At 56.4% G+C, this 57,671-nt stretch carries 49 protein-coding genes, 2 tRNA genes, 1 pseudogene and 1 CRISPR repeat array (1 of these 53 running past the window's edge); of the genes and pseudogenes, 31 read left to right on the forward strand and 21 right to left on the reverse strand.

Features of this window, described 5'->3' with window-relative positions; genetic code table 11:
* Positions 1-25 precede the first annotated feature (25 nt).
* A CRISPR array of direct repeats spans positions 26-1,573; the repeat unit is 37 nt; unit sequence GTTTCAATCCGCGCCCCGCTGAATTCGCGGGGCGAAC.
* A gap of 196 nt (positions 1,574-1,769) precedes the next feature.
* From cas2 to cas3, 7 genes are all read right to left on the reverse strand, one after another.
* Positions 1,770-2,054, reverse strand: a complete 285-nt coding sequence (gene cas2, locus LAO21_19260; protein ID MBZ5554862.1) for a CRISPR-associated endonuclease Cas2 — start codon at positions 2,052-2,054, stop codon at positions 1,770-1,772.
* Positions 2,055-2,174: 120 nt separating this feature from the next.
* A complete protein-coding gene (cas1c, locus tag LAO21_19265) occupies positions 2,175-3,200 on the reverse strand; it encodes a type I-C CRISPR-associated endonuclease Cas1c (protein MBZ5554863.1) in 1,026 nt (341 codons plus the stop codon).
* A gap of 245 nt (positions 3,201-3,445) precedes the next feature.
* Positions 3,446-4,096 (reverse strand): CRISPR-associated protein Cas4, encoded by a 651-nt coding sequence (gene cas4 / locus LAO21_19270; protein ID MBZ5554864.1) that lies wholly within the window; start codon positions 4,094-4,096, stop codon positions 3,446-3,448.
* 133 nt (positions 4,097-4,229) lie between these two features.
* Positions 4,230-5,246, reverse strand: coding sequence for a type I-C CRISPR-associated protein Cas7/Csd2 (gene cas7c / locus LAO21_19275; protein ID MBZ5554865.1), 1,017 nt, complete (start codon positions 5,244-5,246; stop codon positions 4,230-4,232).
* Between the two features lie 42 nt (positions 5,247-5,288).
* Entirely contained in the window at positions 5,289-7,346 is a 2,058-nt protein-coding gene (locus LAO21_19280) for a type I-C CRISPR-associated protein Cas8c/Csd1 (protein MBZ5554866.1), read from the reverse strand.
* Positions 7,343-8,224 carry a type I-C CRISPR-associated protein Cas5c gene (gene cas5c, locus LAO21_19285; protein MBZ5554867.1) on the reverse strand — a complete coding sequence of 294 codons (882 nt, stop codon included), beginning with the start codon at positions 8,222-8,224 and terminating at the stop codon, positions 7,343-7,345. Before cas5c ends, LAO21_19280 begins: the two co-directional genes overlap by 4 nt.
* Positions 8,218-10,863: a CRISPR-associated helicase Cas3' gene (gene cas3 / locus LAO21_19290; protein MBZ5554868.1), complete on the reverse strand. Its 2,646-nt coding sequence runs from the start codon at positions 10,861-10,863 to the stop codon at positions 8,218-8,220. The genes cas5c and cas3 overlap by 7 nt, the downstream gene beginning before the upstream one ends.
* A 345-nt stretch (positions 10,864-11,208) precedes the next feature.
* On the opposite strand from cas3, the pseudogene LAO21_19295 reads away from it, so the two are divergent.
* Positions 11,209-12,345 (forward strand): annotated as a pseudogene (locus LAO21_19295) (ISNCY family transposase).
* Positions 12,346-12,829: 484 nt separating this feature from the next.
* Here the strand turns inward: LAO21_19295 and ahcY are convergent.
* Positions 12,830-14,104, reverse strand: coding sequence for an adenosylhomocysteinase (gene ahcY, locus LAO21_19300; protein ID MBZ5554869.1), 1,275 nt, complete (start codon positions 14,102-14,104; stop codon positions 12,830-12,832).
* A gap of 109 nt (positions 14,105-14,213) precedes the next feature.
* Positions 14,214-15,434: a methionine adenosyltransferase gene (gene metK, locus LAO21_19305; GenBank protein ID MBZ5554870.1), complete on the reverse strand. Its 1,221-nt coding sequence runs from the start codon at positions 15,432-15,434 to the stop codon at positions 14,214-14,216.
* 162 nt (positions 15,435-15,596) lie between these two features.
* On the opposite strand from metK, the gene LAO21_19310 reads away from it, so the two are divergent.
* The 5 genes from LAO21_19310 to LAO21_19330 all read left to right on the forward strand — a co-directional run bounded on the left by LAO21_19310 (position 15,597) and on the right by LAO21_19330 (position 16,962).
* Positions 15,597-15,851, forward strand: coding sequence for a glutaredoxin family protein (locus LAO21_19310; protein ID MBZ5554871.1), 255 nt, complete (start codon positions 15,597-15,599; stop codon positions 15,849-15,851).
* A gap of 208 nt (positions 15,852-16,059) precedes the next feature.
* Positions 16,060-16,135, forward strand: a tRNA-Val gene (locus tag LAO21_19315).
* Between the two features lie 33 nt (positions 16,136-16,168).
* Positions 16,169-16,246: transfer RNA gene (locus LAO21_19320), tRNA-Asp, on the forward strand.
* A 149-nt stretch (positions 16,247-16,395) separates the two neighbouring features.
* Positions 16,396-16,674: a DUF507 family protein gene (locus tag LAO21_19325; GenBank protein ID MBZ5554872.1), complete on the forward strand. Its 279-nt coding sequence runs from the start codon at positions 16,396-16,398 to the stop codon at positions 16,672-16,674.
* Between the two features lie 9 nt (positions 16,675-16,683).
* Positions 16,684-16,962 (forward strand): DUF507 family protein, encoded by a 279-nt coding sequence (locus LAO21_19330; GenBank protein MBZ5554873.1) that lies wholly within the window; start codon positions 16,684-16,686, stop codon positions 16,960-16,962.
* Positions 16,963-17,311: 349 nt separating this feature from the next.
* Here LAO21_19330 and LAO21_19335 read toward each other — a convergent pair whose 3' ends face one another.
* Both LAO21_19335 and LAO21_19340 read right to left on the reverse strand, forming a co-directional pair.
* Positions 17,312-17,938 (reverse strand): DedA family protein, encoded by a 627-nt coding sequence (locus LAO21_19335; protein ID MBZ5554874.1) that lies wholly within the window; start codon positions 17,936-17,938, stop codon positions 17,312-17,314.
* Between the two features lie 37 nt (positions 17,939-17,975).
* Positions 17,976-19,088, reverse strand: a complete 1,113-nt coding sequence (locus tag LAO21_19340; GenBank protein ID MBZ5554875.1) for an aminotransferase class V-fold PLP-dependent enzyme — start codon at positions 19,086-19,088, stop codon at positions 17,976-17,978.
* Positions 19,089-19,201: 113 nt separating this feature from the next.
* Between LAO21_19340 and LAO21_19345 the strand changes: the two genes are divergently transcribed.
* Complete coding sequence (locus tag LAO21_19345; protein MBZ5554876.1) at positions 19,202-20,203, forward strand: M48 family metalloprotease; 1,002 nt, start codon at positions 19,202-19,204, stop codon at positions 20,201-20,203.
* Positions 20,204-20,346: 143 nt separating this feature from the next.
* Here LAO21_19345 and LAO21_19350 read toward each other — a convergent pair whose 3' ends face one another.
* Complete coding sequence (locus LAO21_19350) at positions 20,347-20,865, reverse strand: peptidylprolyl isomerase (GenBank protein ID MBZ5554877.1); 519 nt, start codon at positions 20,863-20,865, stop codon at positions 20,347-20,349.
* Between the two features lie 131 nt (positions 20,866-20,996).
* On the opposite strand from LAO21_19350, the gene LAO21_19355 reads away from it, so the two are divergent.
* From LAO21_19355 to LAO21_19365, 3 genes are all read left to right on the forward strand, one after another.
* Positions 20,997-23,468: a penicillin acylase family protein gene (locus tag LAO21_19355; GenBank protein ID MBZ5554878.1), complete on the forward strand. Its 2,472-nt coding sequence runs from the start codon at positions 20,997-20,999 to the stop codon at positions 23,466-23,468.
* 275 nt (positions 23,469-23,743) lie between these two features.
* Positions 23,744-25,870, forward strand: a complete 2,127-nt coding sequence (locus LAO21_19360) for an acetate--CoA ligase family protein (GenBank protein MBZ5554879.1) — start codon at positions 23,744-23,746, stop codon at positions 25,868-25,870.
* 10 nt (positions 25,871-25,880) lie between these two features.
* Positions 25,881-26,591, forward strand: a complete 711-nt coding sequence (locus LAO21_19365) for a polysaccharide deacetylase family protein (protein MBZ5554880.1) — start codon at positions 25,881-25,883, stop codon at positions 26,589-26,591.
* Positions 26,592-27,018: 427 nt separating this feature from the next.
* On the opposite strand, the gene LAO21_19370 is transcribed toward LAO21_19365, so the two are convergent.
* Complete coding sequence (locus LAO21_19370; GenBank protein MBZ5554881.1) at positions 27,019-28,026, reverse strand: metal-dependent hydrolase; 1,008 nt, start codon at positions 28,024-28,026, stop codon at positions 27,019-27,021.
* A gap of 112 nt (positions 28,027-28,138) precedes the next feature.
* Positions 28,139-29,308: a tetratricopeptide repeat protein gene (locus tag LAO21_19375; GenBank protein MBZ5554882.1), complete on the reverse strand. Its 1,170-nt coding sequence runs from the start codon at positions 29,306-29,308 to the stop codon at positions 28,139-28,141.
* Between the two features lie 513 nt (positions 29,309-29,821).
* Here LAO21_19375 and LAO21_19380 point away from each other — a divergent pair.
* Both LAO21_19380 and LAO21_19385 read left to right on the forward strand, forming a co-directional pair.
* Positions 29,822-30,283 (forward strand): GNAT family N-acetyltransferase, encoded by a 462-nt coding sequence (locus LAO21_19380; protein ID MBZ5554883.1) that lies wholly within the window; start codon positions 29,822-29,824, stop codon positions 30,281-30,283.
* Complete coding sequence (locus tag LAO21_19385; protein ID MBZ5554884.1) at positions 30,280-31,551, forward strand: MFS transporter; 1,272 nt, start codon at positions 30,280-30,282, stop codon at positions 31,549-31,551. The genes LAO21_19380 and LAO21_19385 overlap by 4 nt, the downstream gene beginning before the upstream one ends.
* A 19-nt stretch (positions 31,552-31,570) precedes the next feature.
* Here the strand turns inward: LAO21_19385 and LAO21_19390 are convergent, their stop codons facing one another.
* On the reverse strand, positions 31,571-32,653 hold the full coding sequence (locus tag LAO21_19390) for an adenosine deaminase (protein MBZ5554885.1): 1,083 nt from the start codon (positions 32,651-32,653) through the stop codon (positions 31,571-31,573).
* Positions 32,654-33,040: 387 nt separating this feature from the next.
* Here LAO21_19390 and LAO21_19395 point away from each other — a divergent pair, with 387 nt between their 5' ends.
* Complete coding sequence (locus LAO21_19395; GenBank protein MBZ5554886.1) at positions 33,041-34,213, forward strand: response regulator; 1,173 nt, start codon at positions 33,041-33,043, stop codon at positions 34,211-34,213.
* A gap of 56 nt (positions 34,214-34,269) precedes the next feature.
* Here the strand turns inward: LAO21_19395 and LAO21_19400 are convergent, their stop codons facing one another.
* Both LAO21_19400 and LAO21_19405 read right to left on the reverse strand, forming a co-directional pair.
* On the reverse strand, positions 34,270-34,953 hold the full coding sequence (locus LAO21_19400) for a hypothetical protein (protein MBZ5554887.1): 684 nt from the start codon (positions 34,951-34,953) through the stop codon (positions 34,270-34,272).
* Entirely contained in the window at positions 34,950-35,516 is a 567-nt protein-coding gene (locus tag LAO21_19405; GenBank protein ID MBZ5554888.1) for a hypothetical protein, read from the reverse strand. Before LAO21_19405 ends, LAO21_19400 begins: the two co-directional genes overlap by 4 nt.
* A 616-nt stretch (positions 35,517-36,132) precedes the next feature.
* Between LAO21_19405 and LAO21_19410 the strand changes: the two genes are divergently transcribed.
* The 6 genes from LAO21_19410 to LAO21_19435 all read left to right on the forward strand — a co-directional run bounded on the left by LAO21_19410 (position 36,133) and on the right by LAO21_19435 (position 39,936).
* On the forward strand, positions 36,133-36,282 hold the full coding sequence (locus LAO21_19410; GenBank protein MBZ5554889.1) for a hypothetical protein: 150 nt from the start codon (positions 36,133-36,135) through the stop codon (positions 36,280-36,282).
* Between the two features lie 278 nt (positions 36,283-36,560).
* Positions 36,561-36,878 carry a YbjQ family protein gene (locus tag LAO21_19415; protein ID MBZ5554890.1) on the forward strand — a complete coding sequence of 106 codons (318 nt, stop codon included), beginning with the start codon at positions 36,561-36,563 and terminating at the stop codon, positions 36,876-36,878.
* Between the two features lie 88 nt (positions 36,879-36,966).
* Positions 36,967-37,194 carry a hypothetical protein gene (locus LAO21_19420; GenBank protein MBZ5554891.1) on the forward strand — a complete coding sequence of 76 codons (228 nt, stop codon included), beginning with the start codon at positions 36,967-36,969 and terminating at the stop codon, positions 37,192-37,194.
* A 102-nt stretch (positions 37,195-37,296) separates the two neighbouring features.
* The gene (locus LAO21_19425; protein MBZ5554892.1) at positions 37,297-37,986 is read left to right on the forward strand and encodes a response regulator; all 690 of its coding nucleotides are present in this window, start codon (positions 37,297-37,299) and stop codon (positions 37,984-37,986) included.
* Between the two features lie 169 nt (positions 37,987-38,155).
* On the forward strand, positions 38,156-38,473 hold the full coding sequence (locus LAO21_19430; GenBank protein MBZ5554893.1) for a hypothetical protein: 318 nt from the start codon (positions 38,156-38,158) through the stop codon (positions 38,471-38,473).
* A gap of 380 nt (positions 38,474-38,853) precedes the next feature.
* Entirely contained in the window at positions 38,854-39,936 is a 1,083-nt protein-coding gene (locus LAO21_19435; GenBank protein ID MBZ5554894.1) for a hypothetical protein, read from the forward strand.
* Positions 39,937-40,400: 464 nt separating this feature from the next.
* Here the strand turns inward: LAO21_19435 and LAO21_19440 are convergent, their stop codons facing one another.
* Both LAO21_19440 and LAO21_19445 read right to left on the reverse strand, forming a co-directional pair.
* Positions 40,401-41,411 carry a BON domain-containing protein gene (locus LAO21_19440; protein MBZ5554895.1) on the reverse strand — a complete coding sequence of 337 codons (1,011 nt, stop codon included), beginning with the start codon at positions 41,409-41,411 and terminating at the stop codon, positions 40,401-40,403.
* Positions 41,412-41,896: 485 nt separating this feature from the next.
* Positions 41,897-42,106: a hypothetical protein gene (locus LAO21_19445; protein ID MBZ5554896.1), complete on the reverse strand. Its 210-nt coding sequence runs from the start codon at positions 42,104-42,106 to the stop codon at positions 41,897-41,899.
* A 42-nt stretch (positions 42,107-42,148) separates the two neighbouring features.
* On the opposite strand from LAO21_19445, the gene LAO21_19450 reads away from it, so the two are divergent.
* The 10 genes from LAO21_19450 (at position 42,149) to LAO21_19495 (ending at position 54,633) form a co-directional block, all read left to right on the forward strand.
* Positions 42,149-44,074, forward strand: a complete 1,926-nt coding sequence (locus LAO21_19450; GenBank protein ID MBZ5554897.1) for an FAD-dependent oxidoreductase — start codon at positions 42,149-42,151, stop codon at positions 44,072-44,074.
* Positions 44,062-44,526: a ubiquinol-cytochrome c reductase iron-sulfur subunit gene (locus tag LAO21_19455; GenBank protein MBZ5554898.1), complete on the forward strand. Its 465-nt coding sequence runs from the start codon at positions 44,062-44,064 to the stop codon at positions 44,524-44,526. Before LAO21_19450 ends, LAO21_19455 begins: the two co-directional genes overlap by 13 nt.
* Positions 44,527-44,536: 10 nt before the next feature.
* Positions 44,537-46,078 carry a cytochrome b N-terminal domain-containing protein gene (locus LAO21_19460; protein ID MBZ5554899.1) on the forward strand — a complete coding sequence of 514 codons (1,542 nt, stop codon included), beginning with the start codon at positions 44,537-44,539 and terminating at the stop codon, positions 46,076-46,078.
* Positions 46,079-46,093: 15 nt separating this feature from the next.
* Positions 46,094-47,578 (forward strand): c-type cytochrome, encoded by a 1,485-nt coding sequence (locus LAO21_19465; GenBank protein ID MBZ5554900.1) that lies wholly within the window; start codon positions 46,094-46,096, stop codon positions 47,576-47,578.
* Complete coding sequence (locus LAO21_19470; protein ID MBZ5554901.1) at positions 47,575-50,340, forward strand: molybdopterin-dependent oxidoreductase; 2,766 nt, start codon at positions 47,575-47,577, stop codon at positions 50,338-50,340. The genes LAO21_19465 and LAO21_19470 overlap by 4 nt, the downstream gene beginning before the upstream one ends.
* A 12-nt stretch (positions 50,341-50,352) precedes the next feature.
* Positions 50,353-51,312, forward strand: coding sequence for a 4Fe-4S dicluster domain-containing protein (locus LAO21_19475; protein ID MBZ5554902.1), 960 nt, complete (start codon positions 50,353-50,355; stop codon positions 51,310-51,312).
* A 9-nt stretch (positions 51,313-51,321) separates the two neighbouring features.
* On the forward strand, positions 51,322-52,056 hold the full coding sequence (locus LAO21_19480) for a hypothetical protein (protein ID MBZ5554903.1): 735 nt from the start codon (positions 51,322-51,324) through the stop codon (positions 52,054-52,056).
* A gap of 71 nt (positions 52,057-52,127) precedes the next feature.
* Positions 52,128-52,757 carry a molecular chaperone TorD family protein gene (locus LAO21_19485; protein MBZ5554904.1) on the forward strand — a complete coding sequence of 210 codons (630 nt, stop codon included), beginning with the start codon at positions 52,128-52,130 and terminating at the stop codon, positions 52,755-52,757.
* A gap of 291 nt (positions 52,758-53,048) precedes the next feature.
* Positions 53,049-53,717, forward strand: coding sequence for an epimerase (locus LAO21_19490; GenBank protein MBZ5554905.1), 669 nt, complete (start codon positions 53,049-53,051; stop codon positions 53,715-53,717).
* A gap of 229 nt (positions 53,718-53,946) precedes the next feature.
* On the forward strand, positions 53,947-54,633 hold the full coding sequence (locus tag LAO21_19495) for a hypothetical protein (protein ID MBZ5554906.1): 687 nt from the start codon (positions 53,947-53,949) through the stop codon (positions 54,631-54,633).
* 147 nt (positions 54,634-54,780) lie between these two features.
* On the opposite strand, the gene LAO21_19500 is transcribed toward LAO21_19495, so the two are convergent.
* The gene (locus tag LAO21_19500) at positions 54,781-55,272 is read right to left on the reverse strand and encodes a VOC family protein (protein ID MBZ5554907.1); all 492 of its coding nucleotides are present in this window, start codon (positions 55,270-55,272) and stop codon (positions 54,781-54,783) included.
* Positions 55,273-55,346: 74 nt separating this feature from the next.
* Complete coding sequence (locus LAO21_19505; protein MBZ5554908.1) at positions 55,347-55,550, reverse strand: hypothetical protein; 204 nt, start codon at positions 55,548-55,550, stop codon at positions 55,347-55,349.
* Between the two features lie 1,275 nt (positions 55,551-56,825).
* Between LAO21_19505 and LAO21_19510 the strand changes: the two genes are divergently transcribed.
* Positions 56,826-57,671, forward strand: coding sequence for a hypothetical protein (locus tag LAO21_19510; GenBank protein ID MBZ5554909.1), 846 nt, complete (start codon positions 56,826-56,828; stop codon positions 57,669-57,671).
* A protein-coding gene (locus tag LAO21_19515) for a dihydrofolate reductase family protein (GenBank protein ID MBZ5554910.1) crosses the window boundary here: on the forward strand, positions 57,661-57,671 show its beginning. The gene runs 544 nt beyond the window's last position; only the first 11 of its 555 coding nucleotides appear in the window; the start codon lies at positions 57,661-57,663; its stop codon lies beyond the right edge, outside the window. The genes LAO21_19510 and LAO21_19515 overlap by 11 nt, the downstream gene beginning before the upstream one ends.

A 57,671-nucleotide genomic window follows, 5' to 3' on the forward strand; every position in this document is an offset into this window, starting at 1 on the left:
ACCGAGACGGGAAACAATTCCGAATGTTTCAATCCGCGCCCCGCTGAATTCGCGGGGCGAACGAAAGACACTAACCCCAAAGTGTCACCCTATCCTAGTTTCAATCCGCGCCCCGCTGAATTCGCGGGGCGAACCAGTGCGGCGCGTCGCGGCCCCAAGTCATCCAGATCGTTTCAATCCGCGCCCCGCTGAATTCGCGGGGCGAACGTTGGATATCCAACTGGGTCACATCATGGTTGCCACGTTTCAATCCGCGCCCCGCTGAATTCGCGGGGCGAACGCAAACCGAATAACTGCCCGTCACCGTTTTATTTGTTTCAATCCGCGCCCCGCTGAATTCGCGGGGCGAACGAAGATCCTTGTTCAACACGCCAACTTTTTAATCGTTTCAATCCGCGCCCCGCTGAATTCGCGGGGCGAACAAATCACTGGTCTCGATGATGTACCTATGCCCGGTGTTTCAATCCGCGCCCCGCTGAATTCGCGGGGCGAACGTCAGTGGGGGGGCAAGCGCTCCCAAAACTCAGCGTTTCAATCCGCGCCCCGCTGAATTCGCGGGGCGAACTCCGTACGGCGGGGAGAGAAGCGAGGGCAACATGTTTCAATCCGCGCCCCGCTGAATTCGCGGGGCGAACATCGCCTGGCCGTTCACTCAACTCACCGTCAAAAAGTTTCAATCCGCGCCCCGCTGAATTCGCGGGGCGAACCTCGAACCATCGCGCGGTTCTATCTCTATGGCCTGAGTTTCAATCCGCGCCCCGCTGAATTCGCGGGGCGAACGTATCGGCGACACCGCCAAGGAAGGCCAAACCGCGTTTCAATCCGCGCCCCGCTGAATTCGCGGGGCGAACCACAGTCATGCGTTTATCAGGCTCGATACCCGCTATGTTTCAATCCGCGCCCCGCTGAATTCGCGGGGCGAACGAATTGATGGCATTCCTTGAATTCATTAGAGAGAAGTTTCAATCCGCGCCCCGCTGAATTCGCGGGGCGAACCTCTGACTTTTTGACAGATTCAACCGGAATCCTTGTGTTTCAATCCGCGCCCCGCTGAATTCGCGGGGCGAACATCTGTTTTTTGTACGCCGATCCGCCAAAGTACATGTTTCAATCCGCGCCCCGCTGAATTCGCGGGGCGAACGTATTAGGGCTTTGATTTCATCTTCACCCCCGATGTTTCAATCCGCGCCCCGCTGAATTCGCGGGGCGAACGTGAGTATCAAATGGCTCAGTCTGTTGTCATTAAAGTTTCAATCCGCGCCCCGCTGAATTCGCGGGGCGAACCCCCCCGGTATGTCACCCATGTATACGCCTCCGGGGTTTCAATCCGCGCCCCGCTGAATTCGCGGGGCGAACATGATCGACTCACACGCTAATTCGGGAGGAGTCATGTTTCAATCCGCGCCCCGCTGAATTCGCGGGGCGAACCTATGAAAATTCCGCTAGGACACCTAGAAGCCTATGTTTCAATCCGCGCCCCGCTGAATTCGCGGGGCGAACTTTGATGGTAAGGGATGCGACAAAAGGAGGAGTTATGTTTCAATCCGCGCCCCGCTGAATTCGCGGGGCGAACTATGGCCTTCCTAAGTGCTTCCTTTACCACATAATGCATTGCCCAGTTCGCGAACGGGGCAATTTATTGCACCTTGATCCGGGCTTATCGTGAAAATCATTGTCATAAAGATCTGATTTGCCGAGAATTGATCACTTCGCGAAACGTCCAGCACTTCGCCGCCACTTTGGGTTCGCGAGGCATGATTTCATTGCCATTACACAATGAGCGGTTCCTCGAGATCAATCGGTTTCTTGGTGCCATGATGCTCAAAGGTCACATCGGCGTCCAGGAAGTAAAATCGCAAGGAATCCTCTTTCTCGTTGATCTCCTCTAGAAGTCGAGCCCTCAACAGCACCCAGTTCTTCGCATCCACCTTGCATTCAAAGACCGAGTTCTGGACCCGCAGACCATAGTCCTTGCATGCCTGGGCGACCCGGCGCAACCGTCGCCGACCGGCTTTTTCAACCGTGGAGACATCGTACGTAATTAGGATAAACATTATCGGTCTGAGTTCGTTGTTTACAGCTTCCCTTCTTGGGTCGCCCGGCGCGGTTTCGTAGGGGCGCACTGCTGTGCGCCCCTACCAGCAATAAAACACATTGCTGCTGGTCCGGCGGGCTCACCGCAACACACACGGCAGATACTCCGGAATATCGCCCCGCAGATGGCGGGCCAGGATCCGGGCCTGAATAAGCATCAACTGTCCAATCCGGCACTGCTGTTCCAGGACCGGATGTTGCACGGTTTCCTGTTTTCGTGTCTGATATCCCGTAATGACGGCCTTTCGCCCGGTTGGGCTAAACTCCACCGCGCCGCCTTCACGCGGAGCAAAATCCTTCGGACCGATCTGTTTTCGATTGATCATGGTGATGGCCAACCGGTCGGCGAGAAGGGGGCGGAATTCCTCCATCAGATCGAGGGCCAGGGAAGGACGATTAGGCCGCTCTGCGTGGAGATAGCCGACAAACGGATCGAGTCCGGTGGCCGTCAGGGCGGCAATGCAGTCGTGGCGCACGAGGGCATACAGAAAAGAGAGCAGGCAGTTGACGGCGTCCCGGGGTGGGCGGCGGCTGCGCACGCGAAACGAAAAATCGTCCCGCTGTTGCCGCAAGTGGAAATCGAAGACCCCAAAATAGACATTGGCCCCCTGCCCTTCCATTCCCCGAATCTCATCGAGGTCTCCCACGTGCTCCAGCATGCGCAGCAACGACGCCAGGTCGGTGGCACAAGACTGCAGCCGATCTCGTTCTTCTGTTGCTGTCGTTTCCCGGGCAGAGCGCAACACACTCTGGCGTGAATTTTGCAGCTTGCCGGCGACGCATTGACGCGCAATCAGCGCCGAAGCCCGTCGATCATCCGCCACGCGGTACTGGGCGCGACGCAACAGCACGCTGGTGTTCGGCACCCCTTCCCAGCGGCCGATGAAGTAGCCGTTTTCGCTGAAGTAATTGATTGGCACCCCGTGCTCCCAGCACAACTCCGCGGCGGGAGGGCTCATCAGGCTGTGTCCGAAAATGCAGACCGATTCCAGGTGATGGATTGGAACCGCCAACTTCAATTCCTTCTCCACCTCTATTTTCAGAGTAAGGTGATCTCGGGAGACATAGGCCCCTTGAGTCGTGAGGTAAAGTGTGTTCTGTTTGATTTCCATAGTGTTCTCAACTCCGGCCTGAGATCCGTCCCAGCATTGCTCTGGTAGCCGGGATGAATCGGTCCGCCGGCTTTTTGGCGGACCGATTCATCCCGGGTTGTTCCGTGGGACCGCCAAGAGCCCGCGGTGGGGAAAGCATCCATCGCGGCTACCCGAGCTGGTCAACTGCGCAATTCTTGCCGACAAAACAGGGCCTTGCAGAATTGCCAAGCAGAGAAGCTCGGTTCCCACGTGCGGAATCACTCCGACCACAGAGCGCGTCGAAACTGTTCCTGCTCTTTGTGGCTCTGTGCTCGGGTGATTTCGGGAAGGCACACTCCGCGCAGCGAGCATCCCTCACAGTGCGGCAGCAACACCGCTGGGGGCACCCGGCCTTCCGCCAGCATCTTGCGCACACATTCGATGACGTAAACCGTTTCCGTCCTCAACCGGCCATCAAAAATGACATCACGCCGGCGCTTGCTTGCGGCGTGATAAATAAATCCTTGGGGCACCTCCACGCTGAACATTTCTTCGAGGCAAAGACCCTGGGCACAAAGTTGGATATCGTCGTTTTCGAAGGGCCGCTTCTTCCCTTTCTTGTATTCGACGGGAGTTGGCTTCCCGTCTCGCATCTCAACAATGTCCGCCTTGCCGACCAGGCCGTAGCGATTGGAAAAGAGCGGCAACGCCCGCAGCAACGTCACCGTGTTCTCGGTCTCGTAACCCGGGGCGTCGGTGTGCTCGTGCAGCAGCGTACCGAGGGCGGTGTGCTCATTGTCTCCGCGTAGACCCTCGATCAGTTTCAAGCCGGCACGCCTCGGACAAAAGGCGTAGTCGTTGAGCAGGGAGAGCGGGAAAGCCTCCGCCTGGTTTGGAACTTCCGAATTTGGGTTCTGCAATGTTATCACAGGGCTTCAAATCCGACTTGGCAAGCCATAAATCTGGCCTGACCGGCTACCGTTCTCAGCAAGTTGATGAAGGTTCAGCAATCCCCAGCTTTCACGAAAAGCAGAGCAGAGGGAGAAGGCCAAGGCGACCTTCCTATACGTTGTCAACTTCTTCTGCATTTACCGGAATGTTATTCAACAATGTGTGGAATATGACTTTCGGGAAACCGGCAACGTACTCGCCGTTCTTCGGCAGCGACGCAAAGCAATAATCCGTGACATTCCGGGGAATCACGTTGTTGTCGACCCGATTTGGCTTGGGGATAAGTTGGAACAATTGGTGAGATGGGGCGTTGCCCAACGAGTCGGTGTGCTCGAACACAAAGAGCGCTTGCGCGTGCATCTCGCCTCGGCTCGCGGAATGGTCGAACTCAAACATGTTCGCCAGGGCGCGATACAAAACTGCGAGATCGGCTGCCTTGAAGCCGGTTCCGCTGGTTTTGTTCAGGTCTTGAGACGCGAGGAAAGGATTGTAGAATCCGTGTAGCCGATACAGGCCGTAGTTGACCAGCGCCTTTCGCCCCATCTCCGTTTGCTTGCGCTCAAAATCTTCCTGGGTAGTGATCGCGATCCGGGTGATTGAGCAGTCCACTTGGAAAATGGGGTCAATTGAACGACTGAATCCGATCTGAATCGGCCCGCGGACCTGACCGGCGTTCGCGCCCGTGGACATGACCGCGCCAAAGCTGCGGATGTCATAGAAGTTGTCCATCATCCATTTCTTGGCGTGCTCCCGTTCCTCCCGGTTCCGCTCAATTTCCTTCTCCTTGCCAGTCTTCGGGTCGGCTTCCTTCTTTGCTCGGGGCTCCGCCTTGGCAATGAGGCTGTTCAGCGCCTCCGTGTTCTGGATAAAAATCCGGTACGGTGATTGGTTGTCCGCCCACATCTGGATCGTGTTGCGGATTTTTCGCTTGATGCAGACGTCGGTTACGAGCCCATGTTGGGTTTCGGGATCAATTCGCGGCAGGTTGCCAGCATCCGGGTCGCCGTTCGGGTTGCAGTCAAGCGCGTCAAAGAAGAATACGAACTCTTGGCGCCCGTTGACGGTTCTTGCGCCGAGCTGATCGAGCGTGTCGAGGTAAGCGTGTTTTGGCGTGTCCGGTTTTTTCATAATCTCCACCATTTGTAGTTTAAGGTTGTTTGATATTCACTTTCACTGAACAGCAGGCGCTTCTGACCCTTCCTCGTTCGGCAGATCAGCCAGCAGGGAAATGTCGAAGCGTGCCCGGTTCACGAAGTCTTCCAAGGCTTCCAATTCCTTTTTGTTCTCGTCAGGAAGCTCGCCCTTCTTTTGCTGCTTTTTGAGCTTCGCGTACCGCGAGACGAGAAAGAAGTATTGGCGCTGGTGGTGAAAGCCAAGAATGAATATTCCTGCCTTCTGGGGAGTCAGTGTCGGGGGATATGATTTGAGCTTGCTCAGGATTTCATCCAGCAGCTTTTCGAGCTGCTGGAACTTCGGGGGCAAATCCCGTTTGAGTTTGTTCAGGTGATGGCGGGAATTCCGATAAACGACCGGCAACACGCTGCAGGGCGCTGAGGATGCACTGCTCATGTAGCGGTCTGCCACAGTGGATTTGTGCTCGCTGTTGGACCATCGCATTGCGTCGTCGCAGACAGCGAGTAGGCGTCCGCAGTGGTATTCGGGTTCTCTTCGGTCCACGTCGAGACCGACATCAAATGGTTGTTCGTTGTTTTTCATAAGGCGATTCACCGTAAGGCGCAGTAGCGCCATCCGTTCTGGTTTGAGTTTGTAATCAGGTTCCAATTTGCCGGCAGCCCTTGCAGCAGCCGCGGCTTGTTCGTCTTTTAATGTTTGCGGGATGATCCGGACCCGATTGATGACCATTTGTAACACGGGCGGCGGGACCGACTTTCCCAAGAAGGCGCCTAGAAACAAACCGGTGGAAACAACCGGCGGAAACTTCCACTCGTCGCCGGGCTGATCAGGCTGCCGCACGGTCATCCGGCAAAGGCGGATGAGAGATAGCGGTTTGTAGTTCGGCCCGTACTCCCCGAAGCGATCTCTCAGGCCATCAAACCACGCCACCAGATTCTGCACGATATCCTTAATGTTGGTTTCGCTCCAGTACCGTATCAACGTGCGTAGCTTGCTGGAGCGCGAGAATCCGAGGATGTAGAACTTCCGCTCGGCGATCTCTCTGGGCAGTCCGCGCTGAACGCTTTGGAGAAGTTCCTTCACTGATTGAGGATCGGCTGTGCTGATTTTTCCAAAGTCGAACTCCGTCGGCTCTCTCGACCAGAAAGTGAACATCACCGGGGCAACGCTTTCTGGTTCGCCCGGTTTCGGTTTTCCATCGCGCAGAAGATAATGCGTGGCGGGATTCCTCAGAAGCACCTCGATCCCCCGAATAGCGGACTTCATGCATTCAAAACAAAGCGATGCGTTTTCACCGTCCTCGAACCCGTAGGAATGAAATGCATCCTTGCCGTAACAAATTAGATAGGTCTTTCCGCCGGGAAGCCCATCGAATTGGTCGAACGTAGGCACTGCAGGTTTCAGTTCTCCGCAGCAAATACAGGGCGGCTCGTTGCCTGCTTCTCCTGGCTTCTGCCGCTCCGCGTTGATAGCCACAAAGTGGCGACTCCAGAAGACACGCACATTTGTGCAGGCTTGGAAAACCGGCAGCAAGTTGTCTTCCGCAAGGCATACCGCTATCCGATCCTTCGGTTTCTTTACGGCGAATCTTCTTTCGGTGGTATCAACCTTAACGACTAGCTTGCCAGCGCCGCGAGACGGATTCCCATCCCACACGACCTGGATTTTGCCAGCAGCCAAGTTGTCGAAGAACTTCTTGATCGCTTGTGCGCGCCAGTCGTTTGGGAAGGCGTCAGCGAACTCTTTGACTCGGGCGACGTGCGAATCGCGGTTCTTCGATCCAAGCTTACTGTCGGAAATCCCAAAATAGTATTCCAGGTTGTCCGTAAGAAATTGCGGATTCCCGCCTGACGAGCGTGAATTGATCACTTCCTTGGGGACGCGGTGCAGCGGCGCAAACCTGTCCGGTTTCTTCTTCCCTTTTTCGTCGCGTTGTTCGACGCCTCGGTAATGCAGGTTAACGAAGTTCCCGCCACCATCGATCTCCAACAGCCAATGAATGGTTACATTGTCGTCGAAGGCATCGGCCACGATCCCTTGTTCTGCTGCTGGCTTGACGCTGTCCCCGTATTCCTTGAGGGCTTGCAGGATCATGGCTCAATTTCTCCTTTCTCGATTTCACGTTCGTGAATCCGATTGGCACGGCGGAGCACGTCTTCGCGGGTGTCCAGGCTGCCCTGCCTGACGACAGCGTCGAAAAACTTGGCGTACAGCCGATCGCCGTCGTTTGTATAAACTATGTCGTAAAGCATGCGGCCCAGCGGTTCGCCGACTTCGCCAACACCATAGGTCTTCAGCGCTTCTGAAGGCAACGGTTCACCAGCATCGTCAGTGACCTTAGCTTCAACAGGAGCGAATTGCACGCAAAGCTCGCGGCAGCCAAACGAAGGCCGATGGTAGCACTGCCCTTTCAGGACTCGTCGGGTGAAGGTAGCCTGGTATTTTCGGATGTTGTCAATTAGGCGCAGTCCACCAAACCGGCTTTGCAGTTTGGCCTTCTCCTTCTGGAGAACTATTTGAGCGAAGATATTGTAAGCCACGTCGGCGAGAGCCAGCATATTTCGTTGCGTGCAATTCTCTTCCTGACCAAGAAGTGGGCTGCTCTGGGTGATTTGCTTCTTGACATCCTTCTTCTCTCGATACCTGCCCTTAATGTCGGCGAGCAGATGCTCCACGGGTTCTTCGCCCGTCAGCCACTTGTCCTTGGCGCGGTTGAGATCAACGACCTTTTGCACTTCGTTTCGGCGAATGGAAACGAAGCGGAGCGGTCGAAGGACCTCGATGCGCGTGATGGCGAAGCTGAATTCAGGTTTGAACAGGATTGCCTCTAGAATGCCACGGGCAGCAGATGGCGTCATAACAGGGTAGGAAACTCGTTCGACTTTGAATTCCGGCCGTGTGAAGCAGGCGAGCGCACCCCACACTTTGACCGAGACTTCACCAAGCGGCGGTTTGTAGTATTGTTTTAGCATGCGAAATCCTGTGGCCAGTGGCCGTTGAGGTTGAGGCCGTATTCCGAATGATACGCGGTGGTGAAGAAAACGCCTGGAATGATTTCCTCAAAAAGCATTCTATAGGTACGGAACTCGTGCTCGTAGATGTTGACCTGAAAACGCCGGACCATCCGCATCACGCGCGACAGTCGGCCCGAAGTAAATTGCGTTGCGCGGATAAGGCGCTTGAGTCGTTGTACGGAATGGCGTCGCCCCGACCAGCCCACAAACACAGAGGTCGTCGGTGAATCAATCACTTGGAATGCTTTGGCAGTATCCTCAAAGGCCAAGCTGGGTCGCGAGTCCCGGTTTATCTTCCGGTCTCGGAAGTCCGGGTGAGTCGGCTGGTCGAGTGAATCCAGTCGAAAGAGCCGATCGTAGTAGCGGACAAATGTTTCCGGGTTGTCCAAGTCTTGCTTCCAAAACGAGGACTGAGTCTCGGTCGTTCCCTGCTGGTATATCGCGGACGGTGGGAGCTTCATTTTTTCCTCTCGCCCCTCGTCCTCCGGCGTGAACAGGACGACCCGGCCCTTCTGCGGGCGAACCCCGTGCCGGTTGCAACGACCCGCAGCTTGAACAATGGAATCCAGCGGGCCAACAGCCCGAAAAAGAACAGGAAAGTCAATGTCCACGCCGGCTTCGATACATTGCGTTGCCACAAGAGCGAATTTCTGCTCGGTTTTCAGCAGGTCGGCAGCTTCTTGCAAAATTTCCCGGCGGTGAGCAGGGCAAAGGTTTGTAGACAAATGGAGGACGCGAACGCCCCGCTTCAATAGTTCGCAGCAGAGCGCGTGGGCATGGCGCTTGAGGTTCACGACGGTCAGGCTCTGCGAACAGTCCTGGATCGCGTCGGCGATTTGTGGCCATGCGCTCAAGCCGGGCAGACTTTCTTCCCAATCGTAGTTCACACGAGAGGTGATGGTGAACGGGCGCGCTGCGTCGCTGATCCTGTAGAGCGGCGGGAATCGTTGCAGCGTTGCTTGGATTGGCTTGTTGTTTGGCAGGGCAGAGGCGTATTCGCCGAATCGGATCGCGCTCTGAACCGTCGCGCTGAAATCAGGGAGTGTCGCTGACATGAAGACGAAGGAAGTCCCTGCAAACTCAGAAAACTGCTGGAGCATTGCTAGGAGAGGCAGGAGAAGATGGCGAGGAAAATTTTGCACCTCATCAAAAATCACGACCGAGTTGGCAAGGTTATGTAGCTTGCGGCTAGTGGCTGGCGTGTCGGTGAACAGACTCTCAAAGAATTGAACCGTCGTAGTCACAATGATGGGGGCGGACCAGTTTTCTGCGGCCAGGTCCAGCGCAGTTGGATTGTCGTCGCCGACCGGCTTGGGAGAAGAAGTGGATAGGCTATGATGTTCAAGCACTGCCATCTGACCGAACGCCTCTCGGAATTCTTTCGCCACTTGGTCAATGATGCTGAGGTATGGCTCGACGACAATCACGCGTCGCAAGCCGTGCTTCTCCGCGTGGCGCAAAGCAAAGTTCACGGACGCGAGTGTCTTTCCGCCGCCGGTTGGCACGTTTAGAGTGAACATGCCTCGCGGAAGCTGCGAATCCCGCTCGCAGGACAACCGAACGGATTCGCGGAGGGTGCGGACTTCGTCCGATTGTTCGAGGGCCGATTTCTTGCCAATGAAGCTGTCGAGCATTCGGCACAATTCGGAAACAGTCGGTGCCTGCCTGCGGTAGTTTTCGCGGGTGTCAGCCTTGTATTGTTGAGTAAACCGTTCCGTGTCCAGCCGGTCAGCATCCACAAGCGCGGAGAACAACAGCCGCGTCAAGAACTCACAAGCGAGTGGATCTTTTCCTTGCGAACGCAGTGCTGGCCGATGGTTTGGCAAGTCCTCCAGATGCTCAATACCCCGTCGGAGTTGGTCGGCTTCGTGTGTCCCCCTGGTCTTGTCAAATTGCTCTTTGACGTCAGCAAGCGCAGTTTTGACCAACTCCATCGAAGGGCCGGCAACATTTTCCTGCCGCTGAATCCTTTCTTTATTCACAGCCATTCCATTCGGAAGGCCAGCGTGGTGACCACCAATAGCGAAGCTAGCGGCCATGAAACCGGCAGAGCCTCCACGTTGGCAAACGCTGCTGCCCGCGTAAGCATGAGGAGCTTCCTCCTCCAATCCGCGCAACATGAGTTGAAATTTGCGGCGGTATTTCCCGAGGTCGTGAAGCAAGCCAGCCAAGAAGCCTTCTTCGCCAAGCTTGAAAGCTTCGGCAAGCTTGCACGATTGTTCGGCGACGTTAATGAGATGGCTGGAAAGGGGCTGCCACCCGAGTTGAATTTCGGCCAGGTCTGCGAGTGTGTGCGACGCGCCAGTTCGTCTTGCAAACTCCTGTGCGGTCAGGCGCTCGTTTGCGAACTCCACGAACGTAAAAAGGTTTTCACCTTTCGAGGTTTTCAAAGTATGCGCGTAGAAGTTCATCTTCAGCTCATGCCTTCCCGCGGGCTGCACAGCCGCTGCTCGAACACCATATCCAGAAACGCGGGAATGACGTTGTTCTCGCTCACGCAGATTGAGGTGGTCTCCAGGAACAGACTGATATAGTACGGCAAGAAGTCTTTCCAGGCGAGACAGGGTGTGTAGAAGCATTGGCAACCCTCCAGCCAACCGTTGAAGGTATCTACGCGAGCATCCGCAGCGCATTGCCAATCCGGTGATACTTGTTTTTCGCCATTGGGGGCTCGGTTCCAAGCCACTTCAGGATAAAGCCGATTGGAACGGCCTACCTTATTTTCCGTTTGTACAAAAAAAGCCATGCTAGCTGTTGGATGGATAGATGGGGAAAAGCTACTACTTCGGGGCCTGTTGAACGCTCCTACCTTACTGCGAGCTGGACCGAAAAGCAAACTGATTCTTTAGCAGTGTCGTTAGTACATGATATGTCCGGTGTAAATGGCAAGTGAAGTGTCCGCTCAAAGCGGCGTAAGGTAGGGCTTTTGTCAGGAGGCCGACATGAAGCTCTACCCGGAGCGCGCGTTAAGGCGGGCCATGAAGATTCAAGAAGTGATCCTGAGGGCGATGGCGAAGAAGATTAACTGGATTCAAGCGGCGGAGATCATTGGGATCAGTCCGCGGCAGATGCGGCGGTGGGTGGAGCGGTATGAGGAATATGGGTATGACGGGCTGTACGACCGGCGGTTGGGGCAGCCGAGTCCGAAACGGGTGGCGGTGGCGATGGTGGAGCAGGTGCTGCGGTTATATCAAGACCGCTACTTTGATTTGAATGTGCGGCACTTTCACGAGAAGCTGAGGGAGGAACACGGGATTCCGCTAAGCTACAGCTGGGTGAAGAAAGCGCTGCAGGAAGCGGGCTTGGTGAAGAAGCGGCGAGCCCGGGGGGTGCATCGGCGGCGACGCGAGCGGCGGCCGCTGCCGGGCATGCTGGTGCACATCGATGGGAGTCGGCATCGGTGGTTTCAAGACGGGCGGTATTTCGATTTGATTGCGATTCTCGATGATGCCAGCAGCGAGATCTACTATGCGCAGTTGGTGGAAGAGGAGTCGACGCGGACGGTGATGGCGGGGTTGCGGGCGGTGGTGGAGGAACGGGGGATTTTCTGCGCGCTCTACAGTGATCGGGGCAGCCATTTCTTCGTGACGCCGAAGGCGGGCGCGGGGGTGGATCGGGAGCGGGTGACGCAGGTGGGACGGGCGCTGGGGCAGTTGGGGGTCCACATGATCGCGGCCTATTCTCCGCAGGCCCGGGGGCGCAGTGAGCGCAACTTCCAAACTTGGCAGGGACGACTCCCGCAGGAGCTTCGCTTGCGGCAGATCACGACGCTGGAAGAGGCCAATGACTTCCTGCGCCAGCACTACATCGCCGAATTCAACCGTCGCTTTGCGGTGAAAGCAGCGCAGCCCGGCACCGCCTTCGTCTCGGCGCGCGGGCGGAATCTGGATGAGATTTTTGCCGTGCAACAGGAGCGCGTGGTGAACGGCGACAACACCGTGCGGTTCGACAATCAAGTCCTGCAGATCGAGCCGACGCGTTGGCACCGCAGCCTGGCGGGCTGTCGCGTCATCGTCTTCGAGCACCTCGACGGAAGCCTGACGATCGGTTACGGGGCTCACCGCCTCGGCCCTTACGACCCCGCCCCGGTCGGCCCCATCGCCGTGCTGCGGCCTCGTCCCAAGCCGCTTGTGGAAAAGCCGGTGGATTCACAGAAAGAAAAAAAGAAGCAAAAAAAGAAAGAACCATGGCCTGATGGAAAAGTGGAAATCCCAAAAAGCGGGATTCCCACTTTCCCACAGGCCTCATCATCATCATTTCAACAAAAAGTACTCTCAACCTAAAAGCGGACATTTCACTTGCTAAAAAGAGCGGACATTTTAATTTGCTAACAACAACTGATTCTTTAGCAGGCCAGGTTTGTCACGTGTGCGTTATTTCCGGTGAACCCCCATTTGCTGGCGACCTGCGTTGCAGGGAGTTGTGCGCCCTCGGGAGCGCAGGGAATAAAAAACCCGGGCCAATGGACCGGGCTGTTTAACTACGAGGAGATTGTTTTCGTATTATCATCACGGGGGCGCACGTCTGTGCGCCCCTACGAGGAAGAACAAAGACAGCGGCTGTTTATGTTCCTTCACTCCAGGACGCGAGGTATTCGATCTGCTCGGGGGTCAGTGTGTCGATGGAAACGCCCAGGCTCTCGAGCTTCAGCCGGGCAATCTCTTTGTCGATTTCCTCGGGAACCCCGTACACTCTTTTCTCGAGTTTGCCGGCGTTGCGGGCCATCCATTCCGCCGAAAGGGCCTGGTTCGCAAAAGACATGTCCATGACGGAGGCGGGATGCCCCTCCGCACTAGTGAGGTTGATCAGTCGACCCTCACCCAACAAGAACAAACGCCGCCCGTCGGCCATCTTGTACTCTTCGACAAAATCACGCACCGTGCGCTTCGTTGCGGCCATCGACTCCAGCGCCGGGATTTCGATCTCCACATTGAAGTGGCCCGAATTGGCCAAGATCGCGCCGTCCTTCATCTTCTCAAAGTGCTCTTTGCGGATGACCAGTTTGTCACCGGTCAAGGTAACGAACACGTCGCCTCGCGGCGCCGCCTGGGCCATCGGCATCACCTGGAATCCATCCATGACCGCCTCGATCGCTTTGGTGGGATCGACCTCGGTCACAATGACATGGGCGCCCATCCCCTTCGCCCGCATCGCGACCCCGCGGCCGCACCAGCCATAGCCGGCCACCACGAAGGTGGAGCCGGCCAGCAGGATGTTCGTAGCCCGGATAATCCCGTCAATCGTGGATTGGCCGGTGCCGTAACGGTTGTCAAACAGATGCTTCGTTTGGGCATCGTTGACCGCGATGATCGGGTATTTCAGGGCGCCATCCCGAACCATCGATTTCAACCGGATGACACCGGTGGTGGTCTCCTCGGTTCCGCCCACGATATTCGCCAACAGGTCAGTTCGCTTGGAATGAAGAACGCTGACCAGATCAGCCCCGTCATCCATCGTCATGTGAGGTTTGTGATCCAGCGCTGACGTAATATGGGAATAATAGGTGGCGTTGTCCTCCCCCTTGATGCAAAAGCTCGGAATTCCATGGTGCACCACTAAGGAGGCGGCGACGTCATCCTGCGTGGACAAAGGATTGGAAGCACACACGACGACCTGCGCTCCTCCGGCCTTTAGGGTCAATGCCAGGTTCGCGGTTTCGGTGGTGACGTGCAAGCAGGCCGAGAGACGGAGGCCTTGGAGCGGTTTCTCGGCCTCAAACCTTTTGCGGATCAGGCGCAGGACCGGCATCTGCCGCTCCGCCCATTCGATGCGATTGCGTCCCTTTTCGGCAAGCGCGGCATCCTTGATATCGCTTTTCACTTTGACTGTTGTGCTCATGAGGACTCCTGAAATGAAAAAAGAGGGACAGACACCTGCTTTGCTGCCATTCCTACGAAGCTGCTTAAGAAAAGGTGTCTGTCCCTATCTCGAGATCGATCCTGAATTGCTAAGCTTTGGCCCCGACGGGGAGATCCAGTCTCGCGCCGGTGCGCAGTGCTTCGGCCTTGTTCGTTTGCTCCCAGGTGAAATCCTTTTCCGATCGACCAAAATGGCCGTAGGCGGCAGTCTTCTTGTAGATCGGGCGTCGAAGATTCAAGTATTCAATAATCCCGCGCGGACGCAGTGGAAATGTCGTCCGGACCAAATCGCAGATCTTTTCGTCGGCGATTCTCCCCGTGCCGAAGGTATCGACCATCACCGAGACGGGATCTGCTACGCCGATGGCATACGCCACCTGAATCTCAACCCGTGAGGCCAATCCGGCGGCCACAATGTTCTTGGCGATGTGTCGTCCCATGTACGAGGCGGATCGATCCACCTTGGTCGGATCTTTTCCTGAGAACGCGCCGCCCCCGTGATGCCCCATGCCGCCGTAAGTGTCGACAATGATCTTCCGTCCCGTCAGTCCGCAATCCCCTTGGGGGCCGCCCACGACAAACCGGCCCGTCGGGTTGACGAAAAACTTCGTGTTCTGGTCGAGGAATTGAGCGGGAATCACAGTCTTGATCACATGCTCGATGACCTCGGCCTTCAAATGTCCATGTTTGATTTCAGGATTGTGCTGCGTGGAGACGACGACTGCCTCGATCCGCTGGGGTTTTCCATTGGAGTATTCCACGGTGACCTGCGACTTGCCGTCCGGCCGGATGTAATCCAGGATCTTCTTCTTACGAACTTCAGCCAGACGCATCGTCAGCTTATGCGCCAGCATAATGGGCATCGGCATCAGTTCCGAGGTTTCATCGCAAGCATAGCCGAACATCAACCCCTGGTCTCCCGCCCCCTGTTCCCCACTGTCTTTGCCCTCGGCGGCTCGTTCGTCGACGCCCTGGGCGATGTCGGGGGATTGCTTGTCGATGGAGGTGATCACCGCACAGGTGAGATAATCAAAGCCATAAGAGGCGTCGGTGTAACCCACCCCCTCAATCGTGTCCCTGACGACCTTAGGGATGTCGACGTAATGGGTCGTGGTGATTTCACCCGCTACCATGGCCATCCCTGTGGTGACCAGGGTTTCGCATGCCACCCGCCCCGTCGGGTCATTTCCTAGGATGTCATCTAAAACCGCATCCGAAATCTGATCCGCAATCTTGTCGGGATGCCCTTCAGTTACTGACTCGGACGTAAAATAGTATTTCCCTTGCACTCGAAAATCCTCCTTCACCATACGGTTTAACAAGTATCTTTGGAGTCGATGTCCTTGGGTGACCCCTGGCGCGGGGGTTCAAACCGCAGACAATAACACAGCGCTCCACGGGGGTCAACAATCAATTGTGCTACAATCAATTGTGCTACAATTCGCTCTCCGTACGGTCCCGAAAGGGTGTTCATGAGGATTCAATTACTGGGCAAACCCGGCTGCCATCTCTGCGACGATGCCAAGAGAGTTGTCCAGATGGTGTGTGCCGCCCTCGCCCTCCCCTGGGAGCAGATTAATATCGAGGACGACGCCGACCTCTGCGAACGGTACAAGGACGAGATCCCGGTCTTGCTGCTTGATGGGAAAAAGACCTTCAAGTATCACATCGAAGAGAAGGCCTTGCGCACATCCTTGCTCCGGAAGAGCAAGGTGATGCGGGAATGACGGACGGAAAGGAGTAGCTGTTCCGCCTCGGAGGGTTTCTTGACACGTTTCGGGGCCTCGTGTAATATCCCCTGCGGCCAATGCTTGAATGCTTGAGAGACTTGTAATGCGATGCCCAGGTTCAGCATGAGTTTGGTGGGTGGAACGGCTAACAAGTCCCGGATCTGAGAAATGAGAAATCAGCTCTCCCGCGGAGCGGAGAAGCTCAGGGCGGTTAGCTCAGTTGGTAGAGCGCATCCCTTACAAGGATGAAGTCACAAGTTCGAGTCTTGTACCGCCCACCAGTCTTCGGTCAAGGGATCGAAGAAGGACGGTAAGGGGACGTAGCTCAGTTTGGTTAGAGCGCGTGCCTGTCACGCACGAGGTCGCGGGTTCGAGCCCCGTCGTCCCCGCCATTGTCTTAAACGGTTGGAGCAAGACCCGGTTTCTTAACACCCGAGACACCCGTATGAGTTGCGTCGGTTGATTTCACGCCCACGGATTGCCCTTTGACGGAGGCTACACGGGTTTCGGCTCGGTAGCCTTTTTTATTGGATTTTGAACCATGCAGCTTGCCAAAGAATTTGTTTCCCACATGGCTTTCGAGATCGTCGACAAGCTGATTGAACGCGATATGATTGAAGCACGCGATCCGGATCAGCTCGTCGTGACCTTTCGGGACATCATCCTTGAGGAACTGTCCATGGAAGACAAGCTGAACGAGGAGGTTCGCGCCCTGCTGAATCAGCATTCCGACACGATTCGACAGGATGGGATCTCGTACCAGGAAATGTTCCGGAAAATCAAGACGAAGCTGGCGCGAGAGCGCAAGATTGTCCTTTAGGAAAAAACGATGAAGCTCTCCCGGGAGAAGATTATTCACACCTCGCATCTGCTGGTGGACCGACTGGCGGAGATTGAGAACGTGGATTTTCTTGAGGACCGCAACACCATTCGCCAGGAGATCTTCAAAATCATGGAACAATTGATGAAGGACGAAGAAACCATCGAGGGGGCGGCCCGCAACAAACTGATGTCTCAGAAACGGCAGATCCCTGAAGGAAGCCAGGAATGGGATATCCTTCTGCGGAAATACTATCAGGAGGAACTCAAGAAGTTGGGCATTCTCTGAGTTCAAAGTTCAAAAAAGCCGGTCCAAGGTCCCAAGTCCAAGGTCCAAAGTTGAAAGCCCAAAGTCCAAGAAGACAGTTCAAAGTTCAAAGCCTGCAATCCCACCTTTTTCGGGTCTGACTTCCGGCCTCCGGCTTCTGACTTCTCACTTCCAACTTCGAAAGAGGGCGCACCTCTATGCGCCCCTACTGAACAATTCCAACCTCTGGTTTCCGGCTCCGACCTCCGATTTCCTGCCTCCGGCTTCCAACTTCTGACCTCTGACTTCCGACTTCCAACTTCTGACCTCTGACTTCCGACTTCCAACTTCTGACCTCTGACTTCCGACTTCGGGCTTCCGGTTTCCGGCCTCAGGCTTCTTTTCCCCATCCCCTCCCCCAGTGCCGCTTCACGAAGAGCACCAGCCCCAGGACGATCAACGCCCCCAACACGAGATCCAGGCGGTGAAAGTAGGCCCGGAGCTTTGTCCATTGCGATCCCAGTTTCATTCCCGCAAAAGCCAACAACAAGCACCATGGCAGGGAGCCGACAAAGGTATAAAGGTGGAATCGAAAGAGATTCATTCGAACGACACCGGCCGGAAACGCAATGAAGGTGCGGATCACGGGAAGCAGACGGCTGAAAAAGACGGTGGCTTCTCCATATCGGTTGAACCAGCGATCTGCCCACTCCAGATCTTTGGGGGAAAGCAGCAGGTATCGTCCGTATTTCTCAATGAGCGGTCGCCCTCCATGCGCGCCCACATAATACGCCGCGGCCGACCCTAAATTGCACCCGACCGCTCCCGCCAGGCCCACCAGCCAGAAGTTGAACCGGCCGGTAAAGACCAGGTATCCTGAAAAGGGCATGATGACTTCCGAGGGCAACGGGATGCAGGCGGATTCGATGGCCATCATCGCCATAATCCCCCAATACCCCAACGAAGAGATCGAAGCAATGATAAAGAGGCTGAGCTTTTCGAGAAGTCCAGTAATCATTGGAAGAGACGGTCCTCGCCGTTTCTAACCGCGGCGTTCAGGGTAAAACCTTTAGGATCTGGTCCATTTCATCATGGGTGTTATAGAAATGGGGGGCGACTCGGATATAGCCGCCTCTCAGAGCGGTCGCAACGCGGGCCTCCTCCAGACGATGAAAGATCGTGCGTATCTCGGGTCCCCGAACCCCCGGACGGAAGGAGACAATCCCCGAGGCCTCTCCTTCGGTTCGGGATCCCAGGACGGCATATCCTTTTGAGGTAAGGCCCTCGTACAAATGAGAGGTTACGTCGAGAATCTGCCGGGAAATGTTCTCAATCCCGACTTCAAGGAGCAAGTTGAGGGCAGCGGCCAGGCCGTAAATTCCGATGGTGTTCAACGATCCAGATTCATACCGCAAGGCGCCATGGCGGTAATTCAGTTCGCGCCGGGTGAAGTCGCTGAAATGTTCAACGTTCATCCAGCCCAGCGTCGGCGGTGTCACCTGATCGACGATTCGCTTGGACACGTAGGCCACGCCAGTCCCCTCCGTCGAAAGCATCCATTTGTGGCCGTCGGCAGAAAGGAAGTCAATCTTCTGTTTTTTCACATCAATTTCGAAGGCCCCCATCCCCTGGATGGCGTCCACACAAAAAATGATGCCGCGGCTCCGGCACATCTCTCCGAGGGCTTCGAGGTCGATCCTAAACCCGCTCAAATATTGGACATAACTGACCGTCAGGATCCGGGTGCGGGCATCGAGTACCCGTTCGATGTCTTGGAGGTCAACCCGGCCGTTTCGTTCAGGAACGGTCACCAATTCCACGCCGTGTTTTCTCAGGGCGAGCCAGGGGTAGACATTGGCCGGAAACTCCGTGTCAATGGATACAACCTTCTCGCCCCCTTTCCAGTCTAACCCATTGGATAAAAGGGAGAGTCCGTCGGAGGTGTTTTTGACGAAAGCGATTTCATCCGGGTCGCTGTTGATGAGACGGGCTGCCAGTTCGCGGGCGTGGTCGACGGTTTTTCCCCAGGACTTCCAGTGTACCGCACCAAATTCGTTGAGGTCGGTCAAGACGCCTTGAATGGCGTTGGCGACGCGAGTCGATACGGGCGCGACTGCCGCATGGTTGCAATAGATCCAATGCCGGGTTACGGGGAATTCTTGGCGCATGGTTTCGAGATCAAGAGTCAAAGAAATGGCCTCCCGCCAGCTAGAAAAAAGAACCTTGCTTACCCGAAAACGCGATATAATAGCACGACAGCCCAAAGAAGGAGACATGGACCATGAATGAACGATGGGCCAGAAGAATAGTGATTATTGCCTTGGTGTTTTCGATCAGCACGCCTCCTTTGTGGGGTGCTGACAAAAAACAAAAGGACGACATCAACAATATCGGCAATCGCGATGTGGGTAAAGGGATGAACCGATACTCCATCGAAAAAGAGATTGCACTGGGAAAGTCCCTGGCCCAGGAAGTCGAACGCACCTCAAAGGTCGTTGATGACCCTATCATTGCCGAGTACGTTAACCGCGTCGGACAGAACCTCGTCAAGCACTCGGACGCCCAGGTCCCGTTTACGATTAAGGTGATTGACTCGGACGAAGTCAATGCCTTCGCCTTGCCCGGCGGGTTTTTCTTTGTGAACACCGGCCTGATCCTTGCCGCAGAGAATGAGTGCGAGCTGGCGGGGGTCATGGCGCATGAAATTGCCCACGTTGCCGCACGTCATGGGACCCGGCAGGCCACGCGGGCGGAAGTCGCCAATTGGGCGACCCTGCCACTGATTTTTCTCGGCGGTTGGGCGGGATACGGAATTCGGCAGGCCGCCGGTTTGGCCCTCCCCCTGGGGTTCCTGAGGTTCAGCCGGGGATTTGAAGAAGAAGCCGACTATTTGGGCGTTCAATACATGTACGCCGCGGGTTATGATCCCAATGGAATGGTGACATTCTTTGAGAGGATCCAGGCGAAAGAAAAGCACAAGCCGGGCGCCGTCTCAAAAGCTTTCTCGACCCATCCTCAGACTCCGGACCGCATTGAACGCGCCCAGAAGGAGATCGCTCAGCTCCTCCCCTCGAAGGAGGCGTATGTTGTTACCACCTCCGATTTTGACTCCATCAAGGGCCGTCTGCAGGGGATCGAGAACCGGCGGACCGTGGAAGAGGCCAAGAGCGACCGGCCTACCTTGAAGCGGAAGACCTCGGGCGATGTCACCGACGTCGACGAATCAGGTGATAAGAAGAAGACCGAGGACGAAGCTCCGCCCACGCTGAAACGGCGGAATTAGAGATCAGAGTTTGAAATGCCATCTGAAGGGGCCCTGCATTCCGGGGCCCCTTTTCATTTTCCGCCTACCGCTCCCGCTGCCCATTGCCTGATCTGCTGCCGGAGTGAATCCGTTGACAGCCGCCCCCTTCCGGGGGCCGGAACTCATTGGACAGTCACCTGCCGCATCACATCACCCTTCGTGATCTTTCGAACCACATCCATCCCTGAAATCACCTGTCCAATGACGGTATATTTTCCGTCCAAGGCCGAGTGCGGAGACAGGCAAATGAAGAATTGGCTGTCGGCGCTGTCGGGATCTTTGCCTCGTGCCATGGAAACCGTGCCGGTTACGTGGCGCTTGGAGTTAAACTCCGCCTTCAACTTTACGCCCGAGCCTCCTGTTCCATTCCCTTTAGGATCCCCGCCCTGGACCACAAAATCAGGCTCGACCCGGTGGAAGGTGAGTCCATTGTAGAATTTCCCCCGGATCAACTCGACCACCCGGGCAACGGTGTGAGGTGCGGCACCCGGAAAGAGTTGAATGACGATGTTTCCCTTGTCCATGTGAATGGTCATGCGGTACTGAAGGGGTTTGGGGACAGCCCCGGAGGAGACTGCGCCGGCGATGCCACTGAGGATGAGTATCAAAAGGATTGCGAAGGGTCGCAAGCCAGTCCGCATTTGTCCTGTCCACATGGGAGAGGCTCCTCCTCGGGAGGATTTCAGATTGCAAAGCGCGAAGGCATTGTTTAAGATGCGCCGTTCATCACAGGGCTAGATCCATCGTCCCCGAGCATTCTACCGGAGAAGAAATGAAAATCGTCAAAATTTTCGCCGTGCTTGTCTTCCTGTTGATGGCATTGGTGGCCGGACTTTTCGGGTACGGATACTGGCTGGCCCGGAGATCATTGCCCTCGTTGGAAGGATCGTTCAAGGTGCAGGGGCTTGCCGCTCCTGTCACTGTTTACCGCGATGCCGTCGGCGTGCCACATATTTTTGCTCAATCCACGGAGGATGTGGCCTTCGCTCAGGGCTACGTCACCGCCCAAGACCGTCTCTGGCAAATGGATGTATTTCGCCGGAACTCACTGGGTGAACTCTCGGAGGTGTTGGGTGAGCCCACTCTCCGCCTCGACGAGGAGCATTGCCGGTTGGGTTTCCGCGAGGCCGCCTCTCGAACCCTGGATGAGATGGATCCGGCCTCCCGACGATTCCTGGATCGCTATGCCGAAGGCGTGAATGCGTTCATGAGCACACATCTCGATCAGCTTCCCATTGAGTTCCGGATTCTGAGGTACCGGCCGCGACCGTGGAATTCTGTGGATTCTCTATCGATCGCGTTGATGATGGCGGAGACTCTGAACCATACCTGGGAACGGGACATCTTCCGGGCGCGGTTGCTTGAGAAGTACGGGTTGGGAATCCTGAATGATCTCTACCCAACCCATTCGAAATATGAAATACCTCTCGTCGGGATCGACACCGGAGTGCAAGGGGACGCCCCATCCCTTTCGATGCTCTCCCTGCAGAATATGAACCGAAACGCCGGCCTTCCTCCCCGGATGACTTCCGACTCGGTCCGTCCCTCAGAATCCTCTGCGTGGAGCGCTCTGCTCTGGGCCTGGGCACCGGAACGGAGTCAGCAGTCTGTGGTGGAGTTGTTGACACAGTGGAATGATGCCGGCGAGGACTTTCTTGTGGGAAGTAACAATTGGGTGGTCAGCGGAGCGCATTCCGCAACCGGGAAGCCGATTCTGGCGAATGATCCGCATCTTGCCCATTCGATTCCTTCCATTTGGTATCAAACGCATTTGCGGACACCCGATCTCAATGTCATCGGGGTGTCCCTTCCCGGCGCCCCCAGCCTCATCATTGGTCATAACGAGCACATCGCCTGGGGCATGACCAATCTCAATCCCGACGTCCAGGATGTCTACGTCGAGCAATTTGACTCGGACCAGGGAACAAGATACCTGGCGAATGGCGCTTGGGTTGACGCTGAAATTCGAAAGGAAACGATCAAGATCAAGGGAAGACCTGACAAGATCTTGTCGGTCCTTGTGACGCGTCATGGACCGGTTGTGCGACGCGTGGGCCAGACCGGTTTTGCCTTGAAATGGACCGCGATCGAACCCCATGGAATCGGGTTCCCATTTCTTAAATTGAATTCGGCGTCAAATTGGGGAGAATTTACGACGGCGTTGAAAGAGTTCTTGGGACCGACGCAGAATTTTGTCTATGCCGACAAGGAGGGCAACATCGGGTTTTATGATGCGGGCAAAATCCCCATTCGACGCAGCGGTCTCGGCAATGTCATTCTCCCGGGGAATTCGGATCAATACGAATGGGTTGGATACATCCCCTTTGATGAGCTTCCTCATTTGTTTAATCCTCCGGACGGCATCATTGCCACCGCCAACCAGCGTATTACCGGTGACAGCTATCCTTATTTCATCACCAGCGACTGGGAAGAGCCTTACCGGTTCGCGAGAATTCATCACCTTCTAAGCTCAGGAACAAGATTCACGGGGAAAGATTTCTTGCGGATCCAGGGAGATGTTTACTCGGAAGCCAATCGGGGTTTGGCCGATCGGGTAATTCGAGCGTCTAGTCATGTGGTCCCCGGCGATACGGTAACCAAAGCCGCCCTCGAGCGTCTCAAATCGGGAGACTTCATCGCAACTCCAAACAACATCGAGACGACCCTCGTCGAATATCTCCGGACCCAGCTGGAAGAGACTCTCCTGAAAGGCGTCCTTGGAGAAGAGTGGAGGGATTACCGGTCGGGCATGAAGTCGATCTTCCTCGAAAACCAGTTGACGGAACAGTCCCCCCGCTGGCTGCCAAAAGAATTTAAGAACTATGACGAACTACTCATTCGCTCGTTGGAGCAGGTGTGCCAACACCTGCAATCAGTTTATGGGTCCTCAGATTTGTCTGAATGGGTCTGGGGAAGGCGGTACCCGCTCCTGTTTCGACATGTGCTGGGGCGGGTTTGGCCGCTCGATCGAATTCTCAATGTCGGGCCCTTTCAACAACCGGGAACCAAGCAGACGGTCAAGCAAACCGATTCGCTTATAGGACCGTCGATGCGCATGGTTGTTGACTTTGCCGACTTCGATCACTCTTTCAACAACCTCACCCTGGGGGCCTCGGGGCAGGCCTTCAGTCCGCATTACTCCGACCAAACCTCTCACTGGCTTGACGCCAGCAGCTTTCCCATGCATTTCAGCGACGAGGACGTCAAGCGGAGCGCCGTAAAGATCCTGACGCTGCAGCCGTGATGAAATAAGGTGCCGGGTGTCAGGTGTTAGGTGCCAGGGCAAGGAAGAGAGAAGACAGCTATTCGAGGATAAAAGTCAGAGATCAGAAGTCGGAAGTCAGAATCAGTCACTTCTTGCCTCGCCTCTCGCTGACACCCGACACCTGACACCCGGCACCTCTCCTTCCCCGCCTTTACAATCCCCACGTTCTCTCCTATCATGGGCGCGCCATTGAAACACAAACACATAGGCGGAATCCGATTGTCCAACAATCAAATCTCAGTGGGTAAGAAGCAGTGACCTCGTCAAATCACCCTCTCGATCCCATCTTTAAGCCCAGGTCTATCGCCATTATCGGAGCCTCGCGGAAGAAAGGCTCCATTGGCCGGGAGATCCTCCACAATCTGATGGAGTATGAATTCAATGGAAAGATCTTTCCAGTGAATCCGAGCGCCGATGTCATCCATTCGATCAAGTGTTTTCCGTCGGTTGCCGAGATTCCCGATGAAGTGGATCTCGCGGTAATAGTGGTTCCGCGGCCCCAGGTCTTGGAGATCGTGGATGAATGTGGCCGGAAAGGTATCCGGGGGCTGGTGGTCATCACGGCGGGGTTCAAGGAAGTGGGTGCCGAGGGAGGGGCGCTCGAACAACGGCTCAAAGAAAAGGTCCGCGGATTCGGGATGCGCATGGTCGGGCCGAATTGTATGGGCCTGATTAACACCGATCTGACGGTCCGCGAGAATTGTACCTTTGCCCCGACGGAGCCGCTGACAGGCAACGTCGGGTTCATGTCTCAAAGCGGGGCATTGGGCGTGGCCATTCTCAACATTGCCCGCAAGGTCAATCTGGGATTCTCCTATTTCGTGTCCATGGGAAACAAAGCCGACATTTCGGGGAATGACCTTTTAGAGTACTGGGAGCATGACCCGCGAACAGAAATTGTCCTCATGTACCTGGAATCGTTCGGGAACCCGCGGAAGTTCACGCAGATAGCGCGACGCATGACCCGCCACAAGCCCATCCTCGTCGTCAAGTCAGGCCGCACCACGCAGGGCGCCCGGGCCGCGTCGTCGCACACCGGGGCCATGGCCGGAATGGACATCGCGATTGATGCCCTGCTCGAGCAATGCGGGGTGTTGCGGGTCAATAGCGTGGAGGAATTATTTGATGTCGCGATCGGATTTTCAAATAACCCTTTTCCCCGAGGAAACCGGGTGGCCATTCTCACCAACGCCGGGGGACCGGCGATCATGGCGACCGACGCTTGCGTCAGTGCCAGACTCGTCATGGCCGAATTTTCAGCCGCCACCCGCACGGCCTTGGAAGGTTATCTCCCGGATGAGGCGAGTGTGTTAAACCCGGTAGACATGATCGCAAGCGCTAACCGAGACAGCTACGCCTATTGCCTGGACACGATTCTGCGGGACGACGCCGTGGACGCCGTGATTGTGACTTTTGTACCACCCATCATGATCAACCCCATCGACATCGTGCGGGCGATCGAACAGGTTCGCAAGAAATATGCCAAGCCGGTGTTGGGAGTGTTTATGGCCAGGGACGAGTTTTTCGAAGAAATCAATCGCGTCGTCCCCGACCATTTGCCGCTTTACCTTTTTCCGGAATCGGCGGCGCGCACGCTTTCCGCCATGGTGCGTTATTCCAATTGGCGTGCACGTCCGCACAGCGGGATTCGACACTTTGAAGTCGATTCGGGGCGGGTCCGGGAGATTCTGCAGGCCGCGGGGGAATCAGGGAGAGATAAGTTGACGATCGTGGAGTCGATGGAGATTCTGCAGGCCTACGGGATCCCCATCGCCCGATATGCCATGGCGAGGACCCGGGATGAGGTTTTTGCAGCCGCCCGCGGAATCGGGTTTCCCCTGGTGCTGAAGGTTGTGTCACAGGAATTGACCCATAAAACGGAAGCAGGCGGTGTGGCGGTGGACCTGCGGACAGAGGAGGAGCTTGGAAGCGCCTTAGAGCAGATCGAAGAGCGGCTACGATCCCTCGGCCTGCGCGAACATATCGATGGCTTCCTGGTGCAGGAAATGGTTCGAGGCGGGAAGGAGGTAATCCTGGGGATGACGTTGGATCCTCACTACGGTCCCCTGCTGATGTTTGGTCTCGGAGGAGTGTTTGTGGAGACCATTAAGGACGTCGTCTTCCGCATTACCCCCATCACTGAACTGGAGTCCCGCGAGATGATTCGCCAGATTCGCGGTTATGCCTTGCTCGAAGGCGTGCGCGGAGAACCGTCGGTGGATTTCGGTCTTCTGGCGGAGTTGCTCCAGCGTCTGTCACAACTCATCAGCGATTTTGATGAGATCGTGGAACTGGATGTGAATCCGTTTCTGACCTCCGCGATTGCTCAAAACTCTAAAGCCCTCGACGCCCGCATCCGCCTGGCGATGGCTCCAAAATAATGACTCCAAAATGTTGATCGCTCTTTACATCACCGGTGCACTGATTGTTGGAACGGTTCTCGTCTGCCTCTACGCTTCGTTCTCAATCCGCTCTTCCCTTTTTGGAAAAATATACTGGCGAGGGCGTACCGATCGCCATCAGGTCGCTCTCACCTTCGACGACGGTCCTCATCCCCGGTTCACCCGGGAGATCCTGAAAATCCTCGACGACGAGAAGGTTCCGGCTACCTTCTTTCTTGTCGGAAAAAAGGTTGAGGCGTTTCCCGATGTCGCCCGGGAAATTCTGGCAGCCGATCACGAACTGGCCTTTCACGGATACACTCATCGCCCATTGTGGTTAAAGCCACGTCGCGTGTTACTCGATGAAATCGAGAGATCCCAGGCGGCCTTCCAGAAGGTTTGTTCCATGGAACCGCATCTTTTTCGACCGCCCTACGGAATCCGGGGACGACGGATCATGAAGCTCGCCACCAAGCGCGAATGGAAGACTATTTTCTGGACTCGGGCGGGTTGGGACTGGACCGACATTCCGGGGGAAGAAGTGGCACGCCGCGCGCTGAGGAGAGTCATGCCCGGAAACATTCTGCTCTTGCACGATAGCGATGGCCCGGCGCTGGAGGCCGATCGGCAGCGCACAGTCGATGCCCTGCGGATCATCATACGAGAGTTGAAGGATCGGGGCTTCTCTTTTGCGCGAGTCACGGAGATTTTGCCGGAGTAGTTGCCAGTGACCAGTGGCCAGTGACCAGTGGCCAGTGACCAGTGGCCAGTAACCAGTGGCCAGTGACCAGTGGCCAGTAACCAGTGGCCAGTGACCAGTGGCCAGTGGCCAGTGGCCAGTGACCAGTGACCAGTTGCCAGTGACCAGTTGATCTTAACCCACCAATCCCCTGCGTCGGTCACCTGTCCGGATTCCTCCACTTTCTTTCCTATTTCCGAAGGCAATCCAGCCTCAGGGTAAAAAATGGTTTTGAAAATCGTTCCGCAGATTGAAGGTGGAGTCTCTTCGGTGACAATTACAGTCGCAGGATTGAATTGCCGTGCCTGAATGGCGGTTTACCTGCGCGGGAGAGTACTTGCTGATAATTCCCGATTGACAACTGGGAACTGGTCACTGGCCACTGACAACTGGGAACTGGCAACTTCCTTCACCCCGCAAAATTGAACTGTTCACTCAAAACCTGCAGGTCTTTGGAGAGGAGAATGCGGGTAACAAAGGCGCGCCGCCGCCTTGTTGCTGATTCAAAGCGCAAGTCTTGAATTGTGACAAGGGTATCTTCCCCTCGCTTCGTCACGGTGTAGATCGGAAGCCGGGAAAAACCCAGAAATATCCTCGCGGTGCGCGTTTCCCGGGCTGCACGCAAAAATTCATTGTCATCCGGCTTATAGACAACTTTGGCCTTGTTCAGGGTCAGGGCTGAGAAGTTGGATCCCACCTCCAAGGTGAAATAGGCATGTTCTGTTTCGGCAACACCGGTCCAGACAAAAGGATTTGCGGGTTTGGGGTAGGCGCATAGAGTCATGGCATCTTCCCCCCGATAGGTAAAAGCCGAAAGTTTGGCCAGGGCGGAGCGGTGGTTCCAGTCCCTGACGGCCCATAATGCCACGATGAAAATCAGGGCGATGATGGCTCCTCCGCGTCCGCGAGCCTTGGCCCGTGCCCCGACTTCCTCTGAAATCAACCTGAACAAACTCGGCAGCACCAGACCACACGCCAGGACCGTCAGAATGAGGGGGTCAATAATAAACTCAATGTCCCATGACACCCAGCGATCGCTGAACGGCATGAAGGGTCTCACCCCATAGCTATTCGTAAAATCCAGGAGCAGGTGGCTCCATGTGCCCACGAGGCACACCATTGCGATTGTAGAAAAGGACGGCGGGGGAAGTGCCTCCGGCTGTCTTCTCCACGATCTTTTTTGCAGGAAGAAGATTGCCCCGGCAAACAGAAGGCCCAGTCCGGTCACCCCCGCCATCGAATGGGTAATGCCCCGATGATATTGTAGATAGGCCAGGTTTCCCCAGGCTCCAGTGACAATATCGATGTCGGGGAGATTTGCTGCGATCATCAGCGCCACCGAAGCATGGCGCATTTTTTGGTTGAGTCCGGCCCGCGAGAGGGCTGCTCCCACCAGGGTGTGCGTGAGGTTATCCATTGGCTAGAAGGACTCCTTAATAATCGACACAGGCCCGATCCTACAGAGGGGCGTCAAGTACCCATCCCAGAGTCTTTTGCGAAAGGCCTCCAAAATCTCTAACCGGCCCCGCCTATTGGCCATAACCCGATTTCAGATAGCGTCTTGATTTCGAGTGGCTGTCCTCGATGTCGGGGTATTCCAGCGTCTTCTGATAGGCCTCGACGGCTTCACCGCGACGCCCCGACATATCCAGAGTATTCCCCTTGAGCAGATAGAGCTGCGCCAGGAGGACTGGATTTCGAGCGCCCGATTTTTCAGCCCGATTCAGGCACGCCAAAGCATTGGTGTAATCCTGCTTGGCGAAATAGTTCCGCCCCAGGTTGTAATTCAACCAAGCCAGGGCTTCCGAGGCGGACTCGCTATGATCGGATGAAATCAGGCTTTCAACACTCTTGAAAACAGCAATCCCTTTATCCCAGCGACGAGACATGATGAAGTAATTCGACGCCCACATATAGAACACATGATTCTGAGGATACTCCTTCATGAGGGCCTGCAATAATCGCTCATAGTCGTCCCAGCGTTTCTCAGAAAAATAAACGCTCAGCAGGACCACTTTGGCCTCGGTTTGCGCGTATTCCCCCTTTTCCGAAGCCAGAAGCAGTTGTCGAATCCCCTCCTCCCTGTTTCCGCGAGCGCCGAGAAGCCATGCAAACGGCTTGATCACCGCGGGGAGGGCGCCCGTGAAATAATTGTAGGAGCCCAACCCGATGTAGGTGTCGTAGAAGTTGTTGTCAATGTCGTGCGCCATCATGACGTACTTGTGCCCTTTTTGGCCATTGCGGAGGGCTGAGTAATAACTGCGGGTCACCGTGGCGTCAAAGCGAGTCGCATTGCCATACGCGCTGGCGACGTAGGCCAGCGCAAGCTTGTCGCGGGGGTTCTTCTGGAGCCAGGACATCCCTTTTTCCAGAGCAGTTTTCGTCAGGGTGTCAAATTGGTCCTCAAGATTCTTGTTCTGCCGGTCCTCCACCGCCTGCCACCAGATCAGGGCCGCCTTGTAAACATATCCGGCCGGGTGTTCGGGATAGAGTTGAATTAATTCATCCCAGGCTTTGCCGGCTGCGGCATATTCAAGGTTGTAAGAGAGCGGAAGTCCATGGCGGATAATGGCATCGGCCTTGGCATCGCCGTAAAAATAGCCGGTTGTTTGGGGAAAACTCAGGGTCGCAACGGTGAGGCTGAGGAACAGGCTGAATGAAGCAATCGGGAGTTTGTGCGCCGCGCTGTTTTTCGGCATGCTGCTTTCAGAATCCCCCTCTATTGCGCCCCGTGCGCTGGGAACCGGTTGTGCTCTACAAACTTCGTCGAAGCTTGCGGCAGTCTAGAGGCGAGCCACTTGACTGTCAAGCACGATCCCCAGTTCCATGGTATGAGTCGACGTTATTATATTCGACGGGAACGGATTCTTGCGATCCTCCGTCATCGAATTCTAATATTCTCTCAGACAAGGAAAAAGGAGGCAGAGCCAGGGGGACATGCGGTACACCTTTGGTGCGGCAGGCCCTTCTTGTCCCAATGGCAAGATCGAATCCGGTCGGTTCGATTTCTCCATCGAGAGATCGGCCATCCCGGGTAGGACAGGATCTGCACCGGGCAGCATGCTATACTCCGAGCTTATCCTCCCGATGGGCTGCCGTGATGCGAGAAGACCGGATTGACCAGGAGCACTCCTGCGCGCCTCTCCCGCTCGCTTTCCAGGGAACGCGTCTTCGGTAAGAAGTATTGGAAGAGTTTCAAGGGAGACCATTACATGAACTCAGTGACTATAGCCCCAGCGAGCGAATCCGATCGCGAGTGGTGTGCGCAATTGATGGCGGGCACCGATCCCTGGATTACCCTCGGCAGGGGTTTGGAAGAGTGTCGAACCGTTTGCTGTCACGCGGAATACCTGCTCTTTGTTGCACGGGCCGGGCCCGAGCGGTGCGGATTTGTTCTCCTCCATCCCCGGGGCTTGGCGAGTTCTCCTTATATCGCTTCCATTGCAACGGCCGGAGAATTTCGCGGGAAGGGAATAGGGAGCCGGCTGCTGGCCTTCGCCGAAAGCTTCGTTCAGCCGCGAGCAAGACACATTTTTCTGTGTGTTTCGTCATTCAACACGCGTGCAAGAGCGTTGTATGAACGGCAAGGTTACACGGTGGTAGGAGAGTTGAAGGACTACGCCCTCCAAGGCGCCTCTGAACTCATCATGGACAAGGTGCTGGAGAAGTCATGACCCGCCGACCCTGGATGCTGGTGTCCCTATTGTCCGCCACGGCGACGGCCAGCTACCTCTGCCGGGTCAATATTTCCGTGACCGGCGCCCTGCTCATGAACGAGTTTTCCCTCTCGCAAATTCAGATGGGCCGGATCTTCAGCGCATTCCTGCTGGGGTACGCGTTGATGCAAATCCCGGGAGGACTCTTAGCGGATCGATGGGGGGCCCCGCGTGTGCTTGCGGGATCGGCCCTCTGGTGGGTCGCGGGCACGGCCCTGCTGTCAGCCGCCGGCTGGGGGCCGTTCAGAGGGAGTGGGGCGGAAGTCATCACGGCCATGCTGGTGTTACGGTTTATCATTGGCGTGGGGGAAGCACCCACCTTTCCCGCGGCGGCGCAAGGAGTCGCTCACTGGATCCCGATGGAAAATCAAGGCCGCGCCAATGGTATTGTGATAGCGGCCATCGGGCTGGGTTCGGCTCTGGCCCCTCCTGCATTGACGGCGATCATGTTGCGCTGGGGATGGCGACTGGCGTTGCTGGCCTCTGCATTGCCCGCCCTGCTTGTCGCTGTGGCCTGGCGGCGTGTACGAGAACCAGAATTTTCGGATCTCGCCCTCCCCTTCCGTAGATCTTCACATCGGCCGCACGGCTCCTTGCGGTCTACCAGTTTTATCCTCCTGACGCTGAGCTACACGCTGCAAGGGTATGTGGGTTATATCTTTGTGTTCTGGTTCTATCTATACCTCGTGCAGGTCCGCCACTTCGACCTACTTCGCAGTGCCGCATTGAGTAGCTTGCCTTGGATCCTCTCCATCCTCTCTATCCCGATCGGAGGGCTGATCTCTGACCGCCTGGTGGCGGGCACGCTGGGCCTTCGATGGGGGCGTCGGGCCGTTCCCCTTTTCGGGCTTACCTTCGCCGGGATCTTTCTTGCCCTGGGGGCGCGGACTGTCAACGCCTACCTTGCCGCTGTGAGTCTGGCCTTCGCGACGGCGCTGGTTCTGAGTGTGGAAGGGCCGTTCTGGGCCACCATGATGGAGATTGCCGGCAGGAGAAGTGGGACCGCAGGGGGGGTGATGAACATGGGGAGCAATGTGGGAGGGCTGATTTCTCCGGCGTTGACCCCAATTCTCGCGAATCGAATGGGGTGGGAGAACGCCCTTTATGTCGCCGCCGCGCTCTCCGTGCTGGGGGCGCTGTTGTGGTTCGGCATCTCTCCCGCGGCCGCCCGCAGCGTTCAGTCCGAGGCTTCCCCCCTGCCGGCCGCTTCCGAGATCCAACCTTAAAATATTCTCCCGGTCATCTTCAATTTTTTGACTCACGCTTCACGAGTCTCTGATAGCCCGGTTTGATAATGTCGTAGATGAGCCGGCACCTCGCGTTGTAAGGGATGAAGGCGCTCTTCATGGAGTTGATCGTGATCTTTTCAAGATCATGAAGGCCCAGGCCAAAGTGCTTGACCGCGGCGGAGAATTCTTTGGTCATGGTGGTATTACTCATCAAACGGTTATCTGTATTCAGGGTGACCCGGAACTTTTCTTTGAAGTAAATTCCGAATGGATGCGCCTGGAGGGAAGGCACGGCACCGGTGTGCACATTGCTGGACAAGCAGATTTCCAATGGAATTCGCTTATCCAGGACATACTGGGCCAGGGTGCCGAGTTTGACCACTCGACCATCGGTAAGGGCCATGTCTTCTACGAGGCGGGTGGCGTGTCCGATCCGGTGCGCGCCGCACCATTGTATCGCCTGCCAGATGGACTCCTTTCCGAAGGCTTCGCCGGCATGAATTGTGATACTGAAGTTCTCGCGCTGGACGTAATGAAACGCATCGACATGTCGCTTGGGTGGATATCCGCCCTCCTCACCCGCCAGATCGAACCCGACCACTCCGCGGTCGCGGAAGTCGACGGCCAGCTCCGCCATCTCAAGGGATAACTTCATGTTCCGCATCCCGCAAATGATCAGTCCGAACGCGACTCTGAAATCGCGCTTTCCCTTTTCCAGACCCCGAAGCACAGCACTGACGACTTCCTCCCAATGCAACCCGCCGGCCGTATGAAACATCGGGGCAAAACGCGTTTCGACATAAATGACCCCGTCTTGGTGCATGTCTTCCATCATCTCGTACGCCACACGTTCCAGGGCCTCCTCGGTTTGCATCACCGCGATGGTGTGTTTGAAGCCTTCGAGATACAGCGGAAGGCTCCCCCGATTCGCTCCCCTGAAGAACCAATCAGCTAACTCACCGGGCTGGAACGTCGGCAACCCCTCGTAGTGCTTCTGACGTGCGATCTCAATAATAGTTTGGGGTCTTAAGCCGCCATCGAGGTGATCGTGCAAAAGCACTTTCGGGGCGGCTCGAAGAAGGGTGTCGGTCAGCTTCATTGGGGTCCTCAATTCGAGAGAGTTTCGCGTGGAAGGATACGCCGGTCTCGCGCTCAACTCAAGCCGTTGTCCTTCTCCCCTCTTAAAGGGCGGTCTCGCCGAGACTTGCCCCGGTGCGCTGGATCACCAACTCATCTGATGGGTTGATGGGGGCTTTGCGCCAGGAAGTAAGGAACTCCTCGTTGGATAATTTGGAAAGTGTGAAGATTTTGTGATGATTTAGTTCTAAAAAGAGAGTGTCTCGGTGCTCATCCGCCGAGGGTGGTGTGCGATTCCAGTCGTTCTGCTCTCGCGGGGCCATGAGGCCGTATCGTCCAAAGGGTGGAAGCCCATTCTCGAGAACATCACGAAAAGGAATCGATAAGCAGAGGAGAGGAACACGAGGACATGACAACCACAAGCCTTCGCTCCCCGCTGACCGAGCCGGTCCTAGCCAAGAGCAATTCCCTCAAGCAGCGGATCCTGATCGTCGACGATGATCTCTCGATTCGCTTGCTGCTCCGCGCCAGGCTGCAGGCGGCAGGATTCGAAATCCAGGAAGCGTGTGATGCCCGAGAGGCGCTGACAGTTCTGGCGACGAATTCATTCGATCTCGCGCTCTTAGACGTTCGCATGCCCGGCATGAGCGGTCTCGAATTGCTTCCACAGATCATCAAGAACTACGGCCAGACCGGGGTCGTCATGCTCACGGCGTGCGACGACGTCTCTCTGGCTGTGCAGGCGATGCAACTCGGAGCCGTCGACTACATCCTCAAGTCTTTCCTATCGAATGACATTGTGGCCCGGGTGCGAAGGGCCCAGGAGCAGCACACCCAGAGACTGAATCAAGAACAGTATGTCCAGCAGATGGAGGAAATTCTGAAAGAACAGACGACGGAACTGCGCCACGCCTTCCGGAGCCTGCAGGATGCCTCGGACATCGCCCTCGAAGCACTGGTTACCGCCCTGGATGCGCGGGAGCACGAAACACAGGCCCATTCGAAGCGCGTGGGAGAATACACCATTCACCTCGCTCGGATTATGGGTATTGACCCCCACTTGTTGAGCGACATCGGTCGCGGCGCCATGCTGCACGATATCGGCAAGATTGGGGTCGCAGACAGCATTCTGCTCCGGCCCTCAAAGTTGACCGATGAGAACTGGACGGAGATGCGAAAACACCCGCAAATCGGCTGCTGGATTCTAAGGGGAATTGACGGACTTAAATTTGCCTCTGAAATCGTACTCGCGCACCACGAGAGATATGACGGAACAGGCTATCCGAGAGGCCTTAAGGGGGAAACCATCCCTTTAGGCGCTCGCATTTTCTCAGTGGTGGACTGCCTCGATGCCATGATCACCGATCGACCCTACCGCGCTGCCACCAACTACGAAGCCGCCAAAGAGGAAATCATCCGCTGCTCAGGCACCCAGTTTGATCCCGCAGTCGTGAAACACTTCCTGGAAGTTCCTTTCGACCATTGGGAGGAAGTGCGGGAACGTACGTTACTGAATAACAAGAACCTCAACAACCCTTCCCTTTTACTACCCAATTCAGCGGGTCTTAAGTTTACGCATTGAGGTTGACCCGGCCCGCTCCGGTTTCTGTTGAGATGAGCGGGGGCCTTGCCTGCTCCTCATGACCCGAGATTCAAGGAAATCTTCTGCCCGTCAAGGGTGAACTCAAGCTGATAAGCGGCTTTCGACTTCCTTCCGGCCACCGGAAAGTACAGATAGCCGGCCGCGGGTTTCGAGATTTCCCCCTCATGCAAGCCTTTGTCGGTGAGTTCCGCTTCCATGGTCTTGCGGTCCGCGTCGGTGTTCGCTCCGGGACCGGATCGGCCGACGCCGACTCCCACGCCCGCTACCGTCCTCACCCCCCCGCCCCGCGTCCTGCCATCATAGGGATCGTAAGTCGGAGGACCGGATTCGTATCCAATCCCCACCGTGGGGTATAACGTCACATCTTTTCCCGTTGAATTGGTCTTCTGCAGGATCTTGGCAATCTCCGCCGGGCCAGCGGGTCTCGACACCAATTTGCCAGAACGGAGAATGAACTGATTGAGGGCAATGTTCGGCTTCGCTCCAGTGACCGGAAAGAGACCCACCTCGACAACAATATATCCACGGTTGAGGTCAGTGACGAACGTGTGCCTCACCTGATCCTTGGCCATCAGAGCCGCCCCGACTGAAATCTCCTTCTGAATGGCATGGTTGGCATAATCGCCGGCGGTTGAGCGTGGCTCGATACCCTGACGGTCCTGGGCGACAACCACCAGGGAAAGGGATAAAAGAAGCATCAGACATTGAACCCACTTCATGGCCTTGCCTCCTTTTCTTGTTCTGCCAGCGCCGCTTTGACTCGAATCGTTTTCCCGGTCAGCACGTAAATTCGTTGTTGAAGAATCACACCCTTCTCTGTTCGAATCTCCAACTCATAGACGCCGGGCGCAAGCCAAAAACTTTTCAGATGTCCCGCGATTCCAGCAAAGGCGCTATTCAAATAGACTTCGGCGGTCTTGGCGTTTGTTTGTAGTCTGACCTCCCCACCTTGCCCGGGCAAGAAGTACCCAGGGTGATAGGCAGGATAGAAAGACGGGTAAACCCAATAGGACGGCCAGAACCCATAATAAAAAGGATCCCAGAAGTATGGAGAACAACTGTAGGGGAAAGGACAGCCGGCAGAATACGAATAGAAGGCTCCGAGCGATATGCTGCCGACCTTCACTCCGTGCTCGGGAATCACTTCGACCCCGGTTGCTTCCTTCCCTGAGGCCGGCCATACCTGTTCGTCAGCTGCCCGGACCAAAGAGGGAACAATACATGAACCGCCAAGGAGAAGAACCAGCAGAATTCTCGCGACGTGCATTTGTCTTTTCCGCATGCGAGCCTCCCGGGGTTAGTGTTTGACGGCGAAACCAAGCAAGCGTTTGAGGAACCTTCACAACCCCTACGTTCATCGATGTCATTATATTCCAAAGAGTTGCCAGGGGGCGGGTATAATTTTCGACATTTAGGGCTGGGTCCGCGCCTACATCCTCTTTGAAGCTTGTGAAGCTCCCGGCCGCAGTGAAACAACTTTTGCCCAATGGCATGCGATGGTCCTTCTTATTTTCCACCTCCTCCCAAAAGGGCTGATGACACTGCCTTGCTCAATCTGGTAAGCTCTTCTGCGGGACTTAGTCCGGCCAAGAGCGGAGAATCAATCCATGAGGCAAAAAATAACATTAATTGTGATGCTGTTGGTATTCGCCTTACCTGCCGCAGGGTGGTCCCAGGAGAAACAGAATGAGCGGCCGCCAAGTGGGCCCAAACTTGTCGTGGATTCGGTGACTCATGATTTTGGGGTTGTCAGGCCGGGTACGCCGCTCAGGTATTCCTTTGCGATAAAAAACCAAGGGACCGCGGACCTGATTATCAGGTCCGTGAGCCCAGGCTGAGGGTGTACTGCAAGCGACTTTGATAGAGTCGTCCCTCCTGGCAAGGAGGGCAAAATCACATTGAGCGTCGAGCATACGGAAGGCTATCGCGGGGAGATTCTAAAAGGAGCCAGCGTGGCGACCAACGATTCCACTTTTCCCAATTTTGGCCTGTTCATGCGGGCACAGTTCGAAGAGGAAAAGAAATCCGCGGAGTCCCCTCCGCGCTGAGCGGCGACGTGACGGCGTGCCCCCCTCGTGATGGCTTTTCCTGGTTCGGGAGGGATTCTGGATGGATTTTCGAGCCCCATTGCATCAGCTCATTTTGATCTGTCCCGGAGCGTATATTGGAGGCGTTCCCTTTCACACTGAGGCGTGGAAGCTAACCGGCCAATCGCGATGAAGATATAATGTTCTATGAAGTCGGGTCTCGACACATGCTAGAACTACGCCCTGATCAAAAGAAATCTTTCAAACCGCCATCGAGGAGATGCTGATTGGAAGCCTCAATGACTACCACGGCATTCACGCTGGATGGCTTCCGGATCACGAAGACGCTGGGGGTGGTCCGGGGAATCACGGTCCGGTCAAGGTCCATTTTCGGGACGATAGGGGGCTCCCTGCAGACGCTCTTCGGGGGCAATATCACCCTCTTCACCGAGTTGTGTGAGAAGACGCGGGCCGAAGCTTTTGACATGATGGTCTCCCACGCGGAACAACTCGGCGCCAATGCCGTGGTTGGGATACGGTACGATGCCACCGAAATGCTGCAAGGCGTGACCGAGGTGTTGTGTTATGGAACAGCCGTTACCGTGCGGCCCGAATAGTAGTAACGATTTTAATCGTTATTGTGACCATTGCTTGGATCCCGGCACCTCATCAAGATCGTGAGGACCGGGAGAGGAGGCGGCGATCATGAAACTGTTAAAATCATTTCTCTTCATTATCCTCTCGATAGTGCTCTCTGTTTCAGTTCTGAATGGGAAGGCGGAATTTACCAAGAAGGAGGGCAAGCCCTGCAATTATTGTCATACCAAGGGCCGGGAATTGAATGAGGTGGGCAGATGCTATGAGAAAACCAAGAATCTGGCAGACTGTAAGACTCCGGAGCCCAAACCAATAAAGGAACCCAAGCCCAGCTAACCGGATGACGAGCCCAGTTGTGAGCATGATATCCTCTGCCGAATGCCCGGCATGAGGCGAGAGTGGAATCTGACCTGTGGAAGGTGACCCTGGGAGACCATGATGGACAAAAAGAGATTGCTCGTTGTTGACGAAGAGCCACAAATCGTAGAGTCCCTGCTGAAGACCTTCGCTCCGCAATACGAGGTGTTGGTCGCGAGATCCGGAGAGGAGGCCATCCGCAGGGCCGTCCTCGACCACCCGAACTGCATCCTGCTCGATGTCATGATGCCTCAACTGGGTGGTTTCATGTTATGCGAGATCCTCAAATCCGTTAAGCAGACGAAGTTGATTCCCATCCTATTCATGGGAACAAAGCCCCGACATGAGGTGTGGGCTACTGCCCAGGAATTGGGCGCGCTGGACTACCTGGAAAAACCCTTTACCATTGCGAAGATCTCCGATGCCGTGACCTGTGCCATGCAGGTGGCTCCGGTCGAACGCCGCAGGAGTCCTCGGGTCAACATGAGGGTGCCTATAACGATTCGAGGGAAGGACCTTCACGGGAACAAAATTGAAGTGGCGGCGGAGACCGTGGACGTCACCCGATACGGCGCCCTGATGAGGTTGCCGATTCAGATCGCAGTCGGCGAGGAGGTGGAAATCTGCCAGGCGTATCTGCCCGAATCGGGTGATGTCGCCGTTCGCACGATGGCCCGCATTGCCTGGACTGACGAGGAGGGGGTCATTGGTCCGTTTTGGCATGGTCTCGAGTTTCTGGATCCCTCTTCGCAATGGACCGAATCCAGATAGGCGTCGGGGTCAATGACCCCGGGACCGGGGAAACGGACCCTTCCGGTTTCTGGGAACAGGTCGGTGTCCTTTTTTCTCCACGATCTTGTGACAGGCGGGCTCGAACCGAACCGGAGATTGCTTCCCCGTGGGGACCCGGGGAAACAGCCGGAGACGCCTCCGTACGATAATGACGCTCGATGAAACACTTGTTTCGGTGTGGCGACAGTCGCTCGACGAGAAGAAACCCGCAGTCTCGCTGGAGAAGGATTCCAACCCGGTCAGAATGTTTCGTTCAAAAAAACTCCGGAGCGTCGAGTTCAATTTTGGGCCGTTTCAGCTTGTCGGCATCGAACAAAACCCCGCCACAGGATCCCGCTGGGCGGAACTCGCCCGGGCCGGAAACCGGATCATGCAGTTTCGATGTCAAGGCCGCTATGTGGCCAATGTATGCGAAGGCAAGGTGTTTCGTTATCCGGCCTGGAAGGGCTTGAAACTCCCTGAGTGACCAACCCACTCGGCCCCGATCCCGCGCCCCTGCCGACAAATCCCCAACAATTTCATCCCGGAGCCAACGCTGACCTTTTGTCCCAGAAATCCGTTTCCAGGGCATATGCAGATCCCCGCTTCAAGGACGCCTTAGGCGGTTCCAATCCTCTGGTTGGATCTTGCCACAAACCTCGTCTTGTGAGATGATTCACATGCTTTCGATCTATGATTTACTGGCGGGTTGCACGGTTCAACTCAATGGGGGGTGCCCCATCCCAATGGGTCTCTTCCCTTTCGTTGGTTCACATCACTCCCTTAACTGATTTCTTTCCTTGATTCCTTCTTAAGTTCAATGGTTTCCAACAATGGCATCTCGGACATGCACATGGAGGCAAACTTATGCGACCGTGGAAAATTTTGATGGGTCTAATTCTATTGTGTGGAGTGTCATTCGGTCAGAACTTCTCGCCGCAAAGGGATATTGTGTTTGGACAGGTGGCCGCGGGCGGGGACTACGAAACGGTCATCACGCTGACCAATCGGGGGACGCAGACCTACGATGGAACCATGAAGTTCTATCAAGGAGAGGGCAAGAATTGGAATCCCGCTGTGAATGGAACGCCAATCACTGACGGGAAGATACCGGTGTCGATCGCTGCAGGTGCCACAGTCACCTATCATGTGACTGGCTCCAGCCTTTCAGCCGGGTTTGCATGCATCATGGCGTCCGGGCAGGCTCAAACTAACTTTGTCGAAGGAAACCTCACCTACTTGATTCGATCGGGAGCCACTCTAATGGACAGCGTCGGGGTTTCGCCTTCCACGGAGTTCTACCTGTCGGCCATTCCATTTGAAGACTTCTCTTCGATTGCGCTTGCCCTTGCAAACGGAGACAACACAAACAAGACGGCAAGGGTGACTTTGACATTGTACTCAGAGACTAATGCAAACTTGGGTTCGAAGGATCTGTCCCTCGGGCCGTCCTGGCATACGCCTCAGTTCTTGTCCGAGTTCTTTAAGAATGTGCAGTTAACCAAAGGGCGTATTGAGATAGTGTCCGACATTCCGATTTTCGGGACTGCCCTGACTCTGTTGTCCGGCCAATTCTCTTCCCTCCCCCTGCTGCCGTCTCAGCGCGCCTATACCTTTTCGGCCAACGCTCCGGGCGGAGAAAACTTTGCTGGCGATGCGAGCATTTGGGCTGAAGGCCCCTTCGTCAAGGGCTATATACGCGTAACCAATTACAACGGAGCGTCCATGACCGCGGCGCCCTATCTCCTCTACGGGCGCCTTGTTAACGGGACGTTGATGTTATTCACCTGGGCGAATACGGCCCCCTACGTCTACCAAGAGGGGACGATGTATCTGAAGATCGATAATTTCTCTTTTGCCACTAATTCCTACACGGCTGACTGGATTGCGACCTCAGTCCCTGACGTGCAAAGCGATCGGGGGCGGATTACACTGACTCGGGTGCACTGAAACGCGTTGTGGCGGATGTCGAGATGCCATCGCAGGCATGCATCGACCCCATGCCTGCGGCCCCCGGGTCAAAGCGGCCCCCCCTAGCCTCTTGCTTACCGCCGTCGTGACGAATTCATTCGTCATCCTTATCGGGATAGTACGCATAGGAAAGGCTGCTGGATGCCAGGCCGCCGAGAATTCTAGACCAATTGAAAGCGCGTCCGCCCTTGTCTGACCGAGTAACAAAGAGGCGCGTGATGGAGTAGCCCAGTCGGTTCGAGGGCGATCCCTCAGCCTTGCGGAAGTAGCGAGGGTCTTGGTGAAGGAGGCAAGGATCACTCCAGAAATCCGGGGTATCGTCTCAAAAGCAAATCATGTCGTTGTGGTGTTCTAAAGCTTTCAGCTTTCGGAATAGCCCTCCAGGCACACTATCCCCCCGCAGGCCTGCATGACAAATGCCCTCGGGCAGCAGATCTTCCGTCTTACTTGGCAGCAGTCTTCTTGGGCATGACGGTCACCGTCACCGGTGCCTGCAGCGTGAAGTCAAGTGCTGTCTCCGAGGGCACCTTCACCTGCTTACCGCGAGTCGCCAATTGGACTCCTGTTGCGGTGCCGCCCCCAACAGCTGCCCCAATAGCCGCGCCTTTGCCGCCGCCCGCAATCGCACCCACCGCTGTCCCGACGGCCGCGCCGATCCCCACTCTCGTGGCGGTTTGCTTTCCACGCCCCTCACCCTTCGACTGGTATGAACTGCTCACCATCGGATAGGTCTCGCCATGAAGCTCCATCTTAAGGAGCTGCAACTCGAGTTCGCTCGAGCCGCTGATATGTCCCGCCGTCTTTACGTTGGCCAATTTTACAAAAATGGTGGTGTTTCTTGGAACCACCGTGTGACCCTTTAATGAAATTGGAGCATCCGTTGACGCCCGGAACACCTCTCCCGCCTGATTCCTGGAGGAGTCGATTGAATCGACCATCCGGATTGACATACGCGTCCCCGACGGGATCTCATAATGCACGGGCTGAGGCTCTGGCGGTGGAGCAGGAGCAGTAGCAGGAGCAGGAGCTGAAGATGTTGCGTTCGCTGGCGCTGGAGACGTCGCGGCTGATGAGGCCGCAGATTCTCTCCTCGCTGGAGCGGCCGGTTTGGCCGCCGCACCCGGTGAACTTGGAGATTCGGGCTGAGCTTCTGCCTGGGCCATCTGCCCTCCAGCAACCCTAATCTGATCGTTCACTTTCCTTACACCGGGGGCAGCACTGGCAAGTTTGAACGCTTTCAACTGAACATCGGCACTGGGAACCTCGCCGCTTAGCGTTACCTCCCCATCCTTTACGACAACATCAATGTTGGCTGCCTTCAGGTCCGGATCGGAGAACATTTTTGACTTGATATCGGTGGCAATGGTCTTATCGCTGTTCAACATGGAGCACTCTGCGACGATCAATGTCGACGCGATGAGAACCAAAACTAACAAAATCCTGTTTCTTCGCATCGTTCCCTCCTGTTGTTGGATGGCCGAGTCCCTATTACCCCACATGTCCGGAGGATCCGGCGTTTAAGCTGGTCCTCGTGATTTTCCCTCCTGCCTCGGAGGCTCTTTACTATGGTTCCTGATAGTGTCTCTCCAACTATGGATGAGATACCAGCAAAAAAAGATGGAGAGTAATGAAATGAGCCGGATATCCTGCCGCGGATTCGTCCTGGATTCCACTGCCATCTCCCCTCAAATCAAACTCCCTCCTACCCCGGGTTAAGGTTTCAGAGGCTCAACCCCCGAAGGCTGTGAAACGTGGTGTGCCGCCTCGAGCAGCCTCAGAATATAATTCTTGAACTTACGAGGTCGGCAATAATAGAATCTGAGGGAGGCCAACCACTGTTTGTCATTGTTACTGGACCTCATCCGACGTATTGACTCCTGAGTCCCTGGCCCTGAAATAACGGGCCGACCTCAGGCGGGAAAGCAAGGAGGCGCCCATGTCAAAACGCCGGAAATAGCATGCCTTCCTTCTTACCTTCGACGTGTTCGCCGGATGCCCTTGATGCGTCCGGCAACCGTACGCCTCCAAATCCGTTATGCCGGTTCAAAGTGGGCAGCAAGCGTAGGGTGACTTTAAAGGTTCGCGACTGAGTATTACGGTTCCATCCGTACACCGCTTGTTGCGCCTGGAACACAGCAGGCCGTGACATAGGTCATTTCGATTTGTCGCTCCCACAAATAACGTTGGTGTTGTGAGTCGCTGGAAGCAGGCGAGAAGAGTGGACCAACAGCGCTATAAAGTTCGAGTTGCAGAACCCGGGTACTGGCGAGAACAGATCAAGTGCCAGTATGCTTGTCCTGTGCATACGGATGCCCGGGGATACGTTCGAGCTATCGCGGCCGGCGACTATGAAAAAGCCTACCTGATTGCCCGCGGGCCGAATCCGTTGGCCTCGCTCTGTGGGCGCATCTGTGGTGCTCCATGCGAAGCAGCTTGTCGCCGGGGCACCATCGATCAGCCGATTTCCATCCGCGCCCTCAAAGGCTTCGTCTGCGAGAAGTTCGGGTGTGATTCCCGCCGTGATCCCGGCAGTGAACTATTCCCCTACCTGAAGGAGAAGAACGAAACTCGCCAGTGTGACGATATCGACGAGCTCAGCCACTTGCTCGATTTTATCGGCAAATCCGATTTCCCCAAGCCCGAAGGAGAACGAATCGCGATCATCGGGTCGGGACCGGCGGGCTTGGCAGCCGGACACGATCTTGCCCTGATGGGCTTCCGTCCTACGGTCTTTGAAATGGATCCGCAACCGGCGGGCATGCTTTACACCGGAGTCCCTGGCTACCGCCTGCCGCGTGAACTCATCCGCGCGGAGGTCAAAGTGATCCAGTCCCTGGGTGCCGACATCCGTTGCAGCACTCAGGTCGGCAAAGACATCAGCTTTCCGGAGCTTCGGCGTGAGTTTGCCGCGATCATCATCGCCTGCGGCGCCAAACGGTCGCGACTGCTGCCTATTCCCAACGCCGATGCAATCGGGGTGATGGGCGGGGTTGATTTCCTGCGCGACGTTTCACTAGGCAAAAAGGTGGAACTCGGCCAGCGCGTGGTCGTCATTGGAGGCGGCAACGTCGCTTATGACGTCGCCCGCACGGTGCTGCGCCAGGAAGAATACGACGTGTCACGCACGGCCGCTCGAATGACCGGGGTCCGGCAAGTCAACCTGGTCTGCCTCGAGTCGCTTGAGGAGATGCCTGCAGACACCGTCGAAATTCTTGAAGGCCAGGAAGAGGGTGTAACGCGTCACAACAGTTGGGGGCCCCGTGAGGTCCTGGTGCACGAGAGGGACGGCCAGAAGTTCGTGCGTGGCGTGAAGTTCGCGCGTTGTACCCGGGTATACGACGAGAACAAGCGATTTGCCCCTAAGTTTGATGAGTCCGTCACCATCGAGATCGAGGGAGATACGGTCCTGCTTTCCGTCGGGCAGTCGGCCGATCTGAGCTTCATCGATCCGCAGAGCGATGGGATCGAGATGCGCTCGCCGCAACAGATTGTCAATGACCCCGAGACCGGCACGACTTCCGCACCGGGAGTTTTCATTGCCGGGGACATCGCTTATGGGCCGCGGCTGATGATCCACGCCATTGCCAGCGGGAAGCAGGCAGCGCGTTCGGTTTATCGTTTCCTGCAAGGCAGTGAAATAGCTCCCGAGGAGGTGCAGTTCCATTTCCCCATCGAGCGCTATCACCGGGAGAAACACTATGAGGGCCGCTCGCGTCTGCACATTCCGACCCTTTCTCCGGAAGAACGTCTGAAGAGCCCGGGCGCCTTGGTCGAGATTGGCTACAACGAAAAGCAGGCGCAGGCGGAAGCTGGACGGTGCCTCGACTGCGGCATCAACACTATCTTTGATGGTGAGCGCTGCATTTTATGCGGCGGCTGCGTCGATGTTTGTCCGACCGTGTGCCTGAAACTGGTGAGCTTCGATCGGCTGGCAGTTTCGCCTGAACTCGAAACGGCAACGCGCGAATTAGACCTCAATCCCTCCGACCTCTCAGCCATTCTGAAAGACGAGGACCGCTGCATCCGGTGTGGTCTGTGCGCCGAACGTTGTCCCACTGCCGCTATCACCATGGAACAGTTCAGTTTCGCCAAGGAGTGGAAACCATGTCCCGTCTAGATCCGCCCCGAATCAATCGGCGGAGTTTTCTGAGTCTCGCGTCGATGGGAAGTTTCTTTGCCGCGCTGGGCACAGCGGCGGCCGGAATGTTCCGTCTGCCCAACCCCGCGGTGTTGCCGGGCCCGGTTCGCCGTTTCAAGCTCGGCCCGCCGGAGCAGTTTGCTGCCGGAAGTGAGACTGCCCTCGCCGAGCAGGGTCTCGTGCTGTTCCGCGACGACGAAGGGTTCTATGCGATTTCGAGCACCTGTACGCACCTGGGCTGCACCGTGGCGCGGTCCCAGGATGGGTTCGCCTGCCCCTGCCATGGCTCGCGTTTCGACAGTAAAGGCAGCGTCATCGGTGGACCCGCGCCACGTCCGCTGCCCTGGCTCGAGGTCAGCCGCGCCGCCAACGGTGACTTGATCGTGAATGCAGACTCTGAGGTTCCGGAGGGCACGCGTTACCGCGTGTAGGAGCGAAACCATGGAAGAAACGGCCACTCAGGAATTTCTGAATAACCTGCGGACGCTTCCCCAAAGCGTGAAAGATGCCTGCTTCCGCTTGGGGAAGACGCCCGAATCGGAGCGGGAGGAGTCGCAGGCCACATTCCACAACCTCTTTCTGCATATCCACAGCGTCCGCGTTCACCTGCGCACCCTCAGCCCCACGCTCACCTTCGGACTCGGGTTAATGGCAACCGCGAGTTTCGTGATCACCCTCATCACGGGTGTCCTGTTAATGGTGTACTACAAACCTTCGACCGACTTGGCCTACCAGTCAATCAAAGACATCCACTTTGCGGTCTTCACCGGACGCTTCATTCGCAATATTCATCGCTGGGCCGCCCAGTTCATGGTGGTGGCGGTCTTGCTGCACATGGCGCGGGTGTTCTTCACGGCAAGCTACAAGAAGCCGCGCGAGTTCAACTGGCTGGTCGGACTGGGACTGCTGGTCATCACCCTGGCTCTCAGCTTCACCGGGTACCTGCTTCCCTGGGACCAGCTGGCCTACTGGGCCATCACCATCGGTTCCAATATTGCCAACTCGCCGCGTGAACTCACGGACGCCATCGGCATCACAAAATTCTTCGATCCCGGAGGCTTCCAGAAACGCCTGCTGCTCGGGGCGAACTATGTCGGCCAGGATGCACTGATTCGTTTTTATGTCTTGCATGTCTTTGTGCTTCCCTTGGCGCTCGTGACCCTGCTCGGCGTCCACTTCTGGCGCATTCGAAAGGATGGGGGCTTGGCCAAACCCGAAGATCCCATGGGAGGACTCGCCGAATGGGGCGGAGAACGTCGACCCGTTTTTCAGCCCCTGGCCACGAAAACCTATGGCCTCATGGCACTGGTGAAGGGCCAGCGGCCGCCGGTAAACCGTGGCCCCGAAAACACGGTGATGAGTTGGCCGCGACTCTTTTGGGCGGAGCTTTCGGTCTTCATGGTCACCGTGGCCACGACACTCATCCTGGCATTTTACTCCGACGCGCCGTTGAAGGAACTTGCTAACGCCGCGATCCCGGAGAATCCGGCCAAGGCGCCCTGGTACTTCCTCGGAATTCAGGAGCTGGTCTCGTACTCGGCCTTTACGGGCGGTCTGTTGATTCCAGTCATCGTCGTCGTCGGACTGGCGCTGATTCCATTTCTGGACCGTCGTCCGGGAGGTGAAGGAACGTGGTTCGGGACCAGGAGCGAACGGTCCGTGTTCTGGCAATCCTTTCTCTTTGCTCTGGCCGTGACAGCCGGCATGCTTGCATTTACCGTGAATTACGGTTGGTTGCGCAACTGGTTCCCCAACATTCACCAGCTGTGGATCATTGTGATCAACCCCGGCTCTCTGCTCGTCGTGATTTTTGCCGCCTGGTCAATCCTCATCCTGAAGCGCAAGAACTCAGTGCGCCTCGCGGCTGTCTCTCTGTTCACCTGTTTCCTGGTCGGTTTCATTTTGCTGACGTATTTTGCGACGGTCCATCGCGGACCCAATTGGCACTTCTATTGGTGGCCCTCGCAGTGGCCAATACACTAGGGAGGAGAGAATGCGATGAACGATCCCTCACGGTTTTATCGCTGGCTCCTGCTGGTGGCCAGCCTCGTCACCATCGCCTACCTGGTGGGTGCGGCAGTTCACGAGAACTACCTGGCCCAATGGAAGACCGTGCAGCGCCAGTATCGCGACCTACTTCGGGAGAAGGCCACCGATGAGCGAGGCCGCGAATTGGTGGCCAAGTTCCGGATCGAGATGAAGCAGGTCAGCATTCCTGCGCTGGGCGCCGTGGATCGTTGCGTCACCTGCCACAATGGAATTGACGACCCACGTATGACTAACGCCGCACTTCCCCACCGGGCCCATCCCGGCCACCTTCTCGACAAGCATCCCGTGGACCGGTTTGGTTGCACGGTGTGTCACCATGGGCAGGGCGCGGCCCTGACATTCCAGGAGGCGAAGGCCGAAGACGTCTACTGGGACTATCCGCTGTTGCCGCCCGAGATGACCGAGGCCACCTGCGTCACCTGCCACGACGCCGAAAAGCTGCCCTCCGATCAAATCCCGATGTTGACCCTGGGCTTCGAGCTATACAAGGAGAAGAGCTGCGGCTCTTGCCACAAGCTCGGCGGGCGCGGTGGCACGCTCGGTCCCGCCCTCGACAACGAGGGCGCAAAGACCCGGCACCAACTCATCATGACCAACTTGAAGCCGCCCTACACCTCGTGGAACTGGCAAACGGTACACTTTCGCGACCCGGGCAGCGTGGTTCTAGACAGCCAGATGCGCAACCCAACCGTGACCCGCGGGGAGGCGCTTGCGCTCACAGTCCTGATGCTCTCAGAGTGGAAGCGCGACGTCCCTGAGAGTTATCTCGCGCCTGACAAAATCGAGCAGAAGTATCGCGCCCTCCATCCCGTTCCTCTAACGGGGGAGCAGGTCTATAAACAGTACTGCACGGCGTGCCACGGGGATGGCACTTATTCCCGCTGGGACAAGAAATTCGGGCGCTTCGTACCTGCAGTGCGCGGGGTCTCGCTCGTGGCGGGAGCCCCTCGCGATTATCTTCGGGCCAACATTGAGCAAGGCCGTCCCGGGACCCAGATGCCCGCCTGGGGACCCCATGCCGGCGGGTTGCTTCCCGAGGAGATCTCGGCGGTCGATGAGTATCTCCGCGCCGGCGCTCAAGCCGCTCCACCGATGACTTCCCTTTCTCTTCACGGAGACTCCAGCCGCGGGCTCTCACTTTTCCTGACGAACTGTGCCGGCTGTCACGGGATGCATGGCCGCGGGGGGATCGCGCCGGAAATCGGAAACCCCATCTTCCAGCAGGCCGCCACCGATGAGTTCATTGTCCGCACCATTCGCAACGGCCGCATCCGAACCGCGATGCCTGCATTCCAGCGTCCGGACGCATCGGTGCTCGGCGACCCGGACATCGCTGATGTGCTCGCCTACCTGCGAACGCTCCGACAAGACAAGAGTAGGAATGCCACAGCCCCCAGCAGCACTCCCCCACCTCCCGGAGGAGGCAAACCATGAGCGACAAGAACAAACCCCATCGATCCTGGTCGCGGCGGGGCTTCATCCAGACCGCCGCCATGACCGCGGCAACACTGGTCCTGCCCGGCTGCTCCCGCAAGGAGAAGCCCGTGCTCAGCACGCTCACGGGCGACTTCGATCCGCTGCGCACTTATCCCTATCGCGGGTGGGAGGATTTATACCGCAAGATCTGGACCTGGGACAAAGTGGTCCGCTCCACGCATTCCGCCAACTGCACCGGCTCCTGCTCCTGGAAAGTGTATGTCCGCAACGGCGTGATGGTCCGCGAGGAGCAGGCGGCTGACTATCCGCGGATCAACGATGAACTGCCCGACTATAACCCGCGCGGTTGCCAAAAGGGCGGCTGCTTCGTGGAATATGTGTACAGCCCGCAGCGGCTTCGTTATCCCCTGATCCGCACCGGCCAGAGGGGAGAAGGCAAATGGCGGCGCGCCAGTTGGGACGAAGCGCTGACGCTGGTCGCCGGGAAACTGCTCGATAACGTTTATAATTACGGGCCTGATACGAACACATTCTTCAGCGTCATCCCCGCCATGAGCCCGGTGAGTTTCTGTGCCGGCTCGAGGCTGGCCCATTACATCGGCGGGGTCTTCCTCTCGTTTTACGACTGGTATTGCGACCTTCCGCCAGGAGAGCCGCTCACTTGGGGCGTGCAGACCGAGGCCTGCGAGTGCGCGGACTGGTTTAACTCAAAATATATCGTGCTGTGGGGCTCCAATATTTCACAGACCCGGATCCCGGACGCCCACTTCGCCTATGAGGCCCGCTATAACGGCGCCAAGATCGTATGCATCTCGCCGGACTACAACGCCAGCGCCACTCACGCCGATCTCTATTTCCGGATCAATCCGGGTACCGACGGCATCCTGGCCCTGGGTGTAGCCAAGCTCCTCATTGACCAGAACCTCATCGATGCTCCCTATGTCAAAGAGCAAACCGACATGCCACTGCTTGTGCTCAGCGGTACCAAACGCTTCCTCCGCGAGTCCGATCTCAAATCCGGCGGGAAGGAAGATGTCTTCTACTTTTGGGACACGAAACAGCAGCGTGCCATTGCGACGTCCGGGTCCATGGGATCAGAACAGAAGACCATCCACCTGAACGGCGCCGATCCCGCGTTGACGGGCACCTACCCGGTGAAGCTCGCCGGCGGTACAACAGCCGAAGTCAGCCCCGTCTTCGAATTGCTCAAAAAGGAACTTGCTCAATATACCGTGGACAGAGTCGCCACCCGTACGGGGCTTCCTGCCCGTGAGATCGAACTCTTTGCCAGGGAGCTGGGCACGCGCAAGCCCGCCATGATTATTCACGGCGCCGGGACCAATCACTGGTTTCACAACGACCTCATCAATCGCTCTTTCATACTGCTCGTGGCCCTGACCGGCAATGTAGGCAAGAACGGAGGCGGCTTTAATCATTATGTTGGACAGGAGCGCATCTGGCCGGAACACGGGTTCTTCCAGTTGGCCTATCCAGAAGGCCGCAAGAAGCAGCGCTTTCAGAACACCACGCTGTGGAGCTATGTGCACTCCACCAGCAAAGACCCGCATCTCTACAACGGCAAGCCCGTCGAATGGTACATCCAGGAGTCGGTCAAGAATGGATGGATGCCGCTGTGGCCAAAGGACGGCCGCAAGCCGCGCGCCTTCGTCGTCTGGCGCGCCAACTATTTGAACCAGGCCAAGGGAAACGAGGTTCTCGAATCGTCACTCTGGAAAGACCTGGATCTGATTGTCGACATCAACTACCGCATGGACACCACGGCGCTTTACTCCGACGTCGTGCTGCCTGCGGCTAGCTACTACGAAAAAGTCGACATCAACACCACGGACTGCCATAGCTACATCCACCCCTTCGGCAAGGCCTGCGAGCCGCTGTTTGAAAGCAAGACCGACTGGGACCTCTTCCGCGCCCTTGCGGAAAAGATGGCCGACCTCGCGCGGAAGAAAGGGTTGAAGCCCTTTCACGATGAGGCCTTCGACTGGAACCGCGATTTCACCCAACTGGCGCACGACTGGACGGGCAAGGGAGAGATCCTGACCGACGAGCAGGCAGCGAACTTTATTCTCGGCAACGCACCCGAAACCCGGGGAATGACCTACCAGCAGCTTCAGCAAAAGCCGCAGCGCTTCATTGCCACCGACCCGGAGTCCTGGAACAGCGACATGGAACAGGGCGTGGCCTACACACCCTTCAAGCATCAACTCGAAAAGAAGCGCCCGTGGCGCACCCTGACAGGCCGGCAGCAGTTCTACATCGATCATCCGTGGTACATCGAGTTAGGTGAGGCGCTGCCTACCTTCAAGGAGCCGCTGGAGGAGAAGTTCCCCCTCTTCTGGAACACGCCGCATGGACGCTGGTCCATTCACTCCACATGGCGCGATCACCGGGCCATGCTCCGTCTGCAGCGTGGCGGGCCGATCGTCTACATGCATCCGGACGATGCCCGCAAGCGTGCCCTGAAGGACAATGACTGGGTCCGCATCCACAACGATGTCGGCCAGTGCGTGTGCCGCCTCCAGATCCTGCCGGGCGAAAAACCCGGTCGCGTGACCATGTATCACGGCTGGGAGAAATTTCTCGGCTTCAAGCAAGGCGGATGGCAGTCGCTCACTTACATCAAGATCAAACCTACGCAGCTTGTCGGCAAGTACGGTCACGTCAACTTTCGCCTCAACTACTGGGGGCCCACGGGTAACAACCGCGACATCAAAGTGGAAGTCGAAAAGGCCAAGATCTAAGGAGAGGCAGCCATGTCAAAACACCAATATGCAATGGTGATGGATTTGAACAAGTGCCTGGGCTGCCAGACCTGCACCATCGCGTGCAAGAAGCTCTGGACCGACCGGGACGGCACCGGCTACATGTACTGGAACAATGTCGAGACGCGCCCGGGCCTCGGTTACCCGCGACAGTGGGACCGCATCGGCGGCGGCTATGACTACGGCCATGCCTGGGAGTACGACTACGAGCAGCGCCTCTTTGAAGGCCGACGCAAACCGGTCATGCCTTTCCCCGAGCCGCAGTCCGGCGTGAACTGGGACGAAGACGTGGGCGGCATGAACGGCAGCGAGAATTACTTCTTCTACCTGCCCCGCATCTGCAACCATTGCACCTATCCGGCGTGTCTGGAGGCTTGCCCGCGCAAGGCCATCTACAAGCGCGAAGAAGACGGCATCGTGGTCCTCGATCAGGACCGCTGCCAGGGTTATCGCTATTGCATTCAGGCGTGCCCCTATAAGAAGATCTACTTTAACGAGGTCGCGGGCAAATCGGAGAAATGCATTTTCTGCTACCCGCGTCTTGAGAAAGGCGAGGTCAACGCCTGTGCCGCCCAGTGCCCGGGACGGCTGCGATTCGTCGGCCTGCTGGATGACCCCGAGTCACCTGTGCACAAGCTCGTCCTCGTCCACAAGATGGCCCTTCCGCTCTATCCGGAAAGGGGGACACAACCCAACGTCTTTTACGTGCCGCCCTTCAATCCGCCGAAACGGGAGAACTACGGCAAAAGCATCCTCGAAGACCCGCGGCTGCCGCTCGATTACCTGGTCCAACTCTTTGGTCCAGAGGTGAAAGGCGTCATTTCACAGCTTGAAGCAGAACTCAAAAAGGCGCAAGAAGGCGGGAAGAGCGAGGTGCTGCAATTACTCATCGGCCGGGATGCCGAAGTACGCTACCGCATCCGGCCGGAACTTGTTCAGATCAAAGCGTAGGAGATCGCCATGCGAATTCGCCAGGTCGTCATCGCCGCCATAGGATTTCTGCTGTTCTCCGGTGTTATGTGGGCACAAGCTAAGGCAAAACCGGCTGCCGGACAGGCGCTGTCGGTGGTGGCGTCGTCGGCTACAGTGGAGAAACTGCTCCAGGGCGAACCTTCGACCTGGAATCAGATCGCAGTAAAGCGCATCAGCCTCAACCGCACGCCCCCACTCTACGACACCGAAGAACCTGCAGGCCTCGACATTCCGACCGTCGAGGTGCGTCTGGCACGCGCCGGAGGGAACCTGCTGGTACAGCTCAGCTGGCGTGATGCAACCCACGACGCGACCGCGCTTGCGGAAGTTCCCAATACCGCGCCGGAGACACGCTTTCGAAAAGTGCCGACGGAAGCCGATGACCGCTTCTTCGATGCCGTGGCGGTCATGTTCCCAGCGAGGCCCGAGGCGGGCGCCATCGCCCCATCGTTACAGATGGGTGATGCCGAGCATCCTGTCGCAATCTATTACTGGAATGCAGCGCGTGGCGCCCTGCTGATGGAAGCTCGGGGGCGCAGCACGACGCGTCGAACCGGGCAGAGTTTCCCGGCAGCAGGCACGTATCAGAACGGCCAGTGGAGCGTGATCTTCGCCTTGCCTGATCTGCCGGCCGGCACCCCGGTCGCATTTGCCGTCTGGAACGGCAGCCAGAAGGACCGCGACGGGCGGAAGTATTTTTCGGTCTGGCACCTGCTGGAGTAAAGAGTATTGGCGCTTCCGTCCACGGGCGGGTATTCACCGCAAGAGGCGCCGAGAACGCCAAGGGAGTTACAATGCCCACGACTGTTGTGGATGGGATTGCCGCGGCCCCGATTGACTGGCGGCAGAACGATCTTTACCGTTTTTTTGCCTCTATCTTTGCATCGCCTTCGCAGGACCACTTCCACTTTCTGTCTCAGCCTGCCCTTTCAGTGGCATTGCAGGATTTATGGAAACAACTGGAATGCGAGGGCGAGTTTCCGGGATTCAAAGGGTTTGCGAACTACGAGGAGTACGAATCCACGTATATCGCCCTGTTCGACGTGGGTGTCCCGGAGCCGCCCGTGCCGCTGTTCGAGTCAGCCCACGACAAATCCCGTCCGGCCCCGGAGATCGCGCTGGAGAACACCTATTTCTATGGGGTTCTTGGTCTCAGGGCCGACCCCTCCCAAGCCGTGCCCGATTACCTGATTACACAATTGGAATTTCTCGCCGCCCTCCGCTACACCTCGGAGAACACATCTGACAAAGCAAATGCCGCTTCACTTGCCCGAGCCGAGACCGAATTCCTGGAGCGCCATCTTATAAACTGGATTCCCACGGCCAAGAGCAAACTGGACCGGACCGGTGCTCCGGGCTTCCCTGTGCTCATGACCCTCCTGGTCCAGTTCCTCCGCCGCAGGCACGACGGATCCGGGTTCTAGCACGCGAAGGCGTGTCTCTCTCTCATGAACAACACTCATCAATGCACCTTTGCTTGACTCTGTATTCCGCCGGGCGTAGGCTTTTACTGTGAGGCCTGTGTTGTAAGAGTTAGTTCACCCTTCCCCGATGGCAATTCTCAAACATGAACTCTGGTTGGAATCCAAAGACGAGCAGACATTTTGTCTTTCTGGGCCAATGGGTGACGGCCCGCGCCGCCGCGGATAAGCCACAAAGCGTTGGGCTGTTGATTGAAGGTTTGTTCTCTCATTAATCTGATGGTTGGGCACAACATGAACGTTATTGTATTTGGTGCCACGGGAATGGTTGGTTCGGGGGTCCTGATCGAGTGCCTGGAGGATCCGCGAGTCCGATCAGTGCTTGTGGTGGGACGAAGGCCATGCGGCGTTGCCCATCCGAGGCTTCGCGAACTCATGCGCTCAGACTTCTTCGACTACAGCGACGCCAAAGCCGACCTGAAGGGCCATGATGCGTGCTTCTTCTGCCTGGGGGTGTCCTCGGCCGGGATGCGCGAGGCTGCGTACTACCGTTTGACTTACGAGCTGACCCTCTCGGCTGCGGGGGCTCTGGCGGAGCTCAATCCTGAGCTTACCTTCTGCTACGTCTCGGGCGAAGGGACCGACAGCACCGAGCGCGGACGCTTCATGTGGGCACGGGTGAAAGGCAAGACGGAGAATCACCTCCTGCGAATGCCCTTCAAGGCCTACATGTTTCGTCCGGGCTATATTCAGCCGCTCAAAGGGGTCCGCTCGAAGACGAAGCTGTACCAGGCGTTCTACAATGTGCTCGGGCCGATCTACCCCTTGCTGAAACGGCTGTTGCCGAATCATGTGACCACGACGGAAAACGTCGGTCGGGCCATGGTCCAGGTCGCGGCGAGTGGATGCTCAAAGCATGTGCTTGAGAATTCTGACATCAATGTTTTGGCTACTAAAGTGTAACCGGCGTGGACACCCGATTTCGCAATAAAAGTTGGTAAATGTCCCATCCGGCAAGAAGCGGACGGGCGGGTGACGCGCCGGAGGTTTTGCCGACTCTTCCAGGGGGGGTTGTCTAATCTACAGCGGGTACTAAGGATGAGGGCTTGAAACGGCCCAGCAGGCAATATGTCCGACGCGCCTGTCGGTCAATTAACAACAACACGGCAATATGTGTCAAGGAAGACGTGAAATGAGATTTCTCAGAATTAATTCAGTTGCAGGGGCCACGCTCGTCGTTTTATTCCTGACTGTGGTTGCCGCAATCGGAGCTCGATGCCAGAGTCCTCAATCTACACCGGTTCTTACTCCGAAGATTGTTGAGGATAAAGATGCACCGGAGGGATGGAGCCGCTATGAGTTCACCTATGACGGCGGGGAGGTGCTCAGCGTGATCATGCCGAAAACACCGCCCTTGGAGTTTCTGCCGAGGGAGTCCCCTATTCAATATTCCGTGGAGTTTTCAGGCTTGCTACTCGGAGTAGATGAGCGCCATGTCACGGCCCGTCTGGAAGGCCTTCAATTCATTGTTTATTATTTCAGCGGGCTTTCCGTTCCGACAGAACAATTCACCGAAGACCAAAAGGAGCACTTCGGTGCGCTGACCCTCCAGCGTGTTGGTTTACTGGAGAAGGGTTTCAGTCCGGTTCAACTAAGAAGCACGTTTAATGGCGGCAAGATGCGGTCCATTCGAGTCAATGACAACGAGGGATTTGAGCAAGATTTTCTTTTTGGGGTTTCCTCATCGCCGTACCATTGTCATGCTCGTGCTGTCTTCGCGGGACGATATTCCTACGTCGTTGCGGTCGTAGGGAAAGAGGACCTTAAGGAAGAGCAATACACGCCATTCTTTAATTCGTTCCGACTCGTAAAGAACTGACATTTAACGAGAACGGTGGTGCCGGGCCTAAAGAATCAATTGGTTGAGAAAAAAGGGACAGTCCCTAGGGACTGTCCCTTTTCTTAGGTAGTGGCGACTTCAGTCGCTATCGGTCGAAGGCACATCTGCGGCACCCGCCGCCCGCAATCAGCTCTTCCCCGCTGCTTTACTCATCTGGCCGAACACCTCTTTGGCGCGTCTCTCCATTTCTTCAGGAGCCACATCTTCGACATGCTGGCCGAGCGCCCAATGGTGGCCGAATGGATCCACCACCTGGCCGTAGCGATCGCCCCAGAACTGGTTGCCGAGCGGCATGGTCACGGTCGCGCCGGCCCCCACGGCATTGTTGAAAAGTTGATCTACGTTCTCAGAGTAGAGGTTCAGCACCACGCTGCTACCACCGACCGTCTTCGGCGACGCGCAGCCCATACCCGGGAACTCATCGTTAAGAAAAACCTTCGAATCGCCGATCTTGATCTCCGCGTGCATCACCTTGCCGTCCGGGGTGTTGTGAACGTTCAGAACCTGGGCCCCGAATGCGTTCTTGTAAAACTCCAATGCCTTAGTCGCGCCATTCACCACCAGATGCGGGGTAATCGTATGCAATCCCTCCGGGATTGCCTTCACATTTCCTGCCATAGTGTTAACTCTCCTTTCCTTTTGTTGAGTACTCGGTTTAGACCAACTCTCTTGCAACCTATTTAAACAACAAATCAGCCAGTTCGCTCACCGGTCGGGACGCTGCCGGCCAGTGCCAGACTCCCCCAACCATCCCATATTGCGACTTGGAGGATGATCCCGGAGAATGGGTCGCGCTCACGGCAGGTCACGGTCATAACGAGGAGGAGTTCTGCCGCCGTCCCAAACCGGATTCGGAGCAACAGCGGATTCACTTCGTCCAGAAACAACCAGCTCACGCGCTAAGACTCATTCGATTGTCCGTCACCCCGGCAAAGATTCTCGGATGCAGCATTCCCGCTCCGGATGCAGGTAACACTACCATTCCCTTCGCCATTCAGGGACCTCGGTACGGCGGGGCATCCAGCTCCACCTCATCGATCGAAGACCTATAATTTGGACGCAAATTCTATCGCGTTTCGTGGCGCTACGCAAACTGGATTTTGTAAGCAATTCATTTGAATTGACCCTGACCAAGCCCTAAACTCATTGATGGCCAGACGCCCCTCCATGTCGGCCCACATCTCATTGACGATCGGCTGGCATCTGAGGCTTTCGATCAAGAGATCCCATTCCCCAAACTGAACGGTAAAGAAAAGCTGCGGAGGCGGAGATCATTTGGTTTGGGAGCATTCGACGCATTTCCTCATTGGGTTGCGACCCGGCAGCATAGATCAGCAGGATGACAACGGGTCGCGGTAGGGGTGCCCGGGGACGGGCATCCCTACCGCGACCCCTATTCATTCACTGCAAAAACGGATGACGCTGCCAAATACACATTGCGAAGATGTGACCGGATCATCAGGCAGCCGCACACATGCCACAAGCGCATGTGTGCGCCACCCGGCCGTCCGGATTCCTGGCTGTGAATAACAAGTAAACGAAACATTCCCTCAGACCAGATGATGGCCCTCATAATATGAAGGTCTTCTGTTCCTTGAATATGTCAACTGTGGGTGTGATAATTTAAGAGTTCCTTTCTGGAGGACAAAATGAGATTCCATAAATCCATTCTACCCATTTTTCTACTTGTGGGTTTAGGCGTGAATGTCTCCGCCCAACAAACGTGTTCTCAGGTGCAGGAGAAGTTTGACGGGATATCTACGTCGGAGCAGAGTCCCTCGCCGTCCGGTTGGGTTGAGGTCACAAGAAGTTTTGGACCTCCCACGCAGATGGAGCAAAACAAAGACACCTCGGGTGTCTTTGCGCTCATTTACAATTTTGATGGATGCACTATAGCGTTTTGGCTAGACGGTCATGGCAAGGTAAATTCCAAGTCCTTTATACTCTCGCCCTCAGTTCTCGGGGGAGGTCGCATTCGGCCGTCAGTCCAATCTTCGACAAACTCAGCAGAAATTAGTGATAAAATCGCCTCACTCCAAGTGCAGATGAATCGTTTACAGAGTGAATTGAACGATCTTCGAAGGCTGATACTGAACACGAATAATGGAAGCGCTAATCAATCCTCGTTCCCTTCCCCGACCTCAGGATCTCACAAGAACTAAGGATGAAACATGAGCGGGTCGCATTTTGGAAAACCAAGTTGCCCTGGAACGTTGACTTGGTGGGGGTTCGGCTTCCGGGCGCTGCTCGTGGCACTGGCCTTGTTCCTTTCAGAGTCCTGTCATGGATCCCCAACCATCCAAATTCAGGCGATCCCCGAGGGGTCCATTCAATCACTCCGGCTCGAATTGCCCCCCTCGTTGGAGCCCGAGCGAGGCAAGTACGAGACCGATGTGTTAAATGGCCTTGAGGAGGTCTCCAATTTCTTTCGGGCTTTGGGCTTCGAATTGCCGAGCGAGCGACTCATCGACTCAGTCCTCGTGTTTGACAGTTCATCCAAGGGGCGAGAGTACATGATGAGGGAGTATGGGGCGTCCTCGGAGAGTATTCCGGAAACCTTTTCAGGGACAGTGGAAGGTAAGAAACTCCTCCTGGTTTCCCGCGAGTCGTACCGGGAGGTCTGGCGAAAGCTGTATTCCGAGTGGCCATGGACCGACAAGACCTATCATCAGTTAATAGTCCATGAGCTGGCTCATCGGGCGCATGAAGCGATTGCGATATCGCGGTATGGCTCGGCAGACGCCATGGGTCCACCATGGTTCTTTGAAGGCCTCGCGGTGATTTGCGCCGGCCAATTTGAAACCGACCGGCCACCAATGAGCCGCGAGGAGATCGAGAAGCAAGTCGGAGCCGGCCACACGCCAAAGGCCTCCTATCCGCTCTATGGCAGCATTGTCCGCTCCCTTGTTGCTCAGTTCGGGATGAAGACCCTGATTTCCAGAGCCTCGGAGCCGGGATTTCCAGAAATGCTGTGGTCAATCATTGGCCACCTTATTCGGAGTTGTCATGAAACCTAG

It is taken from the genome of Terriglobia bacterium (assembly GCA_020073085.1).
Lineage (GTDB): Bacteria > Acidobacteriota > Terriglobia > JAIQFV01 > JAIQFV01 > JAIQFV01.

Coding starts and splice junctions, on each gene's coding strand:
- cas2 (MBZ5554862.1), bottom strand. CDS start 2,054: ATGTTTATCCTAATTACGTACGATGTCTCCACGGTTGAAAAAGCCGGT.
- cas7c (MBZ5554865.1), bottom strand. CDS start 5,246: ATGAAAAAACCGGACACGCCAAAACACGCTTACCTCGACACGCTCGAT.
- LAO21_19280 (MBZ5554866.1), bottom strand. CDS start 7,346: ATGATCCTGCAAGCCCTCAAGGAATACGGGGACAGCGTCAAGCCAGCA.
- cas5c (MBZ5554867.1), bottom strand. CDS start 8,224: ATGCTAAAACAATACTACAAACCGCCGCTTGGTGAAGTCTCGGTCAAA.
- ahcY (MBZ5554869.1), bottom strand. CDS start 14,104: ATGAGCACAACAGTCAAAGTGAAAAGCGATATCAAGGATGCCGCGCTT.
- metK (MBZ5554870.1), bottom strand. CDS start 15,434: ATGGTGAAGGAGGATTTTCGAGTGCAAGGGAAATACTATTTTACGTCC.
- LAO21_19310 (MBZ5554871.1), top strand. CDS start 15,597: ATGAGGATTCAATTACTGGGCAAACCCGGCTGCCATCTCTGCGACGAT.
- LAO21_19325 (MBZ5554872.1), top strand. CDS start 16,396: ATGCAGCTTGCCAAAGAATTTGTTTCCCACATGGCTTTCGAGATCGTC.
- LAO21_19330 (MBZ5554873.1), top strand. CDS start 16,684: ATGAAGCTCTCCCGGGAGAAGATTATTCACACCTCGCATCTGCTGGTG.
- LAO21_19335 (MBZ5554874.1), bottom strand. CDS start 17,938: ATGATTACTGGACTTCTCGAAAAGCTCAGCCTCTTTATCATTGCTTCG.
- LAO21_19340 (MBZ5554875.1), bottom strand. CDS start 19,088: ATGCGCCAAGAATTCCCCGTAACCCGGCATTGGATCTATTGCAACCAT.
- LAO21_19345 (MBZ5554876.1), top strand. CDS start 19,202: ATGAATGAACGATGGGCCAGAAGAATAGTGATTATTGCCTTGGTGTTT.
- LAO21_19350 (MBZ5554877.1), bottom strand. CDS start 20,865: ATGCGGACTGGCTTGCGACCCTTCGCAATCCTTTTGATACTCATCCTC.
- LAO21_19355 (MBZ5554878.1), top strand. CDS start 20,997: ATGAAAATCGTCAAAATTTTCGCCGTGCTTGTCTTCCTGTTGATGGCA.
- LAO21_19365 (MBZ5554880.1), top strand. CDS start 25,881: ATGTTGATCGCTCTTTACATCACCGGTGCACTGATTGTTGGAACGGTT.
- LAO21_19370 (MBZ5554881.1), bottom strand. CDS start 28,026: ATGGATAACCTCACGCACACCCTGGTGGGAGCAGCCCTCTCGCGGGCC.
- LAO21_19375 (MBZ5554882.1), bottom strand. CDS start 29,308: ATGCCGAAAAACAGCGCGGCGCACAAACTCCCGATTGCTTCATTCAGC.
- LAO21_19380 (MBZ5554883.1), top strand. CDS start 29,822: ATGAACTCAGTGACTATAGCCCCAGCGAGCGAATCCGATCGCGAGTGG.
- LAO21_19385 (MBZ5554884.1), top strand. CDS start 30,280: ATGACCCGCCGACCCTGGATGCTGGTGTCCCTATTGTCCGCCACGGCG.
- LAO21_19390 (MBZ5554885.1), bottom strand. CDS start 32,653: ATGAAGCTGACCGACACCCTTCTTCGAGCCGCCCCGAAAGTGCTTTTG.
- LAO21_19395 (MBZ5554886.1), top strand. CDS start 33,041: ATGACAACCACAAGCCTTCGCTCCCCGCTGACCGAGCCGGTCCTAGCC.
- LAO21_19400 (MBZ5554887.1), bottom strand. CDS start 34,953: ATGAAGTGGGTTCAATGTCTGATGCTTCTTTTATCCCTTTCCCTGGTG.
- LAO21_19405 (MBZ5554888.1), bottom strand. CDS start 35,516: ATGCGGAAAAGACAAATGCACGTCGCGAGAATTCTGCTGGTTCTTCTC.
- LAO21_19415 (MBZ5554890.1), top strand. CDS start 36,561: ATGACTACCACGGCATTCACGCTGGATGGCTTCCGGATCACGAAGACG.
- LAO21_19420 (MBZ5554891.1), top strand. CDS start 36,967: ATGAAACTGTTAAAATCATTTCTCTTCATTATCCTCTCGATAGTGCTC.
- LAO21_19425 (MBZ5554892.1), top strand. CDS start 37,297: ATGGACAAAAAGAGATTGCTCGTTGTTGACGAAGAGCCACAAATCGTA.
- LAO21_19430 (MBZ5554893.1), top strand. CDS start 38,156: ATGACGCTCGATGAAACACTTGTTTCGGTGTGGCGACAGTCGCTCGAC.
- LAO21_19435 (MBZ5554894.1), top strand. CDS start 38,854: ATGCGACCGTGGAAAATTTTGATGGGTCTAATTCTATTGTGTGGAGTG.
- LAO21_19440 (MBZ5554895.1), bottom strand. CDS start 41,411: ATGCGAAGAAACAGGATTTTGTTAGTTTTGGTTCTCATCGCGTCGACA.
- LAO21_19445 (MBZ5554896.1), bottom strand. CDS start 42,106: ATGTCACGGCCTGCTGTGTTCCAGGCGCAACAAGCGGTGTACGGATGG.
- LAO21_19455 (MBZ5554898.1), top strand. CDS start 44,062: ATGTCCCGTCTAGATCCGCCCCGAATCAATCGGCGGAGTTTTCTGAGT.
- LAO21_19460 (MBZ5554899.1), top strand. CDS start 44,537: ATGGAAGAAACGGCCACTCAGGAATTTCTGAATAACCTGCGGACGCTT.
- LAO21_19465 (MBZ5554900.1), top strand. CDS start 46,094: ATGAACGATCCCTCACGGTTTTATCGCTGGCTCCTGCTGGTGGCCAGC.
- LAO21_19470 (MBZ5554901.1), top strand. CDS start 47,575: ATGAGCGACAAGAACAAACCCCATCGATCCTGGTCGCGGCGGGGCTTC.
- LAO21_19475 (MBZ5554902.1), top strand. CDS start 50,353: ATGTCAAAACACCAATATGCAATGGTGATGGATTTGAACAAGTGCCTG.
- LAO21_19480 (MBZ5554903.1), top strand. CDS start 51,322: ATGCGAATTCGCCAGGTCGTCATCGCCGCCATAGGATTTCTGCTGTTC.
- LAO21_19485 (MBZ5554904.1), top strand. CDS start 52,128: ATGCCCACGACTGTTGTGGATGGGATTGCCGCGGCCCCGATTGACTGG.
- LAO21_19490 (MBZ5554905.1), top strand. CDS start 53,049: ATGAACGTTATTGTATTTGGTGCCACGGGAATGGTTGGTTCGGGGGTC.
- LAO21_19495 (MBZ5554906.1), top strand. CDS start 53,947: ATGAGATTTCTCAGAATTAATTCAGTTGCAGGGGCCACGCTCGTCGTT.
- LAO21_19500 (MBZ5554907.1), bottom strand. CDS start 55,272: ATGGCAGGAAATGTGAAGGCAATCCCGGAGGGATTGCATACGATTACC.
- LAO21_19510 (MBZ5554909.1), top strand. CDS start 56,826: ATGAGCGGGTCGCATTTTGGAAAACCAAGTTGCCCTGGAACGTTGACT.